The 57,671-nt window shown below is 62.3% G+C and carries 40 protein-coding genes (2 of these 40 only partly in view); 23 read left to right on the top strand and 17 right to left on the bottom strand.

Features of this window, described 5'->3' with window-relative positions:
* Both AC5RUH_RS01305 and AC5RUH_RS01300 read left to right on the top strand, forming a co-directional pair.
* On the top strand, positions 1-967 hold the 3' portion of the coding sequence (locus AC5RUH_RS01305) for a Gfo/Idh/MocA family protein (RefSeq protein WP_494127682.1). 50 nt of this gene lie to the left of the window's left edge; 967 of the gene's 1,017 nt are visible here — the last part of the coding sequence; its start codon lies off the left edge, out of view; the stop codon is at positions 965-967.
* Positions 964-2,067: a zinc-binding dehydrogenase gene (locus AC5RUH_RS01300; RefSeq protein ID WP_494127681.1), complete on the top strand. Its 1,104-nt coding sequence runs from the start codon at positions 964-966 to the stop codon at positions 2,065-2,067. Before AC5RUH_RS01305 ends, AC5RUH_RS01300 begins: the two co-directional genes overlap by 4 nt.
* A 110-nt stretch (positions 2,068-2,177) precedes the next feature.
* Here the strand turns inward: AC5RUH_RS01300 and AC5RUH_RS01295 are convergent, their stop codons facing one another.
* Complete coding sequence (locus AC5RUH_RS01295; protein ID WP_494127680.1) at positions 2,178-4,307, bottom strand: calcineurin-like phosphoesterase C-terminal domain-containing protein; 2,130 nt, start codon at positions 4,305-4,307, stop codon at positions 2,178-2,180.
* An 842-nt stretch (positions 4,308-5,149) separates the two neighbouring features.
* Between AC5RUH_RS01295 and AC5RUH_RS01290 the strand changes: the two genes are divergently transcribed.
* The 3 genes from AC5RUH_RS01290 (at position 5,150) to AC5RUH_RS01280 (ending at position 10,350) form a co-directional block, all read left to right on the top strand.
* Complete coding sequence (locus AC5RUH_RS01290) at positions 5,150-6,826, top strand: excalibur calcium-binding domain-containing protein (protein WP_494127713.1); 1,677 nt, start codon at positions 5,150-5,152, stop codon at positions 6,824-6,826.
* A 486-nt stretch (positions 6,827-7,312) separates the two neighbouring features.
* Complete coding sequence (locus AC5RUH_RS01285; RefSeq protein WP_494127679.1) at positions 7,313-8,209, top strand: HamA C-terminal domain-containing protein; 897 nt, start codon at positions 7,313-7,315, stop codon at positions 8,207-8,209.
* Positions 8,185-10,350 carry a DEAD/DEAH box helicase gene (locus AC5RUH_RS01280; protein ID WP_494127678.1) on the top strand — a complete coding sequence of 722 codons (2,166 nt, stop codon included), beginning with the start codon at positions 8,185-8,187 and terminating at the stop codon, positions 10,348-10,350. Before AC5RUH_RS01285 ends, AC5RUH_RS01280 begins: the two co-directional genes overlap by 25 nt.
* A gap of 101 nt (positions 10,351-10,451) precedes the next feature.
* On the opposite strand, the gene AC5RUH_RS01275 is transcribed toward AC5RUH_RS01280, so the two are convergent.
* Positions 10,452-11,024 (bottom strand): recombinase family protein, encoded by a 573-nt coding sequence (locus AC5RUH_RS01275; RefSeq protein WP_494127677.1) that lies wholly within the window; start codon positions 11,022-11,024, stop codon positions 10,452-10,454.
* Positions 11,025-12,045: 1,021 nt separating this feature from the next.
* Here AC5RUH_RS01275 and AC5RUH_RS01270 point away from each other — a divergent pair.
* The 5 genes from AC5RUH_RS01270 (at position 12,046) to AC5RUH_RS01250 (ending at position 19,743) form a co-directional block, all read left to right on the top strand.
* Positions 12,046-13,038 carry an alpha/beta hydrolase gene (locus tag AC5RUH_RS01270; RefSeq protein WP_494127676.1) on the top strand — a complete coding sequence of 331 codons (993 nt, stop codon included), beginning with the start codon at positions 12,046-12,048 and terminating at the stop codon, positions 13,036-13,038.
* Between the two features lie 576 nt (positions 13,039-13,614).
* Positions 13,615-15,162, top strand: a complete 1,548-nt coding sequence (locus AC5RUH_RS01265) for a purine-cytosine permease family protein (RefSeq protein ID WP_494127675.1) — start codon at positions 13,615-13,617, stop codon at positions 15,160-15,162.
* 637 nt (positions 15,163-15,799) lie between these two features.
* Positions 15,800-16,117, top strand: coding sequence for a 2Fe-2S iron-sulfur cluster-binding protein (locus AC5RUH_RS01260; RefSeq protein WP_494127674.1), 318 nt, complete (start codon positions 15,800-15,802; stop codon positions 16,115-16,117).
* A gap of 12 nt (positions 16,118-16,129) precedes the next feature.
* Entirely contained in the window at positions 16,130-17,362 is a 1,233-nt protein-coding gene (locus AC5RUH_RS01255; protein WP_494127673.1) for an NAD(P)/FAD-dependent oxidoreductase, read from the top strand.
* An 842-nt stretch (positions 17,363-18,204) separates the two neighbouring features.
* Positions 18,205-19,743 (top strand): APC family permease, encoded by a 1,539-nt coding sequence (locus tag AC5RUH_RS01250; protein ID WP_494127672.1) that lies wholly within the window; start codon positions 18,205-18,207, stop codon positions 19,741-19,743.
* Positions 19,744-21,274: 1,531 nt separating this feature from the next.
* Here the strand turns inward: AC5RUH_RS01250 and AC5RUH_RS01245 are convergent.
* Positions 21,275-22,798 (bottom strand): APC family permease, encoded by a 1,524-nt coding sequence (locus tag AC5RUH_RS01245; RefSeq protein WP_494127671.1) that lies wholly within the window; start codon positions 22,796-22,798, stop codon positions 21,275-21,277.
* Positions 22,799-23,196: 398 nt separating this feature from the next.
* On the opposite strand from AC5RUH_RS01245, the gene AC5RUH_RS01240 reads away from it, so the two are divergent.
* Positions 23,197-24,312, top strand: coding sequence for an aminomethyl transferase family protein (locus tag AC5RUH_RS01240; RefSeq protein ID WP_494024045.1), 1,116 nt, complete (start codon positions 23,197-23,199; stop codon positions 24,310-24,312).
* Positions 24,313-24,314: 2 nt separating this feature from the next.
* The gene (purU, locus tag AC5RUH_RS01235) at positions 24,315-25,157 is read left to right on the top strand and encodes a formyltetrahydrofolate deformylase (protein ID WP_494112243.1); all 843 of its coding nucleotides are present in this window, start codon (positions 24,315-24,317) and stop codon (positions 25,155-25,157) included.
* A 721-nt stretch (positions 25,158-25,878) separates the two neighbouring features.
* On the opposite strand, the gene AC5RUH_RS01230 is transcribed toward purU, so the two are convergent.
* Together AC5RUH_RS01230 and AC5RUH_RS01225 are read right to left on the bottom strand one after the other, a co-directional pair.
* A complete protein-coding gene (locus AC5RUH_RS01230) occupies positions 25,879-26,724 on the bottom strand; it encodes an SDR family NAD(P)-dependent oxidoreductase (RefSeq protein WP_494024047.1) in 846 nt (281 codons plus the stop codon).
* 135 nt (positions 26,725-26,859) lie between these two features.
* A complete protein-coding gene (locus AC5RUH_RS01225; RefSeq protein ID WP_494112244.1) occupies positions 26,860-27,630 on the bottom strand; it encodes an SDR family NAD(P)-dependent oxidoreductase in 771 nt (256 codons plus the stop codon).
* A 465-nt stretch (positions 27,631-28,095) separates the two neighbouring features.
* Here AC5RUH_RS01225 and AC5RUH_RS01220 point away from each other — a divergent pair, with 465 nt between their 5' ends.
* Positions 28,096-29,379 (top strand): cytochrome P450, encoded by a 1,284-nt coding sequence (locus AC5RUH_RS01220; RefSeq protein ID WP_494127670.1) that lies wholly within the window; start codon positions 28,096-28,098, stop codon positions 29,377-29,379.
* A 447-nt stretch (positions 29,380-29,826) separates the two neighbouring features.
* Here the strand turns inward: AC5RUH_RS01220 and AC5RUH_RS01215 are convergent, their stop codons facing one another.
* Both AC5RUH_RS01215 and AC5RUH_RS01210 read right to left on the bottom strand, forming a co-directional pair.
* Complete coding sequence (locus tag AC5RUH_RS01215; protein ID WP_494024050.1) at positions 29,827-30,342, bottom strand: hypothetical protein; 516 nt, start codon at positions 30,340-30,342, stop codon at positions 29,827-29,829.
* A 161-nt stretch (positions 30,343-30,503) separates the two neighbouring features.
* Positions 30,504-31,241, bottom strand: a complete 738-nt coding sequence (locus AC5RUH_RS01210; RefSeq protein ID WP_494024051.1) for a glucose 1-dehydrogenase — start codon at positions 31,239-31,241, stop codon at positions 30,504-30,506.
* A gap of 480 nt (positions 31,242-31,721) precedes the next feature.
* Here AC5RUH_RS01210 and AC5RUH_RS01205 point away from each other — a divergent pair, with 480 nt between their 5' ends.
* Complete coding sequence (locus tag AC5RUH_RS01205; protein WP_494024052.1) at positions 31,722-32,927, top strand: cytochrome P450; 1,206 nt, start codon at positions 31,722-31,724, stop codon at positions 32,925-32,927.
* 709 nt (positions 32,928-33,636) lie between these two features.
* Here the strand turns inward: AC5RUH_RS01205 and AC5RUH_RS01200 are convergent.
* The 3 genes from AC5RUH_RS01200 to AC5RUH_RS01190 form a co-directional block, all read right to left on the bottom strand.
* Complete coding sequence (locus tag AC5RUH_RS01200; protein WP_494024053.1) at positions 33,637-34,044, bottom strand: nuclear transport factor 2 family protein; 408 nt, start codon at positions 34,042-34,044, stop codon at positions 33,637-33,639.
* Positions 34,045-34,121: 77 nt separating this feature from the next.
* Positions 34,122-34,724, bottom strand: a complete 603-nt coding sequence (locus AC5RUH_RS01195) for a TetR/AcrR family transcriptional regulator (RefSeq protein ID WP_494127669.1) — start codon at positions 34,722-34,724, stop codon at positions 34,122-34,124.
* A gap of 125 nt (positions 34,725-34,849) precedes the next feature.
* Positions 34,850-36,370, bottom strand: coding sequence for a class I adenylate-forming enzyme family protein (locus AC5RUH_RS01190; protein ID WP_494127668.1), 1,521 nt, complete (start codon positions 36,368-36,370; stop codon positions 34,850-34,852).
* 204 nt (positions 36,371-36,574) lie between these two features.
* On the opposite strand from AC5RUH_RS01190, the gene AC5RUH_RS01185 reads away from it, so the two are divergent.
* The 7 genes from AC5RUH_RS01185 to AC5RUH_RS01155 all read left to right on the top strand — a co-directional run bounded on the left by AC5RUH_RS01185 (position 36,575) and on the right by AC5RUH_RS01155 (position 47,318).
* Complete coding sequence (locus AC5RUH_RS01185; protein WP_494024056.1) at positions 36,575-38,653, top strand: hydantoinase/oxoprolinase family protein; 2,079 nt, start codon at positions 36,575-36,577, stop codon at positions 38,651-38,653.
* Entirely contained in the window at positions 38,650-40,476 is a 1,827-nt protein-coding gene (locus AC5RUH_RS01180; protein ID WP_494112249.1) for a hydantoinase B/oxoprolinase family protein, read from the top strand. The genes AC5RUH_RS01185 and AC5RUH_RS01180 overlap by 4 nt, the downstream gene beginning before the upstream one ends.
* A gap of 119 nt (positions 40,477-40,595) precedes the next feature.
* Positions 40,596-41,747: a saccharopine dehydrogenase family protein gene (locus AC5RUH_RS01175; protein WP_494127667.1), complete on the top strand. Its 1,152-nt coding sequence runs from the start codon at positions 40,596-40,598 to the stop codon at positions 41,745-41,747.
* Between the two features lie 335 nt (positions 41,748-42,082).
* A complete protein-coding gene (locus AC5RUH_RS01170; RefSeq protein ID WP_494024059.1) occupies positions 42,083-43,111 on the top strand; it encodes a beta-keto acid cleavage family enzyme in 1,029 nt (342 codons plus the stop codon).
* A gap of 497 nt (positions 43,112-43,608) precedes the next feature.
* A complete protein-coding gene (locus AC5RUH_RS01165; RefSeq protein WP_494112252.1) occupies positions 43,609-44,796 on the top strand; it encodes an acetyl-CoA C-acyltransferase in 1,188 nt (395 codons plus the stop codon).
* Positions 44,797-45,225: 429 nt separating this feature from the next.
* A complete protein-coding gene (locus tag AC5RUH_RS01160; protein ID WP_494127666.1) occupies positions 45,226-46,650 on the top strand; it encodes an APC family permease in 1,425 nt (474 codons plus the stop codon).
* 173 nt (positions 46,651-46,823) lie between these two features.
* Positions 46,824-47,318: an SDR family NAD(P)-dependent oxidoreductase gene (locus tag AC5RUH_RS01155; protein ID WP_494112254.1), complete on the top strand. Its 495-nt coding sequence runs from the start codon at positions 46,824-46,826 to the stop codon at positions 47,316-47,318.
* Between the two features lie 29 nt (positions 47,319-47,347).
* Here AC5RUH_RS01155 and AC5RUH_RS01150 read toward each other — a convergent pair whose 3' ends face one another.
* Positions 47,348-47,656 carry a hypothetical protein gene (locus tag AC5RUH_RS01150; protein ID WP_494127665.1) on the bottom strand — a complete coding sequence of 103 codons (309 nt, stop codon included), beginning with the start codon at positions 47,654-47,656 and terminating at the stop codon, positions 47,348-47,350.
* A gap of 1,233 nt (positions 47,657-48,889) precedes the next feature.
* Here AC5RUH_RS01150 and AC5RUH_RS01145 point away from each other — a divergent pair.
* Positions 48,890-49,924 (top strand): AAA family ATPase, encoded by a 1,035-nt coding sequence (locus AC5RUH_RS01145; protein WP_494127664.1) that lies wholly within the window; start codon positions 48,890-48,892, stop codon positions 49,922-49,924.
* Positions 49,925-50,257: 333 nt separating this feature from the next.
* Here the strand turns inward: AC5RUH_RS01145 and AC5RUH_RS01140 are convergent, their stop codons facing one another.
* From AC5RUH_RS01140 to AC5RUH_RS01130, 3 genes are all read right to left on the bottom strand, one after another.
* On the bottom strand, positions 50,258-51,565 hold the full coding sequence (locus AC5RUH_RS01140; protein WP_494001122.1) for an Nramp family divalent metal transporter: 1,308 nt from the start codon (positions 51,563-51,565) through the stop codon (positions 50,258-50,260).
* A gap of 109 nt (positions 51,566-51,674) precedes the next feature.
* Positions 51,675-52,379 carry a YoaK family protein gene (locus tag AC5RUH_RS01135; RefSeq protein WP_494001121.1) on the bottom strand — a complete coding sequence of 235 codons (705 nt, stop codon included), beginning with the start codon at positions 52,377-52,379 and terminating at the stop codon, positions 51,675-51,677.
* A complete protein-coding gene (locus AC5RUH_RS01130) occupies positions 52,376-53,902 on the bottom strand; it encodes a gamma-glutamyltransferase (protein WP_494001120.1) in 1,527 nt (508 codons plus the stop codon). The genes AC5RUH_RS01135 and AC5RUH_RS01130 overlap by 4 nt, the downstream gene beginning before the upstream one ends.
* 179 nt (positions 53,903-54,081) lie before the next feature.
* On the opposite strand from AC5RUH_RS01130, the gene AC5RUH_RS01125 reads away from it, so the two are divergent.
* Positions 54,082-54,795, top strand: coding sequence for a FadR/GntR family transcriptional regulator (locus tag AC5RUH_RS01125; protein WP_494001119.1), 714 nt, complete (start codon positions 54,082-54,084; stop codon positions 54,793-54,795).
* A gap of 49 nt (positions 54,796-54,844) precedes the next feature.
* Here AC5RUH_RS01125 and AC5RUH_RS01120 read toward each other — a convergent pair whose 3' ends face one another.
* The 3 genes in view from AC5RUH_RS01120 to gcvH are tightly spaced (at most 9 nt apart) and all read right to left on the bottom strand, a layout consistent with a single transcriptional unit that may run on beyond the window.
* Positions 54,845-56,260: an L-serine ammonia-lyase gene (locus AC5RUH_RS01120; RefSeq protein WP_494001118.1), complete on the bottom strand. Its 1,416-nt coding sequence runs from the start codon at positions 56,258-56,260 to the stop codon at positions 54,845-54,847.
* A 9-nt stretch (positions 56,261-56,269) separates the two neighbouring features.
* Complete coding sequence (glyA, locus tag AC5RUH_RS01115; protein ID WP_494127712.1) at positions 56,270-57,580, bottom strand: serine hydroxymethyltransferase; 1,311 nt, start codon at positions 57,578-57,580, stop codon at positions 56,270-56,272.
* 8 nt (positions 57,581-57,588) lie between these two features.
* A protein-coding gene (gene gcvH / locus AC5RUH_RS01110; RefSeq protein ID WP_494127663.1) for a glycine cleavage system protein GcvH crosses the window boundary here: on the bottom strand, positions 57,589-57,671 show its 3' portion. It continues 304 nt past the right edge of the window; only the last 83 of its 387 coding nucleotides appear in the window; the start codon falls outside the window, past its right edge; the stop codon is at positions 57,589-57,591.

Genomic DNA, 57,671 nt, shown 5'->3' with positions numbered 1-57,671 from the left:
CGTCGGCGTCCTGCAGGAGCTTGGCGCCCGGATCACCAGCGTCACCGACGCGCATGCGGCTGCGGCGGAGAAGCTGGGGCGTGAAGTGGACGCCCCGGCCTTCACCGACCCCGAGACGGCCCTCGACCACACGGAAGCGGACGCCGTCTACGTGTGCGTTCCGCCGTTCGCGCACGGGCCCGGTGAACGGGCGGCGCTTTCCAGGGGACTGCCGCTGTTCGTGGAAAAGCCGGTCGGCCTGGGCCGGGAAGCCGCGGAGGAAATTGGGGCGCTCGTGGAAGCGGCCGGCGTCGTCACCGGCACCGGCTACCACTGGCGCTGCATGGACGCCGTCGGACATGCCCGGGGCCTGCTCGAGGAGGCCCCGGCCCTGCTGGCCAACGGCTATTGGCTGGACAAACGGCCGCCGGTCCCGTGGTGGGGGCGCATGGACCGCTCCGGCGGTCAGGTGGTCGAGCAGCTCACGCACGTCCTGGACACGGCGCGCTTCCTGCTCGGCGAAGCCGTGGAGGTCTACGCCGCCGGGGTGCGCGGGACGGAGACCGGGCATCCCCCGGCCGACGGATCGGGGCCGGAACCGGACGACGTCGACGACGCCACCGCGGCTACCGTCCGCTTTGGCAGCGGAACCGTGGCCACGCTGGCGGCGACCTCGGTGCTGGCCGCCAAGCACCGCGCGGCTCTGCACATTGTGAGTCGAGGCCTGTACCTGGAGCTGTCCGAGGCCGGCCTGAGCAGCTTCGACGGCACGTCGCGCACGGACCTGGGCTGTGCCGAGGACCCGCGCATCGCCGTCGACCGGGAATTCATCGAGGCAGTCCGCGGCGAACGGGAAAGCACCCGCGCCCCCTATGCCGAGGCCCTGCGCAGCCACCGGCTCGGCTGTGCCATTGCCGAATCGGCGCGCACGGGGCTGCCGGTGAAACTGCCGGAAGAGCGGCCGGCCACGGCAGGGGAAGCGCCATGAGGAACCGGCGCAACCTCGTCATTCCTGCAGCCGGAGCCTTGGAAATCGTCGAGGAGCAGCTGCCCGAAGTCCCCGACGGCGGGCTCCTGCTCGAAACGCTCGTCACCGGCCTGTCCGCCGGCACGGAACTGGCCTTCGTCAAGGGCGACCACCCCGGGCTGCGGTCCCGCCTGGATCACGAGCTCGGCCTGTTCCTGCAGGACTCGGCCGAGGCCGCCTACCCGATCCGCAGGCTGGGCTACATGGAGGTCGCCCGGGTCGCCCAATCCCGCACTCCGGCCTTCGCCGAGGGGGACATCCTCGCCACGGCCTATGGCCACGCCACCGCGCATGTGGCCGACCCGCTGCGCGAGCATCTGGTGCCGCTGCCCGACGACCTTGATCCGCTGCTTGGCGTCTTCGTCGCACACTTCGGGCCCATCTGCGCCAACGGCCTGCTGCACGCGGCGGCAGATGAAACCGGTGGCCTGGTCCGCGCGCTGGGCGACGGGGTGGACGGCCGGCTGGTGCTCGTCACCGGCGCCGGGCCCATCGGGCTGGTTACCGCCCTGTTCGCCCGATCCCTCGGCGCGCGCGAAGTCGCCGTCGCGGACTCGGACGCCCGCCGCCGGCAGTTGGCCGAAGAGCTGGGCTTCCTGGCCCTCGACCTGAATGACGACCCCGGCAAGATATTGAAAACGCGATGGCGCCATGGTCCCGGGGACCGGGGCGCCGACGTCGTCTTCCAATGCCGGGGGCGCCCCGAGGCGCTGCACGCCGCCCTCCGCGCGGCCCGACCCCAGGGCAGCATCATCGACCTCGCCTTTTACACCAGCGGAGCCGACGCCGTCCGGCTGGGCGAGGAATTCCACCACAACGGGCTCAACCTGCGCTGCGCGCAGATCGGCAGGGTACCGCGCGGCCTCACGGCACAGTGGGACCGGGCGCGGCTTTCGGCCGAAACCATCAAGCTGCTCGCCACCCACGGCGACACGATCCGCAAGCACCTGATCACCGACGTCGTGCCCTACGAAGACGCGCCGCTGCTGATGCATGACGTCTCCCGCCGCCGTCGCCACGTGCTGACCGCAGTCTTCGCCGTAGCCCCAGCGTTCCTGTGAGCACCTGAGGTTGATTAGCGGTCCTGCACGAGCCTGATCGGGCCTAGTTCAATCTGACAGACAATGCGCTTTCCGCCCGCGCTGCCGACGGCCTGGTCGAGGACCGTGGATCACCACACGACGTCCTCGCCGAAGGTGTCCAGCCGGAAGCTCTGCTGTGGCCGTTCGTCGACGATCTCGAAGGCGAGGGTCTCGGTGTGTCCGTTGCCGTAGCGGTCGGTCCAGGCCACCTCGGCCAGGTGCATGCCGTTCTCGAGGTCGGCTGACAGCGGGATGCGCCACAGGTGCGGGGAGCCATCGGCGAGGTTGCCTTCCACCGGGCGCGGTGCGGAGGGTCCGTAGACCTGGCCGTTGTACAGGTGTAGGCCCTGGGCCTCCGGGTTCCCCGAGGTCGACTGGTAGGACATCCGGGCGCTGGTGAGCTGGCGGATCAGCGCCGACGGGTCGGACCACTCGACGCCGCGCCGGACCTCTTCACCCGCCGCAGGCTGGGTGATCTCCGCGGTGACGGGTTCGGCACCGTCGATTGAGACGGTGACGGTGGAGTCGGTGGTGCCGGCCCAGACGTTGGCGGTCAGGTAGGTGCCCCCGTCCAGGTCGTCGCGGGTAATCATGTTCTGATCCCCGAGATCACCCAGTGTGAGCGGGGGCACCGCGTCCTTGTGCTTGTTCTCCCAGGTGACGGGGTGCTCGTCGCGCCAGTCGATCAGGGTCTGCGCCCAGTGGCGGTAGTGCGGGGAGCTCAGACCCAGGCCCATCTGGTCGCCGTCCCGGCCGGTGGCATGGAAGGCATGCCGGTAGTCCGTGCCGGAGAAGTCGAAGGTCCAGAAACCTGGCAGCGCGCCGTCGCCCTGGAAGCTCATCGGCTGGCCGTTGACGTCGTAGTCCCCGGCGTACCAGTCTCCCGACACGGCGCCGGCGACGATGTGGTCGAACGGCACCGCCTTCACCCCCACGGCCTCCTCCCATGCCCCGAGGGAATCTCCCTCGGCCATCGACTCGATCCAGTGCGAATGACCGGACAGGGACAACGCCTCGCGTCCTTCAAGGAGTTCGTAGAGTGTGCGGACGTCGTCGGTCTGGTGCTGGGCGCTGTCAGCGCCGGAGTGGGATACCAGCGGGATGTGCGTGGCGACCACGACGCGCTTGTCCTTGGGCACTGTGGCCAGATCCTTCTTGATCCAGGCCAAGGTGTCTTCCCCGAGGCGGCCGTTGTACGCCGGGGCGCCGGCCGGGTCCTCGCAGGCCGGCCGCTTGCCGTCGGCGTTGTCGTCCTCGGGCGTGCACGGGTATTTCACGTTGTTTAGCGCCAGCACGTGTACCTCGCCGACATCATAGGAGTAGTTCTCCGGTCCCCAGTGCTGCCGGTAGGTATCAAACGACCACCGGGCGTCCGTGGCGTCGAAGTCCAAGTCGTGGTTGCCGGGGATCGCGCGCACGGGCATGCCCATCAGGCCCAGGGCCTCCTTCGCCCGGTCGTACATGCCCAGGTCATCGCCGGCGATATCGCCCAGCAACAGGGCGCCGCAGTCGGCGGCATCATAGGCCGCTGCTTCGCGCAGGGCACCGTTGCGCGCATGGGAGATCTCCTGGTTGGAGTAGGCCTGCGGATCGGCCAGCACCAGGCACCGAATGTCCTCGCCAGCCGAGGATGGATTCTTGGTCAGCGGAAAGTTCACCGCGGCGGGTAGTTCCCCGGTGGGCTCCAGGCCGCCGAAGCGCAACTCCTGCTCGGCGGTGCCCTGGGGAGCGTGGGTGTAGGAGAACTGCGCGATGTTGTTCTCATCCACCGGGGTGTCCCAGCCGGCGGGCTTGGTGACGAAGAAGGTGTCCTTGTCCTTCGCCGGCAGCTCGTAGCGGCCCTCCGCATCGGTCTGGACCACCTCGCGGCCGTTGGACACCGCCACCCCGGGGATGCCCTTCTCGCCCTTATCCCGGACCGAGTTTTGGTTGGCGTCATCGAAGACCACACCATCCAAGACATCCCCTTCGGTCTCGCCCTCGGTGACGACGTCGGGACCGCCGACGTACGTCGTGGGGTCCACATCGTCATCGACGGGCTTGTCTCCGCGGTGACCCTTGGCGGGGGCATGGGCCGGCGGGCTGCCCTCCGCGCCGGAGTGCTTCGGCGGATCCGCCGAAGCGATCTGCACGCCGAAGAACGCCAGCGGTGCCAGCAGGGCCAAGGCGGTGCTGCCGCCCGTCAGGGCACGACGACGCCGGGAGACAGGGGAAGGCATACAGGTTCCTTTCGCCAGGGTGATTGCTGTTGGAAGCAATCCCTCAAGCTAGGACTTCCGTATGACCGACCGGTCCCTGTTCCGCCACGCCCGGGTGAACGGGCGGCAAAGCCTGGCCCGCGCAGGCTCCAGTTGCCGGCACCGGGCGGATAATTAGCCCTCGCAGCACCGCTTTCACCCTTTTGCTTCGTGTACCGCCGTCATTGGCCTGTGCGGCCTGATCGTTCCGCCGCTGCACAGCGGAGGGACACACCCAGGTCACCAGGACGAGTTGCCCGCTAAATAACAACCATCCCTGTGTAGTGTCTTACCGCTGAATCGCATCACACTTGTGGCTGCGGCCCCGTTCCGCCGCGCATGAGTCGGCTCTTCGTGCACGCGGTGGAATGCCACAGTGCGGTAACCCCAACGAACATATGCGCTGTTATCGGCATTCAAGCCTCCCCGCTCCCGGATTGGTGTTGTCTAATCTGGGGGAGAGTCGCGATAACGGCGCTGACAGCCGTGCCCGGGTTCCCGGCATTTCCAGCTCTTTTGTGGCGTTTCGGTCTAATATCCGGGCTGCGGCTCCAGCGGCTTCGCTTCGGTCCCGCCATACGGTGATCGAACAGTAACCGGGTGCCTCGGAACAGGCAAGGGCGCCGAAATGATCAAGTACGCAAGCCGCCCGCTGACCGGAGGGAGTTTCGTGCCGATAGGGATAGTGAGAAGAGGCGTCGGAAGCGACTGCCTGCCGGTGCGCATCGTGCAGATTTGCTGAGGGCAGGCCGAAGAGTCCTGCAGCCGTGGAGAATTGAAAACAGGGGGATAGGGTGACACAAGAGTTACTCCAGCCATTGCTGGTGCGGGCAAGGTCGCCGTGGCGCGCCTGCATAGCCGTGTTATTGTCGGCGGTCCTGCTGTCACCGATTCTTACGCTGCCGTCAGCCGAGGCAGCGGAAGTCTTTAACCCACCCAAAAACGTTGTAATCACCACTACCTCCGAGTACGACGACGTGGACCCAGGGGCCCACCTGTTCACGGCCGCTGACGTGCCCGGACTCCGGGGCGAATTGACGGCGGGCAACCTGGTGGATCCCGTGCGGGAGGATGGAATTAAGGGGGGTCCGCCCGATGATCTTGAGTGGTATCTGGACGGCTGGCCATTCCATTGGGACTGGGCACCAGGTGATGCCTTCCGGCTGCCGGCGGATTCCGCGGGCAAGGAACTGACACTGATAGTTCATGCCACTAATGGTTGGGATGAGTCCAAGCGAACCCAAGCGACTGCGACCTTCGGCATTATCGGCGCCCCGCTGATCCACACCGCCCCCGTTCCGGCGATGGACGGGAATTTCTGTGTCGGACAGACCGTGGCTGCGGTTCCCGGAGCGTGGACACCCTCGAGAACGAAGCTAACCTACCAGTGGATGCGTAACGGACGAGCCATCTCGGGAGCCTCGGACAGGAATTACGTGATCTCCCCGGCAGATCTTTCAACCAGGATAGCCGTCCGCATCACGGGAAACCTGAACAACCTGGGCACCGCTGAACGCACCTCGGCAGCCAGAATGGTTACGGTCTGCGCACTTGTCCCGACCAAGAAGCTGAGAATCACCGGCACCGAGCGGGTCGGTGCAACCCTCACCGCGGCAGCCGCTTGGCCGAAGGGCACTAAGAGCACCTACATTTGGTACCGCTCGGGCAAGGCCATTAAGGGTGCCGTCAAAGCCCGGTACAAGCTCACCCCCAAGGATCTTGGCCGTGTCGTCTCAGTAAAAACCACCACCACACTGGTTGGATACAAGGCAGCCCAATCGACGGCCAGGTCCACGAAAATCGGAAAAGGAACGTTCAAAGTCGTCTCCGAACCCCGAATCACAGGAACCAAAAAGGCAGGCTATAAGCTCAGGGCAGTTCCCGGGACGTACTCGGTGAAACCGGCTTCCCATTCCTACCAGTGGTACCGCAACGGTATAAAGATCACGGGCGCCACCAGATCCACCTACCTGCTGACTGCTTCCGATGTCGGCGCGCAGGTGGCTGCCAAGGTCACGGCTAAGCGGACTGCCTATTCGAACCGCAGTGCGTCCACCAAGGCCTTCAAAATCGGCAAGGGCCTTTTCAAGGTCAGGACAGGCCCAACGATCACCGGAACCAAGCAGGTCGGCAGAACCCTGACAGCGAGGGGCAGCTTTTCCCCAACCCCGACGTCATATTCCTACCAGTGGTACCGAGACGGGTACACGATCAGGGGCGCCACTCGGTCAACGTATACCCTGACGTCCAAGGACCAGTTCTCGGACATCAGCGTCAAAGTCACCGCCAAAGGCCCGAACTATGCGGCCAAGGCTGCCAGTAGCAAGGCCTACTACATCTGGCAGGGCAGTTACGGAACGGGCGGCGCCGGTTCCGCACCTGCCGGAGGATACGCCAACTGTGCCGCAGCCCGGGCTGCCGGGGCAGCACCGGTCCGCTGGGGTGATCCCGGATATAGCTCCCGGCTGGACCGGGACGGAGACGGCGTGGGCTGCGAGTAACATCACGCAGGCCATCGGCGGTGGGAGCACGTCACCCCGAAAAAAGATCGGACAGGCATTCAGCAAAGGACCATTTCTTGAGACGATCCAGATCCGGACCGGAGCAGTGAGAAGCGGGTTGTTCGGCCTGCTCGGAACGTCTTGTCAATGTGTCTCCCGCTCCTGCGTCTCAACATAACGCAGAGCAGCCTTTACCGAGAGCGCAGGGAGTCTCCCGCTGGCAGTTTCTGCGGACAAGATGCCCTGATATGTACGCCTTGTATCTACGCCTCGACAGTCGGTGTCGGCACCTTAGGGGCGGCTAAAGTGCGAGAAGGAAGCAACAAAATACGGGTTGATCCCGAGTGCGTAACGTTTTCCTCAGCCGCGGCTCACTAACATCTGTCCCATGTACGCCCGGTGCTAGTTTTGATCTAAACAAGCACCGCGACTCTTCGTTTCCTGTCCGTGGAAATCCCGAAGTCTTCCGGTTCGTAACGGGGGAGCATGGCACACCAGCAAAATCTGCCGGAAACGGTACTGAGTATCATCGTCCAGGAAATTGACGAAGCAGTTTCCCTGCTGGGCGTTTGTGCCGGTCACGAGGAGAAGAAGTGGCGTTATGACGCCCTTTCACTTGACATGCTCAACTGGGCGGCAGACTGGGTACTAACCCACGAGGAACGGGCCAGTTTCACCCTGTCCAACGGCATGGCGCTCATGGCAAAAGCCATATCGCTCATTTACACCTCGGAAAAATACAAGAACCGCGGTGAGATCGGGGAACTGCTCCTGCATATGGTGTTGCGGCGGTTCCTGAACAGCGAGCAAGCCATCAGCCGCATTTATTTCAAGGACGCACCGAATGACACGGTGAAGGGCTTCGACGCAGTCCATATCGTTGAAACCAGTGAAGCCGGCGAGAACGGCAGCGAACTGGAACTTTGGCTTGGTGAATCGAAGTTCTTCACTGATGGGTCCGGTGCCATTCGTGCGGTGCTGGCAGAACTCCAGGATCATCTGGACAAGCAGTACTTGCGCACGGAATTTGCCGCTATTTCTTCCAAGATCGATCCTTCATGGAAACACGCGGATACCCTGAAATCACTGCTGGCGCGGCAGGTCAGTCTGGACGAAGTTTTTGAACGGGTAGTCATCCCAGTCTTCATTACCTTTGACAGCGACATCACTGGCAAGCATCAAACCAGTTCACCGGAATACAAGGCTGAGATTGCGGAACATCTTCGTGCGGAGTGGGAGACCTTCCGCCAGAAACTGACCGCCAAGCAACTGCCACGGGAAGTGCGGGTGCAACTCATCCTGATGCCTATGAACACCAAGACTGACCTGCTCGATGCTTTTGATGGGAGGCTCAAATCATGGCAAGCAGCATTCCAGCCGTAAAAGCGCTCCTAGCCGCACCCTCTATTGAAGGACAGGAGTTCTCGCTGCTGGCAGACATCGCATCCCTAAAAGCGATCCACGGCAAGAACGCAGACGTTCAGGACTTGGTGATCCGGGCCTTGGATAGGGCCGACGAGTTTCAGACCGAACTGCCGTTGCTACTGTCGCTGGCGCGCGACCAGGGTTTGTTTCCATACATGGACACGTTGGATGCCAGCCGGCTCCCACTTGCTGACCTTATCGCCATGGAACTGCATCGACCCGATGGGCTGGAAGGCGTTGTCTTTCACCGGGTCCAGGCCGAGGTTTACCGGAAACTGATGAACGGCGAAAACGTCATTCTTTCTGCACCGACCAGTTTCGGCAAAACCTTGGTCATGGATGCCCTGATCGCTTCTGACAGATACGACAACGTGGTCATGGTGGTTCCCACCCTTGCCCTAATCGACGAGATCCGGAAGCGGCTCAGCCGCAAGTTTGATGGATTTAAGGTGATAACCCATCCCGGGCAGACGTACGCGGAGCGCAACCTTTTCGTCCTGACTCAGGAACGGTACCTGGCAATCAAGGACATGCCGGAACCTGACTTCTTCTTCGTTGATGAGTTTTACAAACTCAACGATCAGTCTGTCCGGAGCGAACTGCTGAACCAGGCTGTCTATCGCCTCATGAAAACGAACGCGCAGTTCTACCTTGCCGCCCCTATCATCGAGGCGCTCTCTTCCGCTCTGCCAACCGAACTTCGTGCCAACCTAATGATTACCGATTACGCTACCGTTGCTGCAGACACGTTCAAGGTCAAAACCAAGCACAACAAGAACGACACCACCCGTAGGGCTGAGATACAGCGGATCATCAAGGAGAATGACGGTCCGACGCTGATTTATTGTCAAAGCCCCGGTAAAGCACGGAAGGTTTCCCGGTGGCTTAGGGAAGACGCGCCGGACGGCGGCTACGGTCCGGGCATGGCAGACGCTGCCGACTGGTTATCGCGCAACTACAGTAGAAATTGGAGCCTACCGAAGTCCCTGGAAATCGGTGTAGGCGTTCATCACGGCAAACTGCCACGATGGATGGGACCGTTGCTGGTAAATGGCTTTGACGACGGGCAACTTGGCGTTCTGGTTTGCACGAGTACCCTGATCGAAGGGGTCAATACCACCGCTAAAAACATCATCATCCTCGACAAGAACATAGCCAAGGATGCCTACGACTTCTTCACGTTCGCCAACATCAGGGGGCGCGGCGGCCGAATGCTGAAACATTTTGTCGGCAAGATATTCCTATTCAATGAACCGCCGCAGTTTGAACTGCCGAGCATCGACATGCCGGGTATCAGCCAGAGCGACGGCGCATCCGATTCCCTGTTGTTATCCATTGATGAGGAAGACCGGACCGAGCGTTCGCAGGAGCGCTTGCGTCCCGTGACTGAGCAAAGTGTTCTCAGCCAGGAAACGATGCGGCTCAATGCCGGCATTGATCCGGAAGCCCAGATCACCCTTGCTGAACACCTGATGAAGGCCCCTGCCCGGGTACTGGCGGAACTTCAATGGAAGGGTGCAGCACCCGGCTGGAATGAACTGGAACCGGTCATTAATCTCATCTGGGACTTCATCCCCCCTCGTAGAGGGCTGCAGTCTCATCTGGCAACATCTGCCAAGCACTTGACGTTCCTGACACTGCAGCTCGCGGGCTGCGATGGTGACCTGAAGGCGTTCATCGGTCGCATATCGGAAAAGGTCAAAGCGACGGAACCCGGAAAAATAGCGGAAGAACTTGATGAGAAGGTCGAGGATGCCTTTGATTTCGTGCGCTTTTGGATAGACCATAACCTGCCGGCTCTCATCCGTGCTTTGGACAGGGTTGCAAAGGAGGTCCTTCCCCGACGTTCCATGGAACCCGGAAACTTTGAAGCCTACGCTGCAAGGATGGAAGCCGGATTTCTGAACCCGTTGCTACTGACCGCCGAGGAATACGGGATACCGGCACAGGTATCGAAGAAACTTGTACCTGCCATGCCACGCTATGACAATTTGGATCAATTGGTCGCCGGCTTCAAGAGCTTGGATGCCGGACCAAGGGTGCGAGCCCTTGAACCGTTTGAAAGAAAACTGTTCCTTGACGCACTAAAAACACTTTGACCATGCAGGCAGTCCTTGTCGTTCTTGTGCCGGTATCCCGCGCCGAACTTGTGGAGCGGTAGGGGCTGCGCTGGATCCTGTTATCCTCCGGCTGGTGGTGTTCAGGGTGTGCGCTGCACGACCCGGTACACCGTGCTGCGGGCGACCTTGAAGAGCTCGGCGATTTCGGTGGTGGTGTGTTGTCCTCCCTTATATAGGGTGACAAGGTGGGCCTCCTGGCTTTTGGAGAGTTTGGGTTGTTTGCCGCGGAGCCGGCCCTTGGCTTTGGCGACCTGCATGCCTTCGCGGGTGCGGGCCCGGATGAGGTCGGATTCGAATTCGGCGACCATGGCCAGGACATTGAAGAGCAGTCGGCCGACGGGATCGGTGGGATCGTGGACGGAGCCGCCGATGCTCAGCTTCACTTTCTTCTTTGTCAGTTCTTCGACGATGTCGCGGGCATCGGGCAGGGAGCGGGCGAGCCTGTCGAGTTTCGTGATGACCAGAGTGTCGCCGTCGCGGACGGCTGCGAGGGCTTCGCGCAGGCCGGGCCGTTCCATGTTCCTGCCGGTCAGTCCGTGATCGACGAAGATCCTGTCGTCGGGGACACCGAGGGCGGTGAGTCCGTTCCTCTGCGCGGTGAGGTCCTGTTCATTGGTCGAAACTCGGGCGTAACCGACGACGTGTGCTGGCATGGGCTCAACTGTAGCGGTTGAGCGGCCTAAGCGGGACATTTTTGCGGGCGGGGTATACGCGAATCGGCGTAGTCAGAATTTGCATGGAAATTTTCGCGGCGGGGGAGTGGCCATCTAGTGTCGCGGTGGAGGACCGGCTTATGCGAAATGTCCGCCGCACGTTCGCGCCATGGCGTCAGCAAGGTCAGGTATGGGCAATGCGGGATTGGCCGGGCGAAACGAAGCGCGAGCGGAGGGTCCCCGCACGCACTGAGCACGACGAATCTACTGGTCGGAGTGGGGTTCTCCGTGGGGCCCCTCGGAGCAGGCTTCATCCTGGAAGGAGCAGGTGGCGTTCCAGCGCTCCTTGTCTTGGGCTTTATCGTTCTGGGGCTCGGACTCGGCTGCACCGCATGCGCTTTGTCCCGCAGCCCAAAGTGACCCGCTTGTTGTTGGGCCGGACCGCCAACCTGATCGTAGTGGGGACACTTCCGGAAGCCATGATTCCGCTGGGAACCTAAGCTGTGTCATGCGTCCGACACTCACCGGGAGATCACAAAGATCGGAGTGGCACGAGGGGCCGCCTTGGATCACAAAGTCCTATGAGTTTCTGCGCACTTCCACGCAAAGCGGTCACTCGACGCTCAAAACGCTCGAGGTCCTGTTGGAGGTGAGTCCGGCCTTGTCCTTCAGCGTCGGGGGTGCCCTAAGCCCGATGCTCCACGGCCATGGACCGGCCTCCACGGTTCAACCCCGTGCGTCGTCCAAAGACAATTGCAGGCGTTTCTTGATCCTGTTCCTAATGCTTTGTACCCTTGATCAATACTTGAGTTAACGCTAAATAAGCAATTCAGAGACGGTCACCCTTCAACAGCTCTGAGGGAGGCGGAAAGAGGCGGGCGAGCAGGAGCCTGCCCCCTCCAACCGGGCCCTGGCCCACCTCCGCGGCATCGTCAAGGGGTCTGCTGGACAAGTAGGTTATTGGGGCTCGTCTTGGCCAGCGACCTATCACTTTGCAAAAATTTGTCGAACTTATTAGGGAGTGGTGATTGTGGCATATCCAGGGGTAAGTCAGGATCAGGCCGTGCAAGCCGGGGAGAAGGTCGCATTTGATGTAGAGGGCTGTACGGTCCGAGGGACCTACTACGCGCCTGTCCGTGTGAGCAAACCCTGGCCGGTGATCGTCCTTGGGCACGGCTGGGGCATGGTCGCGGGCGGTGACCTGGAGGACTATGCGGCCGCGTTTGTCGCCCGTGGCTTCGCTGCCTTGACCTTCGATTTCCGCAATCTCGGAGCCAGTGACGGCGAGCCACGTCAGGAGATAGATCCGCACCGGCAGGTGGAGGACTTCAGAGCGGCTATCAGCTACGTTCGTTCCCGGCCGGATGTGGACGGTGGAAGCATCGGCGTATGGGGAAGCAGTTACAGCGGCGGTCACGCTCTCGTGGTTGCTGCATTGGACCGACGGGTTCGCTGCGTCGTGGCACAGGTGCCCACGATCAGCGGCTGGCGCGCGGCGCGGCAGAAGTTGTCGAGCAAGGACTTGCTCCACCAACAGCGCTGGTTCGAGGAAGAACGCGAGGCACGGTTTGCCGGAGCGGATGCTGCTGCCATCCCGATGGTCAGTCCGGAACCGGCTGCAGCCGTCGCTTACCCGGGCCGAGACTCCTATGAGTACATGTGGGGGCAGGGACAGGTCTGCGAGAACTGGCGCAACTCGGTGACGGTCCGCTCACTGGAACTTTCGCGCGGCTACGAACCCGGCGCTTTCGTCGAACGGATCGCGCCCACCCCGCTCCTGATGATCGTTGCGGATTCGGACACGGTGACCCCAACAAATCTCCAGCAGGAGGCCTATCAGAGGGCGCATCACCCGAAACAGCTGCTTCTGGTCCCTGGAGACCACTACTCCGTGTACTCCTCCTATTTTGACGTGGCAAGTTCTGCTGCAGCAGACTGGTTTGCCCGCCACCTGCTCCCCGTACAGGCCGGATTCTGGAGCGACAATCCTGCCTCTCCGCTTCCGCAGCGATGACCACGGCCGACGGGCCTTCCCAGAGTGACGGCGCCGGGTTCCTCGAGCTCGCGGCAGCTAACCTGTGCCGCGTTCTATTGCACCTGCCCGCCGGGGGGATATGAGCCGCCGTGCTCTGCCGCACCGAAGGTTGGGCTGGAAGGAATAGCTGCATTGTCGCGGCAGACCGCTTCATGCAGGAGCATTCTCAGCTGATATCGGGGTGTCGCTATCCTCCGGTCCCGCCGACACCGCTCCGGACATGCTATCGGGTGGGCTTTCTACACCACTCCGCCGATCGAAGCCCGAGTTAGGCCGATGCTTGACGCATCTCCTTAATGAATGTTAAATCGATTCCTGTAGCGGGTGTTTCCGAGGAAGGGCGGAAACGAATCATGAACCGTGGGACAGGATTCAGACAGTGGAGGCGTTCGGAGTGCCGTCAAGCGACTCAGGGTGGACCACCGTTTCCAGACCCGGCCAGCAACTGATCATTGCGGAAGGAACCGCCATTTCTCCCGCAGGAGTGGCCCAGGCGGAAGCCTGCGGTGCCCGAGCAACAGAAAAGCACTCCATCAACAAAGCAAGGTGACGGAAATGAACACCTCAGACGAGATCCACGCACAGCCTCGTCCAACGCTCGAGCTTCGCGGCTCGGACGATCCCCGCGTGGTCGAGGAGCAACGCCAGGCAGAGTACACGAACCACGTCGTCCCACCGACCGCTCGCCTCAATAAGTGGGCCGTCTTCAGCGGATGGTCATCGATCGCCAGTGCCTTGGCGTTCGTCTACTACGGAGCCCTCTCGGCAAGCCTTGTCGGCGTGCAGCAGGCCATCATCGGAATAGTCTTGACGGTTGTCGTGTACTCAGTACTTGGCGCCAAGAGTGCTAGGGAAGCCATCAAGTGGGGGCTGAACTCCACGTTACTCTCCCGCGATCTCTTCGGTTTCCGCGGGGCCGCTCTGGCCCCGTTCCTGATTGCCACGGCAGCCATCTACTACGCGGTCTTCGAAAGTAGCGTGCTCGCTGTCGCTTTGCAGTCGTTCTTCCAGGTGTGGGACATCCGCGTGTGGTACGCCATCGTCATCGCAGGGATGTGGCCCTTGATGCTCGGAGGCATGCAGACATGGTTGAGCAAGCTCAATGGCATCTCGCTGCCCATCTACTTCTTTGGACTCATCATCGCGGTCATTGCAGCCGGCGTACGGTTCGGCTGGGAAGGTGACTGGTCTGCATTCGAGCCCGCTGAGCCGACCACGGCGGTTCCGGGATGGCTGACCGTGTTCGTCCTCTACATGGGTGTCTGGCTCCTCTTCCCCGACACCCAGGACGCGGCCCGCTTCGGCCGCAAGGAAGACACGAAGTTCCACCGTTTCGTCAGCTTCGGCTGGGTTTTCTACTGCATCGCCTTCCTCTTCAACGGACTCGTAGGCATTTTCATCGTCGCTCTGGCCGCGCCCGACGCCAGCTCCGAATCCGGGGTCGTCCAGGGGATCATCACCTCCATCGGCGCTGTCGGGCTGATTGTCATCATTGTCAGCCAGGTGCGCATCAACTCCGCGAACTTCTACTTCGCCAGCGTGAACCTGGAACGATTCGTCGCACACTTCAGCCGACGGAACCTCTCCCGCCGAGCCTGGGTCATCGTTCTGCTGGCAGTGGTCTTCGGCCTCATGTTCACCAACGTGTTCAGCTATATTGCTCTGGCCCTGGCCTGGCAGGCAGTTCTGCTCGTTTCCTGGGTCGGCATCATGATTACCCACTGGATCATCGACAGGGACGCAGAACCGGAGTTCAGGCCAGCACGTCTGCGGGCCGTGGCCCCAGGCTTTGTGGTCTGGGTAGTGTCGTCAGCCGTGGGAATCGTCCTTCTCCAGCTGCCAACTCAGCTTCCCACCTTGTCAGCGCTCGCCCCGATTGTCTCGCTGGCAATCTCGATGCTGCTCTACTGGATCATCCGTGCTGCAGGACTCAGTGCGCGTAAGGCTCGGCAGCCGGATCTCGTCCGCTCCGAAGTTCAGGATCTTTGGAATGTGCGGGTCAAATGCGATGTCTGCGACCTGAGCTATGTTGCCTTCGAGGCCAACACAGCCCGAGAGGGGAGCCGGGTCCTCTGCCTCGACTGCCAGTCTCGGGACGACTAGACCAGAAGGAGCCGGGGGTCCCGAAAGTGAACTGTGGAGGGCGCCCCGGCTGAGCTCAACAAACCCGAGGGCCGTGGCCGTGGCTCGCGCGACCCGCGGGGCGTCCACCGGCATCACGTGCCTGCCCTACGGGCCTTTTGCGGCCTCGGTTTATCCGGAAGTCCCATCCTGTTCATCGAGGCTCTGCTCGAACAAGGCGCGAGTGACCTATCGAGCGCCGCGAGTAACTCGGGGTGGACCGCTGAGGGGCTGAACATCCTGCTGGCGGCCGCCGGATCGCCAAGATGACATCCTCCTATGTGGAGAGCTGCCCCGCTTCTGCAGGTCGAGACTGCACCGGGCGGGAGCGAGGAGCCGGCATGCCACTCCGCGCGACGGAACCATTGACGCGCCCGAAGTGGAGGCCTCAGGTGGACCCAACACCGCAAGCTGTTTAGCGCGATGCGGCCGGACTAGAGATCCCTCCGACCCCATATTGCGGACCGCCTGGGGAGCCCGCCCGCAGGCTCCGTACCCCGAAGCCAGTGTCGCCAGGCCACTAGGGCGTGGTGCAGTTCACAGCAAGCCCTTGACCTTTCCCCTTCCTTAACGTTAACTAAAGAGAATCAACAAGCTGCACAGAGTGAGGAGATCCCTGATGCCTAACATCACTTACCACCACCCCAACGGCACCGTCGACACCGTCGAGGTCGCCGAGAACGTCTCCGTTATGCGCGCCGCACTCACCAACAGCGTCGATGGCATCATCGGCGAGTGTGGGGGACAAGCCATGTGCGCCACATGTCACGTCTACGTGCGCGGCGAGGTCGAGTTGCCCGAAGTCTCAGATGACGAGGACGAGATGCTCGACTGCACGGCCGAAGACCGCCTCGAAAGCTCCCGTCTAAGCTGCCAGCTCTTGGCCGGCCGTGACTTCGATGCTCTCGAGGTCAACATCCCCGAGAGCCAGAGCTGATTGGGGTGTGACATGACCGTTGTCATTATCGGCGCCGGACACTCCGGCGTGCAGGCTGCCGAATCACTCCGCATGGAGGGATTCACCGACCCCATCGTCCTGCTGGACAAGGCCGAGCACCTGCCCTACCAGCGCCCGCCGCTGTCGAAGGACTACATGAAGCAGGGCGGCGATCCGACGCCCATGCCACTGCGTGGTGCCGCCTTCTACAGCGAGCATGACATCGATCTGCGGACGGGAGTGGAAGTCATGAGCATCGACAGTGCAGCTGGTCTAGTGCACGTAAAAGACGGTGAACCCATTCCCTACGACGATCTCATCATCGCTGTGGGCGCCGAAGCACGTCGCGCATCATGCGCTGGAACCGAGCTGGAAGGCATCAGATACCTGCGCACCGTCGAGGACGCAGAAGCCCTGCGGGCGCAGCTCGACTACGGCCACGGCCGGGTGCTGGTGGTCGGGGCCGGATTCATCGGCCTTGAATTCGCGGCTGTCGCCGCAGAACGCGGGCTCGATGTCACGGTCATCGACTTCGCCCAGCGACCCATGCAGAGGGTGCTGTCACCGTCCATGTCGGATCACTTCACACAGGTGCACGCCAGCCTGGGAGTGAAGCTGCACTTCGACGAGGGACTCGATCACTTCATCGGGGAAAAAAACCACGTCACCGCCGTGGTAGGCACCTCGGGGGCCACCTACACGTGCGACTTCGCGGTGGTCGGCCTTGGCGTAGTGACCGACCACGTCCTCGCTTCGACGGCGAATATAACCTGCAATAGCGGCATTCTCGTGGATGAGTACCTGCGCACGAACGTGCCGCATGTATACGCCATCGGCGACGTGGCCGTCTTCCCCTCACGCCACTTCGGCGGGAACCTGCGGCTCGAGTCAGTGCAGAACGCAACCGATATGGCAAAGGCCGTCGCAAAAACTATCACGGCCGATCCCAGCCGTTACGACATCGCCCCCTGGTTCTGGTCCAGCCAGGGCCCTGCCAAGCTCCAGATCGCCGGACTGGCCAATCCAGGCGATGTGGTGATCGAACGTGGTAACCGTTCGGCGGGTAAGTTCAGTCAGTTCCTCTTTCGCGATGGGCAACTCGTCGCTGTCGAATCGGTCAACGCGCCGGCAGACCACGTCGCAGCCCGCAAGCTCCTCGAGCACGACACCGGCATCACGATGGATCAGGCCCGCGACTCAGGCTTCAACCTGAAGGCCTACGCGCGAAGCCTGCCGGTTGCGTGAGGACCGCTGCCTGACCGTACCAGCCCACCGGCGATCACGGGAACCTGTGGATACCGACGTCCATTCAAGGGCCATCGACGGATCCTGACCCGGCGTGAATCCGGCCTGCAGCGGCTACATCGTCCAGCTGCCGCTGCTCGCGCGCATCAACCTGCCAGAGACACCGGCGGGCTTCATTCGATGAAACCCGGCTGGACGCCTTGGTCTCCGGGGAACTTGGTTCACTGCTGTGCAACTCCAAGGGGCGAATGTGAAGGCGGAAACGACCGGCGGCAGCGATATCATCATCGCTGCCGCCGGCTCGCGCGCATGGGAACCAAGGACGACGTCAAGAAAGCGGCCCATCGTCCCGGACCGGCACCAGTCCTGTCCACAACGACAGACGTCCCTGGCCAGCATGCAACGTGAATCGCGGAAGATCACCGCCTCGGACGCCCGGCTTCCCAAGTCTCCACGACCACTACACCAATCAACCTGCTGGACACCATCGGACCGATCGCCAAAAAGGGCACGGGAAGCAGCACCGGTCTTGCTGATGAAGCGGCGCCGGGATTAGCCCGCCCCAGCGGCCGTCGTGGCTCTAAGCAATGACCCAAGAAGAAGCGCGGATGCCCGGTATAAATCAGGTCCGACCAGACCGTTTACAAGGGCCTTTAATGAATGGAAAATAAACTCACCTCAACAGGTGCGACTTGGGGTTCGTGCAGCATCTGATCAGGTTCTCCAAGCGCAGATTGGTCCCTCTTTATCCATCATTCAATCTGTCTCGCTAACGGAAGGTTCGTCGGACTGACTTCGGCGAGGCAGCGTATGGGTTCTCCACATCCTGATGGGAGTGTGCCTTGATCACACCAACTAACGAACAGCCGGGCCTTGATTCCAACAATGCCTTGTCCTCATCCGCCAGCAGCAAGCTGACCGGGGGGATGGGCGGCCTGTCACTGGCGCTGACCGTGCTGGCCTTCTCGGCCCCACTCGCCGTGGTCACGGGCTTTATTCCATTCACGATACTTTTCGGTGGTGAGGGTGCGCCCTTTGGCTTTGTGCTGGCCACCGCGGTGCTGCTGCTGTTCAGCATCGGTTATGTGACGATGACCAAGTACGTTCCCAAGCCCGGCGCGTTCTATGCGTTCATCAGCTTGGGATTGGGAAAGGTCACCGGACTGGGCTCTGCCTTCCTGGCCGTGCTGTCCTACCTGCTCGTGCTCACCGGCACCTATGCATTCTTCGGAATCAGCGTGGCCGCCCTGATGGCGAGCATCGGTGGCCCGAGCACGCCATGGTGGGCCTGGACGATCCTCATCGTGATTGCTACAGGAGTCCTCGGCTACTTTAATATCGAGCTATCGGCCAAGGTCCTTGGCGTTGCGATGGTGCTCGAGGTGGCACTCATTATGGTGTTCAACATTTTCGTCCTGGCCAAGGGCGGCGCTGACGGGCTCTCCATCACCCCGCTTCTACCCACCGAATTTGCCAAGGGCGACATCGGCGTGACATTGCTCTTCTCGATCCTCGTCTTCTTGGGATTCGAAGCCACAGCGCTGTTCCGCGATGAAGTTCGCAACCCCGCTCGAGTAATCCCGCGGGCCACCTACGGTGCCGTACTCTTCGTGGGGGTGCTATACACGCTCTCGGCCTACGCCCTGGTCACGGCCTACGGTTCAGAGGCAGTCACGTCTGCCGGTGAAGCCCCCACGGAAATGTTCCCCAGGGCCGTGGCTCAGTTCGTTGTTCCGTGGTTCGTGCAGATCGCCTACATCCTCGTTTCCACCTCAATCTTCGCCGCGTGCCTGTCCATTCATAACGTCGTAGCGCGGTACGTCTACAACCTCGGTCATGACCGCGCCCTGCCCTACTTCCTGGCGCGAGTTCACGCTAAGCATCACTCGCCGATCTGGGCATCTGTCACCATGTCCGCGGTCGCCTTGCTGATCATCGTGCTCATGGCCGTGATGCGCGTTGAGGAAGGCACGTTGTACGCCCAGATGGTGGGCCTGGGCTCAGTTGGTGTTCTCACCCTCATGGCCCTGGCCTCTGTCGCGGTGGTGGGTTGGTTCGCCATGCGGCGCGGCGAGGTTCGTGCGCACCCTTTCAAGACCTATGTCGCACCCGCAATCGCTGCACTGTCGTTGCTGGTTGTGACAGTCTTCGCCTGCCTCCACTTCGAGTTGGTCATCGGCGGCGAACCGGGGCAGTACACCTGGTTGCTGCTGCCTCTCCCCATCGTTTTTGCCATCGGCGTCGGCATCGCCATCCGATTCCGTCGGTCAAAGCCCGCTCTCTTTGAGCGGTTGGGTCGTGCCGATGGCCCCCAGCTCGACACCACGACTGCTGCCGACGTAGAAGCCAGCAAGCTCGGATCTTCGTCCGACGGTCCCTGACTGACTGAACCCCCGGAGTCGCCCAGTTACCTATGGGATGTGAGGGAGCCAGATGAGGACTTCCCGTTACCGTGTCCTCGAGCCGTCGAAAAAGATTTTTCCTCTGGCTCCTCACGCCATGGAACGTAGGTTGACTTCCGGGGGCTTGCTGCCGGCCAACGTCTCGACCATGAACGCGAACCCAGAGTTCTCACACACGGTCCAGGCCAGACGAGTGAAGAACAACAGGCTCGCCGCCGCCGGCTACGTCTGGAGGTTCTCCGCCCTAGCAGCGCAACCGGAGCCGCAACCACTACGATCGGCGAAAAGGCTCGGGCGACAGACACACGGCAGCCCAGCGCAACCTTTTCAACCGCCTGCTCTGCTGCCTCTATTACTACCTACAAACCGGCTCCAGTTACGGCCTTCCCCGACATAGTTGCGATGGCCGCCGCTGCTTGACTAAGCCCATCAGATGTCTTCTCGTAAGCCCTGAATAGGCAAGCATCAGGGTTGCTGGTCTGTCGGCCCCGGTATGATGTCTGCCCCAGTCGTTCATGATCCGGGGTTGTTATCCCCGAGGTCCGATAGGCGACAGAGGATCGCTAATGGTGAAAAGACCAGCAGCGGCTTTGACCGTGGCAGGTCGGCTGTAACATGAATTCCGCACTCTGCTGCCACAGGCCACTGCCAGTACTCGTACGGGGGATGGTCTCCGCACGCGACGGTATCCGCCTAGCGACCGACGTCTCGCTTAATTCTTGAGACAGCTGAGGCTGTACCGGCGCCTTTTCGTCCCACTGACCTACCGCAAAGACATCCTCCCGGACGGCAAGTGCGAGCATCCCACGATGCCGAACCTTTTCGACCTGCTGCGGGCTGCGCCGTCATCCATCAGGACTGCCGCGATCGATGCGACCGTCTTCTCAACGACCTCCTCCCTCGGCGCGCATGCGGCTCGAGATCTACAAAGCAACTTTCCCCGCTACGACGCCACGACCATTTCCGGCGAAGAGTCCCCCCATGCACTACCACGACGCAACTGCGGAAAATGACGTGCTCTCTGGGTCAGACCATTCGGGCTGCCTCGTCCTGACGACCATCAAACGGACGCACGCACCGTACGCCTAACGAGTTGGAGGAAGTTAGCACAACCGTCGCGACTGTTTCGCCGGCCCCAGCGGGTACCCAGCTGGCAGCCCGGCGGTTCAAAGTCATAGGATTTCGAATCGTTCCTGCGTCCGGCCCCATCAGCCCAGGATGAACCCCTTCTGGACAATCAGACCACTGACTCACCGGGGGGGGGCGGGGCTGACTCCGACAGGGCAGGAGAAGAACGCAGCGACCGCACCGATGTTTCCGCCCGCAGTGCCGTTACCACGCCGCCATCTACGGTCGGCGCCCATGGTTTCGCCCCTGAAGGAAGCGAAGGCAGGGGAGGCCCCCCGGGCAGGCCTGCTCCCCGAACCGGAAACCATTTAGGTTCAGGGGAGCAGGCTTTGTTGGCAACGCCTCAGGACGATCATTCAGTGGACGCACAAAGAAGGGCAACTTACACCGGCTGGTTCTCCGGGTCGCTCTCCGGGTCGCTGCGCACTGGCAAACTCGCGCCGTCCGTGCGACCAAGCCGCTCATAGTGCTCCGGCTTGGATCGACGGAAGTAAAGGGCGAGGCTGACGCCGACGAGGAACACCAGTGCGAGTGGAATGAGAAGCCAGTTGTATTGCCCGGGATCGCCACCGACCAGGAGGTGCAGCTTTATGCAAGCGAACACGACAACAGAGACCAGCGTGGTTGCCGCGATCGCCGGAGCTACATACGTCTTTAAGGCATTTTCCTGAACGCTCGAGCGGCGGGCGAAGAACCACGCTATGACAGAGACCGACACGACCGCCATCAGGGACAAAACGCCCACTGATCCAATACCGATCAACTGCGCGTACAGCAGCATCTCGTCCAGGGGCAGGACGGCCATCAAGACCAGAATCAGGCCAGTCAACGCTGCCAGCGCATTGGATGACCGATGCGGGGAACGATGCTTCTCATGCACTTTCGCCAGTGGGTGAGGCAATGCGCGGTCGTAGGCCAGGTTGTAGATATAACGCGCGATCACGTTGTGGATCGACAGCGAAGCAGCAACGACGGATGTAGAGATCAACACAAAGGCGATCGGCACCAAGAACGAGGCGACGTACTGAGAAATCGACAGCGGGAACATTTCAGTGGGAGTCTCCGTGGCTACGGCCGCGGCCTTGGAGCCGAACGCGGTCACAAGGGCGTAAGCCGAGATCGTGTAGAGCAGCCCCACAAAAATCACAGCACCAAACGTTGCACGGGGGATCACCTTGCCTGGGTTGCGAACCTCCTCACGGAATAGCGCCGTGGCCTCGAACCCCATGAACACCAGAATCGCGAAAAGCATCGTAACGCCGAAATCACCCTCTAGGAACTTCGTTACCGCGAACGGCTCCGCTGACAGCCCCTCAGCTCCCCCCTTGGCGAGCACAACGACGTTGACGATCATAACCAGCGTGACCTCAAGGGCCATCACGATTGTCAGCACTTTGGCCGAGAGTTCGATATTGAAGTAGCCCAGGATGCTCACCCCTGCCCATCCCACCAACGCCCAAACCCACCACGCCGTTGCTGGGCCGCCCAGGCTCTCCACCAGGGCGGCCACTGTGATTCCGAACCAAGCGTAGTTTCCGGTGTAGACGAGCAGGTAGGAGATCACGGCCAGGAAGGCAGAGCCCAGCCCGGTGATCTTTCCCAATCCCATGCTGATGAATGCGTAGAACGCGCCGGGCTTTGGGACGTGCTTGGTCATCGTCACGTACCCAACGCTGAACAGCAGCAGCACTGCGGTGGCGAGTAGAAAACCGAAAGGTGCGCCCTCACCACCGAAGAGGATCGTGAGTGGAATAAAGCCGCTAACCACCGACAGTGGGGCCGAGAAGGCCAGTACCGTCAGCGCCAATGACAAGCCGCCCATGCGGCCCGTGAGCTTGGTGTTGTACCCGTCGTTTGATTTTGCGGTCTCAAGCGACGACTGCTCCCTGTTATTCGATGTCGTCATCAGGGACTCCGTTCTCTGGAGGGGAATGGGCCGGCGATATCGCTGCGTTGCTCGGACCACGATGACCTCCTGGCTTGTGACTCGGAAATAAACGAGGAACAAGCGGTTGAGGGCCCTCGGGATCGGGTCGCCGCGAAGTAGCGGCACCTGTGATTGGGCTCACAGGTATTGTTTAATGTATATTCAATCAATGTTTGCGTCAACGGCGAGCCGCCATGTTCTGCGGACGTCCGGCGGTATGACAAGCTCCCAGGAAACCGATCCTTGAATGATCATTCAATTAGAGATACTCTCCTTGCATCCGTTGCCACCGCTCGCCTTCGTCTCAAGATCGCCTTACCGGCGCAGAGAAGTCGCCGGCGAGCACACACATGTAAATCCGCGAAAGGTAGTCAGCCATGCCGTTGCCAGTGGGGCTCGAGCCCAATCCGACCACCGAGCGCTTCGCCGACCGTGTCTTGGAGTGGGAGGAATCGTTCGGCAGGCCCTTTGCCACCCACTACGGTGATCCAGCCAAGGAGTACAAGGCACTGCGTGAAGCGGTCGTAGCACTGGAGTACTCGACGATCCGCAAATGGTTTGTGGAAGGACCGGATGCTGTCGCGGCGGTCGACAAGGTCTTCTCCAGAGATGTCCGCGCCTTGCCCCCTGGCCGGGTGGTGTATGGAGTTTTCACGGACGCCGAGGGGTTCATGATTGAAGACGTCACCGTCTTGAAGCTGTCCCCGGAAGCCGTCCTAGTGCTCGGTGGTGAGCAGCTGACGCAGCGGCAGCTCGAGCAGGCGGCACCCGAAGGAACGACGGTCACCGATCGTCGCCCCGAGTATGCTGCCGTCTCGCTGCAGGGCCCCTCCAGCCGCACCCTCCTGGCGCGGCTTACATCAGCCGATATTTCGAATGAGGCACTGCCCTACTACGGAGCGCTTATAGACGTACAAGTGACCGACGCGCCCGCCATGATCCTCCGACTCGGATTTACGGCCGAGCTCGGCTATGAAGTCATGGTTCCCGTCGAGCATTCTGACACTTTGTGGGATGCAATCCTGGCCCAGCAGGACCTAGGAATTGAACTCATGGGGCTGGAAGCGATCCTGGTGGCCCGGACGGAAGCCGGGATGGTCATGAATGAGTATGAATACGACCGGTCTACCACACCGTTCGAATGCGGCCTGGGCTGGACGGTCGACTTTGAGAAGGGACCTTTCCAAGGAAGGGACGCCTTGCTGGCGAAGAAAAACAACGTGCCCGCGAGGCTCGTCAGCCTCGAGACGACGGCGCCGGCCGCTGGACTCGATGGCCGGTCGCTGTTCATTGACGGACAACCCGCCGGGAAAGTCTCGATGGCCGTTGCATCCCCGGTCCTTGGGGGGAAAACCTTGGCTTTGGCCCGTGTCGACACCGCACATGCACGGTTGGGAACCACCGTCCAGATCGACTCGGAACAAGGACCGGCATCGGCGACCATCCGCAAGACCCCCGCCTATGACCCCGAGCGCACGCGCGTTAAGAGCTGAGCGTGCAGCGATACATTCTGCGACTGCGGGCCTCGGATCAACCCGGCATCATCCACACGATGGCCGGCGGCATCACCGCCTGCGGAGGAAACATCCTCGACAGCGCTCAATACTCCGACGAGTACAGCGGCCAGCTCAATGTCCGGGTTGACTTCGATTCCCATGTAGACCGCGAGGCGATCCGCGACGAGCTCATCGACCGTCTCGCACGCTTCGATCCCATTGTGGAGCTTAGGAGGCGCAGCGACCGCCGCCGAGCACTGATCATGGTCTCCAAGCTCGATCACTGCCTGGACGATCTCCTCTACCGATATCGGAGAGGAGAGCTCGCCATCGAGATCCCAATGGTCGTGTCGAACCACGAGGACCTACGCAGCCTCGTTGAGGCAGCCGGTGTGCCGTTCCACTACCTTCCGGTCACCCCAGACACTAAGCCAGTGGCAGAACAAGAACTGTCCAGGTTGGTTAGCAAAAGCGACGCGGACTTCATCGTCTTAGCCCGATACATGCAAATCCTCTCTGACGACTTCTGCACTCGTTTCGCAGGGCGCATCATCAATATCCACCACTCGTTCCTGCCCAGCTTCAAGGGTGCCAAGCCTTACCACCAAGCCCGCCAACGAGGTGTCAAACTCATCGGAGCGACGGCACACTACGTAACCGCAGACCTCGACGAGGGACCAATCATCGAGCAGGATGTGGTGCGCGTCGACCACCGGAGCAATGCCGATGATCTCGTGGTAATCGGCCGTGACGTCGAGCGGAGAGTCCTTTCACGAGCCGTGCAACTCCACGCCGACGACCGCGTCTTCCTCTCAAACCGGCACACAACCGTACTCTCTTGAATTGGATGTCTCGACCGCCCCTGGCGCCGCGCGAACTCTGCCGAATGCACCGGGCGGTCGGGGTGACCCCGCGGAGTCGGGCTCTTCTCTGCGCGCCGAGGTTCTCTTTGGCAGCGGTGACGGACCGGATTGCTTAGGCGGCCGCATACCATGACCCCTCAGGAACATGCCTACCCGAATGCTTCCTGCGGCACCAGTCGTAAGAGGCGCGGGAAACCGGATCTTTTAGGGGCCGCGAATGCCGAGAGAACCAACACACGCGTGAGTCCCTCGGTGCCCTTCTTCGAGGGATGGTTTCCCGGATTTAGGTCCCGGCCCGCCCGGTCACCGGCGCAAACCGGAGGAGACCCATCACCCTGCTGAGGCCAAGTCCTTGCCAATGATCCGTGCTTCCGCCCGGACGCCGACCGGCGACTCGGACGTCAAGACGTGGTGAAGAGGGGTACCTCTCCAAGTTCTTCGAACCAGGCAAGGATCTCGGCACGCGAGCTGCGCCAGCACGATCCTCGCTGCACCGGTGCTGGCAACGACCTCAAGATCTGCTGCCATGCTCTCCCACCCACGAAGCCGAAGTTATCCCCCGTTTACCGAGCCCGGCCAACGTTTGACCGCCCGGCATGTTGGGGACCTTCCAGGAAACGGGCTGCGGGGCTCAAGCGGGAACACGGGCCGGACAGGGCGTCGGAAGGTATGAACCCTGCCTAGTCCTGACCTGCGTAGGTCAGTTCCCCACCTGGGCCACTGAGTCCGCAGCCAAGGGGATCATGGGTTCAGGGAGGGTTTCCATGACGTAGAGATTGGCTGTCAGTCCGCCGTCCACGACGAGATTGGAGCCGGTAATTGCGGAGGCGTCGTCGGAAGCCAAGAAAGCGACGGCTGCGGCGATCTCCTCGGGTTCCACCAGCCGGCGGATCGGCACCCGGGTGAAGTCGTGCAACATGTGATCCAGGACGTTGGGCGTGGAGGTCTTGTGCACCATGTCCGTGTTGACGAAACCGGGGGCTACGCAATTGACGCGGACCCCCAGCGGAGACAGCTCCGCGGCCATGGAGCGTGCCATGCTGACGACAGCGGCCTTTGTGGACGTATAAGCCGTGAATGGTCCGTCGGCGCCTAGGGCATCGATCGAAGAGATATGGATGATGGACCCGGCCCCGGAGTCGACCATGCGGCGAGCGGCATTCTGGGACATGAGGAAGGTGCCAAACACATTCGTCCTGTACGTTCGCTCAACGGTCTCGAGATCAAGCTCCAGGAACGGAGGTTCCTCGAATACGGCTGCGTTGTTTACCAAGATGTCGAAGCGACCCCACTTCTCGATCACCGAGTCATAAATCCTCGTTACGTCGACCTGGTCGGTGATGTCAGCGCTGATCGCCATAGCACTGCCACCAGCGCGCTCGATGCTTGCAGCGGCCTCCTCGATGGACTGGCGGGTGCGCCCGACGACGGCGACGTGGGCGCCTTCGGCAGCAAGCCGGTGAGCGATGGATTCACCGATGCCTCGCCCAGATCCGGTGACGATGGCTACCCGGTTTTTCAGGCGGGGAAAAATGGTGCTGTTCATGGTTGAGCGTCCGTTCGTGGTCGGGGCGGGGGAGTGTCGACTGCGCGCCGAGAAGGTGACTGTCTTGGATTTTTTGCGGGAAGTGACCCAACTCGCTGGCGGCACAACGCTCAGCAGGGCCCCCGCGCGAGCCGGCTAGATGGGATTCCGTGCCGCCGTGAGCCAGCCGCCGTCGATCACGACCTCGGTGCCGTGTATAAACGACGAGTCATCACTTGCCAGGTAGACGGCCAGTTTGGCTATGTCGGTTGGTTCGCCCCAACGCTGTGCAGGGGTGCGGGCGATCTCGGTCTCCGTGTCCGGAAGCGTTTCCGACCCGCCTTCCGGCATGGTCAACCCGGTCCTTGTTGCACCGGGACAAATGGCGTTGACGCGGATGCCGTGCCGACCGTAATCGAAGGAAAGTTGACGGGTCAGACCAAGCACCCCATGCTTGGCTGCAGTATAAGGCGTACCCCCACCGGCTGCGCTGAGCGAAGCAATGCTTGCGGTATTGAGGATGACGCCGCCTCCATGCTCGAGCATGCCCGGGATCACTTCACGCGAGACCAAGAATGGACCCGTGAGGTTCACCGCGATCGTCCGATGCCACTCGTCAAGAGGGATCTCGTGCGCCGGGCGGAAACTGTCAATGATGCCGGCGTTATTGCACAGAACATCGATTTTCCCAGCCCAGTCGGTAACCTCAGCGATCGCACGCGCCACCGAAGCAGGATCACTGATGTCGATCTGGATGGCGATCGCGTCGGCGCCGGACGGCAGGTTACCGACCGTCTCCTGGGCTCGTTCAAGGTTGATGTCTAGGGCGCCGACCCGAGCGCCCTTGGCCACGAATTCCTCGACCATCGCGCGCCCCATCCCGGATCCTGCACCGGTAATCACGACGACTTTGTTATCAAGGGACATGTTTTCTCGGCTTCCTGTCCAACGTGTGCGCCAGCGGGATTGACGACGCATTTATACGGAACGGCGGGCAATCTCCGTCGGAGCGCCGGCACCATGTGACTTATGTCATTTTCAAACTCGATCCTAGTTCATTCATTGAATGAGTGTAAAGGGGTCGCGCACGACGAAGGGGCGCGGTCATGCGCCTGCCTTGCAAGAGATGTGACTCTTGACACGCACCACTATTTCATGTTCATTAAGGAAGTATGTATCTCCCTAAACGGCTGCTGGACGAGCGGATGCGCCATGAGCTGACACCGCTTCACCTGCAAAGGTATTCGACGCCAATAGCCACGGCCTCGGCAGAGGCGACGTGGCGATAGCGGGGGCGACGGGGGCCCGATCTCTGGGACCACTCACTGATGCCGCAGATGTCTGCATCGCCGAGACCTTGCGTTCTTGGCATGACCAGAAACAGAGGAAGCCATGGAAAGCACTTCATCTCTAATCAAGACCCCACGTAAGGACCGTGCTGCCTTTCGATTCGGGGGCATCGCACTGAACACCTGTGTGACTCTCCCCCCCGGGGACGGGAAGCTGTCGGCAAATGAGTATTACCCCTGGGACGACCCCGAGTTCGAACGCGACCCGAATCCTTGGTATGCGCGCGCCCAGGCCGAGCGGCCGGTACTGCTTGACGAGACGGGTGCATACGTGGTCGCGCGTTACGCCGATGTCATGGAATTCGGACAGTTGCCGTGTATGTCGGTCGAACCCGGCTGGGATGCGGCTGGACCGTGGTCGGTTGCGAGTTCCACGATCATCGGCAGGGATGCCCCGGATCACACCAGATTGCGGCGCCAGACGACAAAGTGGTTTGCCCCGAAAGCCGTGCGTGAGTGGGTCACAACGACTGCGGTAGTCACAAACGAGATCCTCGACGAGATGCAAGGAAACACCCTCGATGGTTGGCTCGATCTATCGCTCCTGCCAACGCACCGAACTATGTGCCGGGTGCTGCAGGTAGATGATGGCGACGCGAGCGATGTGATGGCCGAAATGGCCCAAACGATGCCTATGCTGGCGGCCCGGCCGCGGCCGGGAACACTCGAAATGGCTGCCGATGGTTTCGACAAGCTCGCCCAGCGCATGGACACGTTCATCAAAGCCCACAGGATCTCACCGTCCGACGGCCTCACCGACGCCTTGCTGGAAGCGCAGCAGGAGGGCAAAATGTCAGCCCAGGAGATGCGCGCCACCGCTCTCATGCTCTACAGCCTCGGGCATATGGACGTCGGCTACCTTGTCGCCGCCGGCCTGCGCATTTTCGCCGAGTTGCCCGAGGTCTATGAGGCCTTCCGAAATCAAGACGGCGCCCGCGATGCCATCATCAACGAGATGGTCCGGTACGACCCGCCTGAGTTGTCTTTCTACCGCACCACGCTGGAGGATGTCACCATCCAGGGTGTGCAGATCCCGGCCGGATCGCGGCTTCGGTACATGATGGGGGCCGCAAACCGTGACCCCGACTTCTTCGAGGATCCGCACCGTTTCGACTTCCGCCGCCCCCAGGACCACAGCAAGAACCTGTCGTTCGGCCTCGGTCCGCACACCTGCGCCGGCCAAGGGTATGCCCGCAGCCAGGCACGTACCATCTTCGAAACGGTGGCCGCACGCTTCAAAACCATCGAGTTGGCTGCGCCATTCGAGATGGACAATACTGACTTTTCACGGCACTTCACCAAGCTTCCGCTGCGCTTGGGGAACTGAAGGCCAAGGCATGCGGGCGATGCAGCCGAGCGAGGGCCTGAAGTGCGGGAAGAGGCGCAAGCAATGCTTGCGCCTGAGTGTTCGGGTCCACCACGATGGGACGGCGGACCGCTACTGACCTCTTGCCGCTGAGATGGGCACTTGCCCCACTTTGCCGGGGAGGGTGAAGAGTGAGGTTATCTGCCGTGATCACGATTGGTGACGGCGGGAGGTTTTAGCGCACTGCCGGCCGCTGGTTCCGCGACGCGGTAGCCGCCTCGCACATCGCCCGGCGGCTGCCAAGGACACCACAGCAAGGCCGCTCCATGGTGACGTCACGCCATCCCAAGACTTCTAGGGAAGGCGTGGCATCTGCGGTCGAGGACTCGATGAATCGGGCGGCAGCACGCCCGATTGTCCCAGCGCCATGGGCCTCCGCTCACGAGGCGCAGCAATTTGCTGGGTTGTTTACGCACGGTCTGTCAGACGCCGGTGTTCATCCAAGAACTTCACCAAAGGCGCCACGGGATCAGCGGCGCCTTGCAGCTCCCGCTGCACGAATTCAAGAAAGGCTTCCTCATGGGCGACGACGCGGCTCGTTACCGCCTGATCGGCCTCATCGCTCATTGCGTGAAGCCGCTTCATGCCTTTCAGAGCGACCTCAGCGAGTGGCTCTATCTTCCGAAAATACCCGGACCATCCCTCACTGATGGATTCGTTTGTGAAGTCCTCTCCGATCTGCCAGGCAGCGTCTCTATCGAACGAGACTCCGTGTCGCTCCAGGACCGGCAGCAGCATGTCACCGGTCTCCCTTTCCACATCGGCGAGAAGACGCGCAGCGTACCGCTGGTAATCGTTTTCTGCCAACGACACGAGCGAGGCGTACATCGCTTCACCGACGACCTCGCCCTCATAGGCTTTACGCAATAAGATCTCCCACGGCGCGTCAGGCTCAGCGCGGACGGTTTCATTCACCTTGTTCACTGATGCATCTCCTTTGTCGCACTGTTTAGACGCCGAACTTATGGGACGGGAAGCGTCCGACGAGAATAGTCGTCGCCGGACAACGGTTGTGAAGCATGCTCATGTTTTTCATTCGATAGGGGAGCGGACTCTAGGGCTCGAGCACCACCTGGCGATACGTACTACCTCGCTGTGTATCCCCCGTCGATGACGTGGTCAGCACCGGTCGTGTAACTAGACTCGTCTGAGGCCAAGTACAGGGCAAGATATGCGACCTCGTCCGGCGACCCGAAGCGTCCGATAGGGGTGTCCGCTACGGGTATGTCGAGGTCCGCGATCATGCGAGTGTTCACCTCGCCGGGGGCAATGGCGTTGACGCGAATGCCAAATGGAGCCAATTCCAGAGCCGCAGCCTTGGTCATGCCCCGGACCGCCCACTTCGAGGCCGTATAGGCAAAGTTGTCTACCATGCCTACCATGGCCGCGCTCGAGGCTATGTTCACGATGGAACCCCGGCCGGCGCGCTTCATGCCGGGGATGACTGCCTGCATACCAAGCAAGACGCCAATTTGGTTCACTTCGATGGTTTTCCTGTAGTCCTCCAGCGAGATGTCGTCGATCCTGTTGAGAAGGAGGATCCCGGCGTTGTTGACGAGTACGGTCACCTCCCCGAAGCGCGAATTGGCGATCGACATCGCGTTTTCCCAGTCTGCGGGGGCCGACACATCGACGCGCACAAAAACTGCCGCTTCGCCAAGCTCATCGGCGAGATGTTTTCCTCGCTTTTCATCCAGATCGGCAATGACAATCTGAGCGCCATGGCGTGCCAGCATTCTCACATGCGCCTCGCCCATGCCCTGGGCTCCCCCGGTGACGATAGCCACCTTGCCCGCCACTCGTCTCTTGTCCATATCGCCCATCGAACCCCTCCACCCTTAGACAGTCTTTATTGAATCTACGTTAACTTTAGACGTGGCGGCCATAAAAGGCGATCCTCCAAGGTGCGCAACGATTGGCCTCAGGGTTCATGAGCAACTGAAGGCGAGAAGAAGCGGGGTTGGCATCATCTCCGCCACCAACGAATCAGCTCTCAAACCCGGTAAACCAGCTCAAAATCCCGAACATGCTCCTCCTCCGAAGTGTATTGGCCATTGTGGTGGGTCAAACTCTTGGTCCCGGCGTGATTGGATCCCGTGCGTCTCTCCCTGAATACGAGCGGCTTATCGACGACTGTTGACGGCTGCCTGTGATCCAATTAACATCAATTAAAGAAGTGCCCGTGGATTGCTGATTTGCCAAACTGGCGCTCAGGGATTGCCGGCCGAGTCGAAGCGTGAAGCAGCGCCACTGCCCCGGCCGCCCTGCCACGCAACTCGTATGACCCTGATGAAAGAGACACCGTGACAACGACACAGCATGTGCCCACCGCACCCCCTGGCGAGAACCTCCTGCCTTGGCGGGACCCGGCATTCGTCAAGGCTCCTTGGCCGTGGTTTGCGCGTGTGCGCGAAGAGTTCCCCCTCCTCCAGCTCGAGGACGGCACGATTGTCGTCACTCGTTACGATGACGTCACCGAGCACCTCAAGAGCGCCTCACTCGTCGCTGTGCCTCCGGAAGGGATCGGAGACAGCCCTTGGGCCAACAACCTCAACTCCGTGTTGCTCGCCGAGGGCGAGCGGCACAGCAGGATACACAAGTCGTTCCGCAAATGGCTGACGCCCAAAGCGGCCAAGGGAATGGGCGACGTAGCCGCCGAGTCAGCACGCACGGCTCTTGACAGGATGGGAGCGGACGGGATCATAAATGCCCACCGGGACCTCGGTGTGCAGCCAGCCCAAGACGCAATGGCCTCGGTGCTCGGAATCCCGCGCGAGGACGGTATGCCCTACATCCTGGCCACCAACCAGACTATGGACGCCCTTGGCTGGGAACCCACGGAAGAGGAAAAGACCCGAGCCTGGGAGGGGTTTGGGTTCATGATGTTCAACGCGGATCGCTTGATCAAGGAGAAGAGAAAGAACCCCGGTGAAGGGCTCATCGACGAGATGATCAGGATCACGGACGAGGGTGGCCTGACCGATCGGGAGCTCAAAGAATCGCTGCAGATTTTGTGGGGGTCCGCCGCGCACAACCCGGGCTACACCATGGCCTCGGCACTGGCCGACATGGCCGCTTATCCAGAGGCATGGAAGGCCTATCGGGAAGACCCTGACACGCGTACCGCAATCATCAACGAGGCGTTCCGGCGTGCCCTGCCAGAGGTGCTTGTCGATCGATACACCACTGAACCCTACGAAATCCGGGGAGTCAGGATTCCTCCCAACACCATGGTTCGGTTCATTCTTGGGGCAGCCGTCCGCGATCCGGAGGTCTTTCGCGATCCCGATGGATTCGACTGGACTCGCCCAGCCTCAGCCAGCATGGCCATCGCTTTCGGAGCGGGCACTCACAGCTGTTGCGGGCAGGCCGTCGCACGGATTGAGATGCGCGCTGTGCTCGATGTCCTCGCCGAGCGGGCCGAGAAAATCGAGATCGTCGGAGAGCCGGACTGGGTCTTTTCCGACCGGCATCGCAACTGCGAGGGACTGACAGTACGGCTTTCCTGAACAGTCGGGGGGCGGCCGTCTTGACATCATGGCGGCCGCCTCTCACTCCTCGGCGCCGTCATCTGCGCCGAGTGCCGCGGCTGTGGCAGGTCCTGCGGCCAAGAACTCGCGATCGGCGGCCTATGGCCCACCCGGAACGCTCGCCTCCCGCCAGAACCACTAAGGCCCGGGCCCGACGGGGCTGGCTCAAACCGGTCCAACCCAACTGCTGACGTGACTGGAAGCAGTACGGCCTTCCAAGCTCAGGATAGTGACCACGCAGTGGGCCTCGAGGGCTCTTCTCCTCGTCCTGACCTCACGCCGGCGGGCAGCCTCAGTACGGAAGCTCGGATCGTCACCGCGATCGTCGGCAAGGACTTCGTCTCCGCAGGAGATGGCCTTCTACTCCGGATCCGCACCGGTGACCGGTAGCTCGGCTACTTCAATCCGCGGCGGCCATCCCTTCGAATAAGAAGAGTGCTACGGCCGGAAACGCGCCGAGGGGAAACGCCGCAAATAAGCGTCGATTGCCTTGGCCGGACGCCGCGGCCCTGCCCACTTCGCCATGCTCCGCGACCGTCAAAACACCCCCGCTTGCAGCAGCTTAATCCTCTGCGGAAGAACATGGGGACACCCTGGGTGGATCCGGGCGACCCCGGAAGCGAAGATGTAGCCCGGAGCGAGGTCCGGGCTACATCTCCACCGAGCGTTCTCGACCAGAAGCCTTAGTTCAGCTGAGGTCACCGAAGAAGGCGTCTACCTCGGGCTGGTTCATGTCGCTGAAGTAGCACTCGACGATCTTATTTTCTTTGAAGCGATAAAAGCCCAGGCGATCCGTCTTGACCGACCGATCGCCCTTGCCCCAGACTTCATGAACCATCATGAGCACACCGTCATCACCGACGAGCAGGATTTCGTCCTCGTCGCCGACTTCCCAGCGATCTACGTAGTCATTCACACGACCGATCCAGTCGTTCACGAAGGCGTCGCGGCCATGGTAGTCACCTGCGAGCGGCCCGTTCCCCCCCATGTGCACAACGACGTCATCGGCAAAAAAAGCGATGCCGGCCTCTTGGTCCCCGCGGCCCCAGGCCTCGTGGTACTGACGCAGTAGCTCCCGTGTAGATTCGGCGCTCATAATATCCTCCAGCGAAGTCGTAGCTTGGGTAGGCCAGGCCACCCAAGGCAGTTGATTGATCGTTTATCCTCGTGGTGCTAATTGGTTGACTGGGGCTTGGCCGGCTGGCTCGCGGCCTCCTGCTCGATGGCTTTGACCCCGACCATCCGGCGGGCTAGGTCGACCATCTTGTCAGCCACTTGGGTGCTGGTCAGCGGCCCTTGGGGGTTGAACCAAGTGTGGGAGTACTCGCAGATCGTGATGATTGCCGAGGCCGTCACCTTGAGATCGTCGATGTCGAAGACACCGAGGGTCTGGCCCCGCTGCAACAGAAGTCGCACGTCGCCGCGATACTCAATTTGGAGTTGGCGCGTCGGCTCGAACCGCTCGGTCGGGATATTTGGGCTCTGAACGCGGCTTAGGTCGAACGCACGAGCGGACTCCGTCTGATCAAGCTGCCAAATCACGTGAGCTCGCACCAATTGCTCGAGCTGCTCGACGGGATCCGTCGATGTCGTGGCCGCCCGGACGAAATCAACGAAATCGCGCATCGAAGCCTCTATGACTTCGATGTATAGATCCTCCTTCGACGGGAAGTACCAGTAAAGGGCGGGAGCGGAAACACCTAGTTCGGCGGCGATCCGTTTCAAGCTCGTGCCTGCGTACCCGACACTGAGGAACATCTTGGTCGCTTCGGCCATGACGCGGTCCCGTCCGACCTGACCCCGTGCATCACCATTAGTTCGCCCGGGTGTTTTTTTCGGTACCCGACGTTGCGTAGTCGTCGTCATGTTGTTCCCCTCCAAGGGCGGCCTTTGGGCTTGCCTTACTTTACGTTTATCACGAGCGCGGAAAAATGCTCCGCCGTTGCACGGCGGTCAATCTTGCCGCTTGCCGTCCGCGGCAATGCATCGGAGACGAAAATCCGTTCAGGCACCGCGTAGTCCGGAAGGGCGGACTGGACATGTCGCATAATTCGATCCTCATCGAAGTGCTGGCCGGGCTTCTTCTCCACGGCAGCGTAGACGCGCTGCTGCAGGATGGGGTCGGGTAGCGGGAAGACGATGCTCTGAGCCACCGCGGCGTCCTCCGCAATTAGCCCTTCGACGTGGGTGGGGAGAATCTTCTCGCCGCCCCGATTGATCACATCGTCGACCCGGCCTTCGATGTAGTAGAAGCCCTCCTCATCGACGCGGGCCAGGTCGCCCGTGCGCAGCCAGCCATCCGTGATTTTCGCGGCGGTCAGTTCTTGCTGCTGCCAGTAACCCTTCATTATGGTCGGGCCCTGAACAAGCAGTTCGCCGACTTCGCCGGGCGCGACATCCTGGTTGTTCTCGCCCACGATGCGGATGCTCGTGCCGGGGACCGCATGGCCGACGGACTCTCCGCGCGAAGCGGCGTGCTCAGGCCCGAGGAACGAAATGGCCGACCCGTATTCTGTCAAGCCGTAGCCGTGATACAGGCGCAGTTTCGGCCACCGTTCCAAGTACTCATGGATCCAGCTTGCCGGCATGGGCGAGCCGCCATATAGCAGGATTCGCATGGGCTCGAGCGCTTCGTCGGCGCCCTCGGCCAGCATGATGAGCCGGTGGATGCTCGGCACCGCCGCCAGATAAGTCACCGGGCGGGCACGGAGTGCTTCTATCGCCAAGGCGGTCTTGTACTTCCGCAACAGATCCGTTCGACCGCCCACCAACAACATGTGACCTAACTGGTCGACAAAGCCAGTGTTGTGAAAGAGCGGAACCACGACGAGGGTAGATTCCTCCGGCCCGGTGTGCATGACCCGCACGAACGCCCACGAGGCTTGAGTAAGCGCGTCATGCGTTAGAGTCGCACCCTTCGGACGGCCCGTGGTTCCCGAAGTGAAGCTGATCAACGCGGCAGCTTTCGGCGACGGGCTCGTCAGCGGCATCGGCTCGACAGGCAGCTCATGGTGCAGATCATGCACGGGAACCCCGCTCACGCCAGAGGAGAGCTCAGCATGGTCCTCGTCCCGCAGAACAAGTGCGGCTCCGAGCGTTGCGACCTGATCCGCGAACTGGCTGGGACTCAGGCGGTTGTTCGCAGGCACGATGACCGCCTCCAGGCCCAGCACGGCGAGATAATGCACGACCCACGAGGTGGTATTAAATCCCGCGATGACGACGCGGTCGCCGGCGGAGACACCCTGCGCGCGAAGCCAGGACCGGCACCGGCCGACATGCTCGGAAAGCTGGGCGTAGGTCAGTTCCTCGGGGCCGGCAGTCAAAGCCATCCGCCCCGGACTTTCAACCGCCCAATGTTCCAGTGCCTCGGGCAGTGTGGGGAAAGGCATCGGCATCGCTGATTTGTCCAACAGGCTCACGGCCCCTCCTTGGCATCGCTATACACATAGTTCATCACGTTTAACTCTTATTCAATATTGTACGGGACGGGGGCACAGTCAAGCATCAGTATCGCGGAAGAGCGATCTCGGTGTGTTCCTTGACACTTCCTTACTTAACGTTAAAGAATAGGCTCAAACACGTCGGAGAAGACGTGGCAAATCCTCAGGACGAAGGAGTGCCGGATGGGGTACCAGATATCGGCAGACACGGGCGGAACCTTCATCGATGTCGTGGTGCGAGGGGGCCCTCAACCGCTGATCGGGAAGTCTCTGACGACGCATGATCGGGTCTTTACGGGCATGTCGCAGGCATTGGGCTTCGCTGCGGAGCAGCTCGGATTGACGGCGAAGGAACTCATCGCCGACACGGACCTGTTCATTTATGGGACGACTCGGGCGACAAACGCCATCGTGACACGTAATACCGCCCGGACGGGATTGCTGACGACGGCGGGGTTCGAGGACGTGCTCGTGCTCAAGGAAGGTGGCAAGCACGATGGCCACGACTTCTCGAAGCCCTACCCGGAGCCATACATCCCTCGCCGCCGCACCGCGGGGGTCCGCGAACGCATCGATTCTGATGGGAACGTCGTGGATGAGCTTGACGAGGTGCACCTGCGCGCCACCATTGAGCGGCTCCTGGCTGACGGTATGGAGGCGATCGCTGTCGCGTTCTTGTGGTCCGTGGTCAATCCCGCCCATGAGTTGCGTGCTGCCGAGATCATTGAGGAGCTGGCTCCCGATGTTCCCGTGACCCTGTCCCACCAAATCGCCCCGATCATTCGCGAGTACCGACGCACCTCGGCTGCGGCGATCGACGCTTCGTTGAAGCCGCTAATGCAGCGGCACTTCCGGGAACTGGAACAGGACCTGCGTGCGTTCGGGTACACCGATCGCATCCTCGTTTCAACCAGCCTCGGTGGTGTCATGAGCATTGAGGAAGTCATTAAGTCCCCGATCCACGCGGCGCGCAGCGGCCCCTCCATGGCACCGTTGGCAGCCTTGCACTATTCCGGGGCTGAGGATCTCGGCGAGGACATCATCGTCGCAGATACAGGCGGAACGACCTTCGATGTGGGGATCTCCCGAGACGGGGCCGTGGTCAAGACACGCGACACCTGGATCGGCCCGCAGTGGGAAGGCGATCTGCTCGGTATCTCCTCCGTCGACATCCGTTCGCTCGGAGCCGGGGGTGGGTCCATCGCCTGGGTCGACAGCGGCGGGTTGCTGCGTGTCGGCCCGCAGTCTGCGGGTTCCGAGCCAGGCCCCGCCTGCTACGGAAACGGTGGACTCGAGCCCACGGTTTCGGATGCGGCCTGCGTTCTCGGTTTCTTCGACCCGGATTACTTCTTGGGCGGCCGGATGACCCTCGATGCAGCTGCGGCCCGCGAAGCTGTGGGCCAGGTGGCGGGCAAACTCGACCTGACGATCGAAGAAACCGCGTGGGGCATCATCACCATCGCAAGCCAGTCGATGGTCAAGGCCGTGCACGAGATCACGATCGGGCAGGGACTCAACCCGCAGGAGAGCACCCTCGTCGCAGGCGGCGGCGCTGCCGGGCTCAACATCATGCAGATCGCGCAGGAGCTCGGCTGCAAGCGGGTTGTGCTGCCGAAGCTAGCCTCGGCGCTGTCTGCATCCGGCATGCACTTCGCCGACATCGTGAAGGAGCAATCCGCAGCACTTATCACGACTGCGCACGGCTTTGACGCCCAGGGCGTCAACGGAGTGCTCAACGGCCTCACCGAGTCGTTGACTGACTTCGCTGCCGGATTCGGGGACCATTACCCGCACTACCGTGTTGAGTACAGCGTCGAAGCCCGTTACCAAAGCCAGATCTGGTCTATCGATGTTCCGCTGCCGGGCGACCAGTTCAACAACAATGAGGACCAACAAGCGCTCTTCGCCGCCTTCCATGATCTACATGAACGCGTCTACGCCGTGCGCGACATCGGCAGTGATATTGAGTTCCTCAACTGGACGGCACGAATCACGATTGAACTGCCCAGCGTGAAGGATTCGCGCCAGTCCAGTGAAGACCACGAGGCAGTGTCGACCCGCTCGCGCACGTGCTACTTCGGTGAGCACGGCTCCGTGGACACACCCGTGTACAAGCCGGACGACCTCCGTCCCGGGGCCCGAGTACTAGGCCCCGCGATCGTCGAAGAACCCACCACCACCCTTGTCATTTTCCCCGGCATGGCTGCCCGGGTATCCGACGCGGGCAACTACCTACTGCAGATTGAGGAGGGAGCAGCATGAGCGCACCCGCATTCGAAGCCACCGAAACCCAGGGTTCCGGAGGGAAGGGACTAAACGCCCCGCCGGCCTTCGACGCCGTGCAGACGGCGATCATGGCAAACAAGATCGACGGCATTGTCCGCGAGATGACCAACACCCTGCTGCGCTCCGCCAGGTCTGCGGTGATCAACAGTGCGCGCGACTTTTCGTGCGCCATCTTGACCAGCGACGACGAACTGCTGGCCGCCGCCGAGGGCCTGCCGGTGCACATCTACGGCACCCAACTCCAGGCCGCAGCGATGCGCCGGGCGCATCCCGAACTGCGCGCGGGAGACGCCTTCTTGGACAATGACCCGTACACCGGTAACTCGCATGCGGCCGACCACACCGTCCTGGTCCCGGTTGTCATCGACGGTGAGCATCTCTTCACGGCAGTCGCCAAAGCCCACCAGGCCGATGTCGGAAACTCCATTCCGACGACGTACCACGCCGCCGCCCGAGACGTCTATGAAGAGGGCGCCGTAATTTTCCCCGTCGTCAAGGTCCAGTCGGGCTACGAGAACATCGACGATGTCATCCGAATGTGCCGTTCGCGCATCCGGGTGCCGTCCCAGTGGTATGGAGACTTCTTGGCGGAGCTGGGCGCGGCCCGCGTCGCCGAGCGGCGCCTGAAGGAACTCGTTGCCAAGTACGGCATGGATCGGGTCAAGCAGTTCATCAAGGACTGGCTGGACTACTCGGAAACGGTCATGGCCTCAGCCATCGCCGAACTGCCTGGGGCGACGATTCGCAACACCGGCCGGCACGACGCCTTCGAGCCATACCTTCCCGACGGCCTCGACTTCTCCGTGATCATCGACATCAACCCCCGCGACAGGATGATCGACGTCGATCTCACCGAGAACGGACCGAACGTCGACTGCGGCCTGAACCTGACCGAGTCGACGACGGCAGCGGCAGTATTCGGTGGAATCTTCAATGCACTAACGGCGGACATCCCGAAAAACTCCGGTGCGTTTCGCCGGGTACGGATCGCGATGAACGAGGGTTCGGCGGTCGGCAAGCCGAAGTTCCCGCACAGTTGCTCGGTCGCGACCACAAACGTCACCGATCGCCTCATCAACGCCGTCGGCGCAGCGTTCGTACAGCTCGGCGAGAACCATGGTGTAGCGGAAGGGGCCGTCGGTGTCGGTGTTGGCTATGCAACTCTCTCGGGCATGGACCATCGTACGAACAGCGCCTTCGTGAATCAGGTGTGCGTGACCGCAAACGGCGGACCAGCAAGTCCGTTCGCCGACGGGTGGCTGACCTACGGCGTTCCGTGCGTGAGCGGGCTCATGTACCGAGACTCGGTGGAGATCGATGAGATCAAGATGCCGATCCGACACCGCTACATGCGCATCCTTCCCGACTCGGCCGGTGCGGGCAGGTTCCGCGGCGGTCCCGCCTTCGAACTGGCCTACACGCCGACGAACGGACCGGTGACCGTGATCTACCTTTGCGACGGCCAAGTCGAGCCCGCAAAGGGGGTCGCCAACGGGCAGAATGGCCGCCGTGCCGAGTCGTGGATTGAGCGGGCCGACGGTACCCGGGAACGCCTGCCGAACGCCGCGACGGTCCACCTTCAGCCGGGCGAGACTATCATCGGGATCGATGCCTCCGGAGGAGGCTACGGCTCTCCCCTCGACCGGGACCCTGCCCTGGTCCTGCACGATGTCAACGAGCGATGGGAGACCCGCGAGCACGCCACCGCAACCTATGGAGTCGTCTTCACCGACGGGCCAGACGGGCTAGCTGTCGACGAGGCCGCTACCTCTGCACGGCGCGCCGCGGCAAATTCCTGACCGCGCTCAATGACCCGGATGAGGCAGTTCCGGGCATTGAACCGGAGCTATCCGGAATCAGCCAACAAATGTATGACCGTTGCCCCTCTGCGGGCCGACACCAAACCAAAGGTAGGGCTATGTCAGAAAAACGAGTTGTCCTTCTCGGCGCCGCTGGCGCACAGGCATCCGGAGTGCTGCGGGGACTAGGACGAGCAAAGGAAGCGATTCGCATCATTGCCTGCGATCGCGCCTTCCGTGATCCGGAGGCGATCGTCGCCGGAAACCACCCGGTAGAGCTGCGGCAGTTCGATCTGATCGCGGAAGCAGACGTGCTGCACCGTGTTCTTGCAGACGCTGATCTGGTGCTGAATTGCACGGGTCCATACTTCAAGCTCGGCCCGATTATCCTCGACGCAGCCATCGCGGCCGGCACGGACTACGTTGATATCTGCGACGACGCGGATGCAACGGCCCTGCTGCTCCAGCGGAACGATGCAGCAGTGACGGCCGGAGTGACTGCCCTCATCGGCATGGGATCCGCGCCGGGAACGACGAACGTGCTGGTCCGGCTCGCGCTCGACGCACTCCCACCGGGCGAAGCGAGTGTAGACATCACCTGGTGTGTCGATGCCAACGACATGTCGGGCGCGGTCGTGCCGCACTTCGCGCATTCATTCGCGACAGCAATCCCCGAGTTCGGGGGAACACCGGCATGGGAGGCGCTAAATCCGCAACGCGTCGAGTTCCCCGAGCCGATTGGCGAGCAGTTGGTCTTGACATTGAGCCATCCCGAGGTTCTCACCCTTCCCTTGTTTACCCGCGCGACACGCGTGGTGAATCGAGGCGGTCTTATCCCCGAGGACTTCACCCACCTTGGGTGGCTCCTGTCGAGGCTGCCCGAGACTGCAGACAGTGGCAAAGTCATGTCGGACACGTTCGACACGTTTCTGGCCCAGTACCGCGACCGGCCATCGGTCGGGTCAGGCCTAATCGTCGACGTTCGCGTCGGCGCGGAGGGGATCGTGTTCAAGTCAGGCGGCCAAATGCCGCAGGACGATGCCACGGGCACACCAGCCGCCGCCGGCGCGCTGATCGCCCTGGCCGGCCAGGTGCCGGGCCCCGGCGCGGTCTCGCCTGAGGTGCTACGACCCAGTGACTTCTTCACTGCACTGCGGAAGGTATCTGCGGGTGGGGGAGGCATGACCGCCTACCGCACGCTGAACGGTGAAATCGTCGAACCGGCCAGAATCCGCGACCTGCTTGCCGCCACCGCCGTAAGCGCTCATTAGGCGCCCGAGCGTATCCAGAAAGATCCATTCGTCGCCGTAAAACGGAGGCGATCTGCTCGACGAAGAAGATGCTGGTCTCCCGCGAATCGGCATCTGCACGCATTGTCTGAGGCACCTGGGGTGCGGGGGTTGCGCCGTCGTGTAGTCGGCGCGGCGAAGTTGTTGCAGGATCTACGGGCAGCCTAGGGAATTAAGCAGTTGGCAGAGAACTACCAAGACCCCTTGACCAACACTCATTAATTAATGTTCAATAAAGAGCAGTCGAGGGCGTATTCGGGAACCTGTGTGGAGGTTCTCCGATGCATCCACTTCAGAGAAGAAACCAAAGGAGCATCATGACGAACATCGATTGGAACCGGGTTTCCAAGGGCGTAGCCAGGGAGAACCAGAAGATGATCTGGCGCCCGTACGGCATCCCGACCGTGATGGACTTGGAGAGTACGTGCTACCACGACGCTCCGATCTCGGAGCCGTGGGAGGAGATCCCGGAGCAGATGATCGTGTCAGTGGCGATCACGGGTGCCTTCTTCCGTCGCGACCAGAACCCGAACCAGCCCATCACCCCCGATGAGATTTTGGCGTCGGCACGGGAAGTCGCAGCTGCCGGGGCGAGTGCGATCCACATCCACGTCAGGGATGAGGATGGGTACAACGTGCTATCCCCGGAGCGGTTCGAGGCCGTCATTGCGCCGCTGCACGAGGAATTCCCCGAAGTTCCCGTGGACGCCTGTTTGGTTCCGGCTCTGGACGGCGAGTGGGAGAAGATGCAGCAGGTCCTCGAGTCCGGGCTGCTGGACGCCGCTCCGATCAACAGTACCGCCACCTACGTGGGTGATTCGCTGTTCGTGAAACCGACCCCGATCCTGCTGGAGAAGACCCGCAAGATCCTGGAGGCCGGTTCGGTTCCGGAGATCGCGGTCTACACGGATGCGGATGTCTCCAACGCCGACCGGTACCTGTTTAAGTCTGGGCTCATCAAGAGCGGCGCGGTATGGCTGGTCCTGCCGGCGCTGCCAGGCTGCAGCCCGATGGAGAACCCGCGACAGATGGTGGCAGGCTTGACCCGAACAGTCGAAGCCATCCGCGATGTCGACCCCGAGGCGGTCATCATGGTGTGTGCCGCCGGTCGGGCCTCGACTCACCTAGCGACTCTGGCCGCTCTGATGGGTCTGCACATCCGGGTCGGCATGGAGGACACGTACTTCAAGTGGCCCCACCGCGATGATCGGATCAGCAGCAACCTCGAGGCATTCCGGCTCGCGCAGCAGCTGGCCGAGGTCGTCGGTCGCCGGGTCGCCACTCCCGCGGAGACCCGCGCCATCATGGGTCTGAAGTCACGCGAGGCAGCCTCCGTGACCAGCTGAGTCCCCTCAGAAATCGTGCAGGTCGGCTCAAAAGCCGACCTGCACGACGTTTAACTGATCGAACCAGAGAATGATCGCGCAGGAGCCGTTCAGCTGCACATCTGCGAGAACGTGCCCGAGAGCTATCCCCAGCGCTTCAGGATCTGTAGCAGCATCACGAGGCTCGTGGCTGGGGGACAGCTTGGTTATCTAGAGGTCGGCGGCCGCATCTCACCTTACAGATGCCGGTACCCGTCCTGGCCGGATCTTGGCCGCGCTGGCCGAGGAAATCACCGCAATGCAGGACGAGGGTGTAGGGGCCGGGCCAGAGCAGATCGAACTGTGAATGATCCTCAACGCCAACTACCCCCTCCATACGGGAGGCTTGACCCTGTTGCTGGGGAAACCGGCACCGCGTTCCAACGGGAGCTGCGTGCCCTTTGCTGTTTCGAGCTAAGCCACAGCCAGGGCCCACTGCCGCTCCCGGGCTTTCGGCTACCACCCGTTCAAGGAGAAAAATGAAAAACAGTACCGACGTAGTCGTTGTCGGTGCCGCCCGGACACCGCAGGGCAAGCTGGTGGGCCAGCTGGCACCGTTGTCCGCCGTTGAGCTCGGTGGCGCAGCGATCGCAGGAGCGCTGGGCCAGGCGGGGATCCGAACGGATGCCGTCGAAGCGGTCATCATGGGACAAGTGCTCCAGGCAGGATCCGGACAGAATCCTGCCCGGCAGGCCGCCCTCGCCGGAGGCGTCCCCCTCGGCGCCCACGCGGCCACCGTCAACAAGGTCTGCCTATCCGGGCTGAGCGCCATCATCGAGGCAAGCCGCCTGTTGCGGCTTGGAGAAGCCGAGGTGGTGGTCGCCGGCGGGCAGGAATCCATGAGCAACGCCCCGCATCTGCTGCGGGATTCCCGCCGCGGGCACCTTTATGGGGACGCGGCGCTAATAGACTCCGCCGCTCATGACGGCCTCACGGACGCCTTTGACCAGATAAGCATGGGTCTGGCCACTGACCGTGCCAATGATGCGATGGGCATCCTTCGCGCCGATCAGGACAAAGCCGCCGCCGATTCCCATCGCCGCGCGGCGGCCGCCCAGTCCGCCGGGCTCTTCAACGCTGAAATCATCCCCGTCAAGGTGCCCCAGCACCGGGGGGAGGCCGAACTCGCCGAAACCGACGAGGGCGTGCGCGCCAATAGCACCGAGGAGTCACTCGGCAGGCTCAGGCCAGCATTCTCCCCAACCGGCACGGTCACCGCCGGCAACGCCTCCCCACTCAGTGACGGTGCCGCCGCTGTCGTCCTCACCACCCGCGGCTACGCGGAGACTCACGGCTTCAGGATTTTTGCGACGCTCGGTGCCCCGGGACAGAGCGCAGGCCCCGACACCTCCCTGCCGGACAAACCGGCCCGCGCGATCAGCAAAGCACTCAAAACGGCGGGATGGACAGTAGCGGATCTGGACTTCGTCGAGATCAACGAGGCGTTCGCTTCCGTTGCCCTGCACTCGGCGGAACAACTCGGCCTCAGCATGGACATAGTTAACGTCAACGGGGGAGCGATCGCACTCGGACATCCGATCGGCGCCTCCGGGGCGCGGGTCGTTGTCTCCGCCGTGCACGAGCTCATGCGCCGCGGCACTGGCAAAGCAGCCGTGGCACTGTGCGGCGGCGGCGGCCAAGGCGAAGCGCTGCTGCTGTCTCGGTGAGAACCGGTTTCAAAATCCCGACGACGGCACTCAGCAGTAAGGAGTTTGCGTGCTTGGACCCTCAGATGGCCTGCGCGTCGTGGACTCAGCGGCATCGGACCGGTGCCGCACTGTCACGAAGGGCTGCAGGCCCGCTGTCCAGGGATTTGATCAACATGCAATACGTCGGGCTCGATTGGTTGGGACCCCATCATCATGGAAAATCATCTCACAGGTAATCCCTTAACGATCGTTAATCTACGCCATACGAGCCACGGGTGCCGCGAACCTGATTCCGTCGCATCATGCAGGCTCTGACTCCCATCCGCCTCTCAACGTCCAGTCCGTTTCTCCGCTATCCGCCAGGAAGGGCCTCTCATCATGTCGGTTCCCCTTGAGCCCACAATGCAAGACAAGAGTTCTGGTCCCAGCGACCGTCTCTCAGGGACCATGGGTACTTGGAAGCTTGTGCTCAGCGTTCTAGCCTTCTCATCCCCTCTAGTCACCATGGCCGGTTACTTCTCGTTGACCATCATGGTCGTTGGCAACACGGCCCCCACTGCTTTCCTCGTGGTTACCGCTGGACTCCTAGTCTTCGCTGTCGGCTACATGGCAATGACACGACGCATGCCTCGCACGGGTGCGTTCTATGCATACATCACGGCAGGGCTCGGCCGGCGAATGGGGCTGGGTGCCGCATTCTTGGCAGCGATCTCCTACCCCATCATTGGCATCGGAGTGTACGTCTTCGCCGGGATGACGTTGACAGACATCGTGACACGCTTCGGGGGGCCTGAAGTCCCCTGGTCGATTGGCGCGTTAGCGACCTTGGCTCTTGTTGCCTTCCTGGGTTACTTCAACGTGGACGTTTCCGCGCGCGTTTTGATGGTGGTCATGTTCGTCGAAGTGGGGCTCCTCCTACTCTTCAACTTCGCCGTTGCTTCGCAGGGCGGCGCAGAAGGGTTGAGCCTCCAGCCGTTTAACCTTGCCGAGTTCTCAGGCAGCAATCCCCTGGTCGGCTTCTTGTTCGCGATTCTGGTGTTCATTGGCTTCGAGGCCACCGCCCTCTATCGAGATGAAGTCAAAGACCCTGACCGCACGGTGCCCCGGGCGACCTACATTTCTCTCCTCTTCATCGGATTGATGTACGCCGCATCGGTGTGGATGCTGGTTAGCGCCTTTGGGGCGGCTGAAACCACAGCGAGCGAGCAGCCGGAGGCAATGTTTTCCATCGCCGCAGAGCAGTTCATCGGCAGATGGTTCACAGACGCTATAGGCGTGCTGGTGATCACAGCAATTCTGGCTGCCACCCTGTCCATTCATAACGCCTCGACGAGGTATGTCTTCACCATCGGCGTCGATGGTGGACTCCCGCGGACTCTTGGCACGGTGCATCCGAAGTTTAAGTCCCCTGCTCGGGCGTCGACAACCGTCTCGGTGTTTTCGGCTTTCACCCTCTTGATTCTTGTGGCTACCGGCAGTGATCCATCCACTCTGTACGGACAACTTGCTGGACTTGGCAGCATGGGGATCATCGTCTCCATGGCTCTTGTGAGCATCTCCGTCATCGTATGGTTCAAGTTCAAAGACAGAAGCTCCGGGGAAAACATCTGGAAGACGCTCATTGCACCGCTTACTTCCGCGCTGTTCCTGATTGCGATTGCCGTCTACGGATTCATGAACTTCGAGTTGGTCGTCGGCGGGCAACCCGGCGAGAACATTGCCTTGGTCCTGATCCCCCTCTTGGCAGTCGCCGTGGGCGTGGTCATCGCATCGATTATCAAGATCCGTAGGGCAGACGACTATCAGAAGATTGGAGGGAGCGATCGATCATCACTGTCTGATCCTCCAGAGATGGACAAAGAGTCAGTCTGACAGCTAGGCTCGCCCATCCATGGCACCAACAGAGTGAGAGCGCCCAGCATCGCGCCCCGTCCAACCCCGATACAGGGGAGGACTGATGAACCCCAAAGGAGTAGGACGGGGCGGACTGACGGACGTGCCTTGGTGGCTTCTTCCTCGCGTAGCGAAGGGTCTGGGCGAAGCGGGTGGCAGCCCCTGACCGGCGCAGGGAGTATCGTTCGAGCAACTGTGGGAGCGCTTATGAAGGGCGCGACGGTGACTTGCTGGTCTCCGGCAATCGGGATGAACGGCATTGGGAAGATCCAAAAAAGTTTGATGTCTCCCGGGAAATCAAGGGTTCCCTCTCCCACGTCTCGTTCGCCGACGGCATCCATCGCTACATTGGCGCTCCAGTAGTTCGGCTTGAAGCCAGGTTGGTGATCGAGGAACTGCTTAAAAGGATGTGTCGGATGAAGCAAGTTGGGCAAAACGTCATCGAGGAGATATCCGCTGAGCATGGTCGGCTCGACGGCCTTGTCAACAACGCCGGCGTCCTCAGCGTCCATTCCCGGGCCGACACAGCTCCGAATGAGTTCGATCGGGTGGTGGCAGTGAATCAGCTGTGGCCGCTACCCAACCGCACGACCAAAATCCACGGCATTAACGCGGCCGGCCTGCCACGTCACGGAAAGAGAAGCTGACCGTTGGTCATCGAGATCTCGTGGAGGAATTAGCGGTCGGGGTCAAGATCACGTGATCCGACTCGTTCCCACAGGAGACCGGTCAGCAGGCTCAAGTCGCGGGCGCCCTGCCCATAGTCGATCACGGTGGTTCGCAACCGCGGCCGGCAAGATGCGTAAACTCTGGTGCCTGCGCTTGTCTCATAATTTTTGATTTCGATGACCTCGCCCCAGCTCCAAAAGTTGATCCGTGTGTTGATGATCATCCCGCCGGGGACCGCCTTGATCCGTGAAAATCTGTTCTGGCTGCACACTATTGAACGAAGTTCTTCGTGCAACGTCTCCAGCCCGATGGTCACCGTGAACTCTCTAGAGGCCCTCACACCTTCTACGTGGACTTCCCGGGACGCAGCAGTCGCCCTGGATCTCCGGCCGCGTACTGCAGCTGCCGCAATCAGTACGACAGAAACCAGCAGCCACGCCGGAAGCAACCAGTCCGGAATGCCCGAGTCTCCATCCAAGAAGGCCTCCTTTACCGTGCAGTCCTGCTGCTCCCGGCCTGGATTCTCTTAGCCGCGAACCGAGATGGGTTAGGTAGGGCAAAGCGTAGTGTTTTCAGGGCTGCGCGGGTAGCTTGAAGCCCAGCCGGAAGGCGAGTCTTTCTCCAACCTACGGCCAATATCATGACCCCATGCAGACGGCTTTGATACTCATAAGCACTGGTATTTTGCTTGGCATGCCCACGGCCATATTTGCCTACAGAAATCCGCGACGGAAAGGTGGCCCCTTGACGTACAGCGGACAGGGCTTCTCGGCCTAAGTGCCCTTGGCATGGCCTGCCTCATCGTCGGAGCCGCTGTTCTCTTATCAGTCCTGCAGTAGTTAGGAATAGTCCAACTTTTGGGGGACCAGTTCAGCAACGTGGCACTTTTCGGCGCTCCGTCGGTCTGCACAAAGCTGTCCAGCTCCCATCCCCGGGGCCGGGTCGTCTTCCGGGCGGGAAACTTCCCTGCTTTAGGCTGGTTTTTACGCCGATAAGCTACCTTTCGTCAACCTAGGGGAGGGGCCCGTGAATCGTCCCCACGTCCTACCTGTCGTGTGCTGATGCCTCAAGCCCGCCGCAGCCTCAGGCAGACTGGGCGGAACTCCACAGCCGAACGGCACGATCGGTTGCCCTTAGTTAGTCAGGAGCTGGCCAATGACAGATTCAGAGAGCATTCCGTTTTCCAAATCCTGGAGCGGTGTCCGGCCTCCAAGTAAATCATTCGCACTTATCCACCATTCGGCGGCCGCGCAAGGGTCAGCCTTCGCATCCAGACGGATATTTGCAGGGCCAACGAGGGGCCTAGGATGGCAGCTTGCGAACTACGGACAACCTGCGTCCAGGGTTTCCCCTGTTTGGACATCTGTAGGTATTACAGAGCCAAGCCGTCAGGGACGGAGCTGATCGGCAGGGATAATCTCCTCATTGTTCTCCGGCCAGTACCCGCATTATCAAACGGAGACTCCCGTGTCGCGTGAACCACTGGCAAAAGGGGGATACTAGTGAGGCCACCCCACCCCGTGCGGGAACCGGGTACTACAGTGGGTGCATGGCTCCCAGCCGCAATCCGCTCGACGACCTGCGCGAAACCATCGGCCATCTGGCCGATCAGCTCAAGCTGCACGGTTCGGAGCGCGTCGACGACCTGGTCGGCGATCGCATCGGTGCGAGGCCCGGGCCGGCCCGGCCGCTGTCCGAGGTGCAGGCCGAGCTCGACACGCTGGTCGGACTGGGGACCGTGAAGGAACAGGTGCGGGCCCTCGTCGCACTGCTCCAGGTCCAGGCCCGCCGTAAGGCGCACGGCCTGCCGGAGGTGGCCACATCACAGCATCTGGTGTTCCTCGGAAACCCGGGCACGGGCAAGACCACCGTGGCGCGGCTCCTGGCAGAGATGTACCGCGCGGTCGGTCTACTGCAGAAAGGCCATCTGGTCGAGGTCGATCGTTCGGGCCTGGTGGGGCAGTACGTCGGCGCGACCGCCATCAAGACGGACCGGGTGATCCGGCGTGCGCTGGACGGCGTCCTGTTCATCGATGAGGCCTACGCGCTGGCCCCGGAGGACGGCCGGGCGGACTTCGGCCCCGAGGCGATCGAGGTCCTGCTCAAGCGGATGGAGGACTACCGCCACCGCCTGGTCGTGATCGTGGCCGGCTACCCGCAACTGATGGAGTCCTTCCTGCTCTCGAACCCCGGACTGCGCTCCCGATTCGCCCGCGAGATCACGTTCCCCGACTACTCCATCGACGAACTCCAGACGATCTTCCACCAGATGCTGGCCCAACACGAGTACACGCTGGAGCCGGGTGCGGACCAGATGCTGCGCCGCATTTTCACCGGGCTCCACGCGGGCGAGGACTCCGGCAACGCACGGTTCGCCCGCACGCTGTTCGAGCAGTCGCTCAACCGCCAGGCGCTGCGGCTGTCGCTGGACGAGGAACGAAGTCTCGATGCGCTCGATCGTGAGGCCGTCATGACGCTGACCGAGGACGACATCGTCGAGGCTGCGCTGGCCTTGGGCGAGGAGCCGGAGCCGGAACCGACGCCGGAACCGGAGCAGTCACGCTGGCGGCGCTGGCTGGCCTGACCGGATCTGCGGCGGCTGCAGGCGAATGCCGCGTTCGCTGCGGCTGGTCTGCAACGTCCGGCGGAAGAAACGCTGCAACTCTTAGCAGGGCGAGCACGGCATCGTTGCCCCGAACCTGCTGAACCGGCAGTTTAATGCCGGCGCCCCCACGAAAAGCGGGAGCCGTACCAAGGGAAGACGGAAGGCCCGCGACGTTGCGGGCCTTCCGGGCGTAACTACTTCCCATGAATACCGAGGCGTCTTTGCCTCGGGTCTGCTGTGGCGGCCATGGCCGGCTACCCCGCCGTGCGTGCCGGCGGGGTGTGCAGCCGCTGAGCCACCTCACCCTGGGTGTCAGCCGCCGAAGAGCGGGGCGATCGACTTGACCAACTGCTGGATACCGAGGACGCCGAACAGCAGGGCACAGATGCCCAGCGCGATGTTGGTGTGCAGTCGGTTGGCCCACGCCTTCGGGATCCGCTTGCCGTTGAGGAGGCCGAGCAGGGTCAGGGCAAGGAACGGCATGAACAGCGAGCCGAGGACGCCGTAGGCCAGGATCAGCGCGATCGGCTTGCCCATGATGAACAGCAGCATGGGCGGGAAGGTCAGCCAGAGCACATAGAACTTGAAGTACTTGCCCCCCACGCGGGTGTCCGGATGGCCGGAGGGCTTCTTGCGCATGTGGCCCCAGAAGTCGGCGAACATCAGGGACACGCCGTTCCAGACGCCGATGATGGAGGAGAACGACGCCGCCCAGAAGCCGACCAGGAAGGCGGTGCCGACGACCTCGCCGTAGCGATCGTTGAGGACGTTGCCCAGATCCAGCAGGCCCTCATCGCTTCCGCTGATGGAGACTCCGGCCGAGCGGACGACCTCCGCGCCGACGATCAGCATGGCAATGACGAAGATGCCGGTCATGACGTAGGCCATGGAGTTATCGATGCGCATGACACGCATCCACTTGGGGGTGTACCAGCCCTTTTCACGCAGCCAGTAGCCGTAGGCTGCCAGCGTGATGGTGCCGCCGACGCCGCCGGCGAGGGCCAGGGTGGACAGGAGGCCGCCTTCTGCCGGGATCGAGGGGATCAGCCCCTTGAGCATTTCGGGGATGTTGGGAACGGCAATGATGGCCAGGCCCACGACGGTGACGAACATGATGCCGACCAGCGCTGCGGTGATTTTCTCGAAGGTGGCATATTTGCCGAACCAGATCATGACGAAGCCGGCCAGGCTGTTCAGGATGGCCCACGCCCACAGCGGGAGCACCGGGAACATGGCGGCCAGCGGCAGCGCTGCCGCGGAGGTGGCGGTGGCGCCGTAGACGAAGCCCCAGATGATGATGTACGGGCCGAAGTACCACGTGGTCCAGCGGCCGAGTGTCAGCCAGCCTTCGAAGATGGTCTTGCCGGTGGCCAGGGTGTAGCGTCCGGCGCCTTCGACCAGGACGATCTTCATGACGACACCGACGATGACGGCCCAGAAGAGCTGGTAACCGAATTGGGTGCCGGCCACCAGGGTGGCGACCATGTCCCCAGCCCCCACGCCGGTGGCCGCTACGACGAGCCCGGGGCCGACAATTTTCCATTTGGCGGGCTTGCCGCCGTCGTCGTCAATCCGGTCGGCGTGGTTCACCGCTCCGGTTGGCGCGTTGTACTCAGACATTTGGATTTCCTGTTCTTGGAAGAATTGGTGCAATCGACGTGAGGCTTGTTCCGTCAGGGCAGCCTCTGGTTCTTTCCCCTTTCTCGATCGGGCTCGCAGCGGGCAGGTGTCAGGACGCCTGGGGTTCCAGCCGCCGGCAGAAAAGAGCCATCAGGAGAACCAGGGCGGTGGGAACGGCGAGGGCCGTGAGGCCGGCAAAGGGTACGACGGCCGCACCGACGATGGCGCCGCCCAGCATGCTTCCAACGGCTGCCAGCTGGCGCGCCGAAACACGCCGTTTGCGCCAGGTTCGGCCCGCTCCGGCCTCGGCGAAGAATTGCGAGAGCGTGGAGGTGACGACCACGGTGTTGATCTCGGGGACCGCCAGAAGTCTCGCGGCGAGGCTCTGGCAACCCATGGCCACCCCGATGAGGGCGGTGATGACCAGTCCCAAAGATCCGCCCCCGTTCATGAAAGCGAGGGCGGTGCTCGCGGCCAGGAGCACCCCGGTGGTGAGGAACAGCATCCGTGGGGCCGGGGATCCCCGCTTTGTTGCCTCCAGCAGCCTGTTGCACAGGCCCGCCACCATGCATCCGACGCAGAACGCGAGGAGGGCGACCAGCGGGTGGATCAATTCGGCCCAGTCCCCGCTCAGTCCGATTCCCACCAGGATCAGGTTTCCGGTCATGTTGGCGCCGAAAATGCGGTCCAGTCCGAGGTAGGTCAGGGCATCAAGGAAGCCCGTGCCGAACGAGAGCACCGTCAAGAGGAGCGGATCGGGAAGCAGCCAGCCGCGCCGGGCACTCTTTGCCGGACGCCTTTCCGTCAGCGTCATCCGAGCGGTCCATAGCGTCCGGATCCGTCCGATCGGGGATCGCTGGCCGCCACCGGAGCGCCGGCGGAATCCACCGTGACCAGCTGCATGTGCCCCAGCCCGTCGGTGAAGTCCGGCTCCATGCGGGTCCTGCCGAGGCTCGCGGCCAACTGCTCCCGCGTCCCGGCATCCACGGACTGTTCAATGACGGCCACATCGGCACCCTGGTCGTCCTGCACGATCATCCAGCGCGGGCCCAGCAGCGCAGACGCCGGCGATTCGCCCGCCCACTGCCTCAGCAATACCTGGGCGTGGATCTGCGGCTGGGCCTTGCCGCCCATGGTCGACTGGATGTAGCGGATGCGCTCGTGCTCGTCGGTCACCATGACCGGCATCAGCGTGTGCGGCGGCATGGCTCCGCCCCGGAAGGCGTTCGGCTGCGAGTCGTTCAGCGAGAACATTGAGCCCCGGCACTGCAGGATGACGCCGGTAGCCGGATCCATCAGGTACGAGCCGAAGGCCGAATACAGGCTCTGGATCCAGGACACGCTCAATCCCGTGCTGTCCACGCACGAAATTCCGACCGTGTCTCCGTCGGCCCGGGCCGAGGCCAGTGCGGGGGTTCCCGACGACGGCAGGTCCTCCAGGCCGTAATTGCGGTAGAAGTACGGTTCGGAGTCTTCGCTGAGGATGTTGTCCCGCAGGTGGTTGCAGATCCGGGCATTGACCTGCATGGCCTCGACGACATCCGGCGAGGTCACCGCATGGCCCGTCGCCGCGGACAGGTTCTCCAGTAGCCGGATCAGTGCGAAGCCCTGGGTGGGCGGCGGGCTGGTGTACACGGTGTGGCTTTCGCCGCGATGGGACAGCGGCGCGGCCGTGACCGGGACGACCGATGCGAAGTCGTCGGCGCTGAATTCGGCGCGATGGCCCTGCATAAACGAGAGCAGTGACTCGCCCGTCGTGCCCCGGTAGAACTCCTGGAACCCCGCCGAACCCATGCGGCGCAGCGTTTCCGCCAGCGCCGGGTTCGACACGCGCTTGCCCGGCTCAAACGAGGAACCAAACAAGGCGGAGACGAGTTCGGCACTTATTCCTCCGGCAGCTGCTGCTTTGACCGCTGCCATCGTCACCGACCGGGACAGCTGATAGCCGCCGGCGAGTTCGGCCGCCCTTTCGAGCAGGGTCGAGGGATCCAGACGCCCGTACCGCTCGTGCAGGTGCTGCCAGCCGGCGGGGGCTCCGGGAACCGTGAGGGTCGCCGGTCCCCGGGCCGGCATCTTCTCGCCAAACCGATCCCTCATGTCCGCCAGGCGGCCGGCACCGGGGGCCCGGCCTACGGCAAGCACGCACTCAGGCTCTGCATCGGGTTCCTTCACCAGCGCCACCAGATCGCCGCCGATGGAACAGTTGTGCGGATAGACGACGGACAGGACGGCGGCCGCGGCGATGGCCGCGTCGACGGCGCTCCCGCCTTCCTGGAGAACGGCCCACCCGGCCTCCGTGGCCAAGTGGTGCGGTGTTGAGATTGCTGCTTGATTCATTGCGGGGGCTTCCTCTGCTAGTTCACAGAACCGGTAGGGTGGTTGGACCACTTTGGGTAGCATAGTGAGGTGAGTCACTAAACCACAAGGTGTGGTGCCGGGAAATACACTTTTAATTGCCGGGAACTTGTGCGGTCAGGGGGGAGACCCGCTAGCCGGTACCCATAGAGAGGACGAATATGCGGAGCCTGAGGCAGGAGCCTTTATTGGTATTCAGCGATCGCGTAGACGTCCTCGCCGAGGCAATTCGGACCCGGATTGAGGACGGTACCCTGAGCCCCGGAGCTAAACTTCCGAGCGAACGGGAAATTGCCGAGAATTACCGCTTGTCCAGAAATACGGTGCGGGAAGCCCTGCGTGAGCTCGAGGCCGTCGGCCTGCTGTACCGCCGCCCCGGCAGCGGCACCTACGTAGCCGACGAACCGCTTTTGGCCTTCGGCTCCTCGTCGCTGACCGGCAGTACCGGTGCCGGAGACCCGATGAATCACGTCATGGATCTCCGCCTTGTCATCGAACCGGGGATCGCCAAGCGGGCGGCCATCAGGGCACGGGGCCAGGTCTCCAAATTGCGGTCGATCCTCGATGCCGCCACCAAAGAGGCGGCCCGCCCCCAGCCTTCGAACGCGGAATTAAGAAAACTGGATTTGGATTTCCATGCGGAACTGGCCCGGCTCTCCCTGAACCCGCTGCTGACCGAATTGTTGGCGATGTCCAATGACCTGATGGCCCCCTCACGTGCCGACGAATTCCTGACGCTGGAGCGTGTCCGAAGCTCTGTGATGTGGCACGGCCGCATTTTTGAGGCTGTTTTGGCGCGCGACGGAGACGGGGCCTTCGATGCCATGGAGGAGCACCTGATCGACATCAAGGGCCACACCGAAAAGGGACAGTGAATACGGGGCAATACCGCCGCCCGCGAGGCTTAGCCGGACCGGCGCGCGGTTAGCACTCGACGACGTTGACGGCCAGGCCTCCCATCGCGGTTTCCTTGTACTTGGAGCTCATGTCCTTGCCGGTTTCACGCATGGTGATGATGACTTCGTCCAGCGAGACGCGGTGCGTCCCGTCGCCCCAGAGCGCCATCTTGGCCGCGTTCACGGCCTTGGCGGCGCCGATGGCGTTGCGTTCGATGCAGGGGATCTGCACCAGGCCGCCGATCGGGTCGCAGGTCAGTCCCAGATTGTGCTCCATGGCGATCTCGGCGGCATTTTCCACCTGCGCGGGACTGCCGCCCATCACCTCGGCCAGTCCCGCTGCGGCCATCGAGGACGCGGAACCCACCTCGCCCTGGCAGCCGACCTCGGCGCCGGAGATGGAGGCCTGCTCCTTGTAGAGGACCCCGACGGCGGCGGCAGCCAGCAGGAACTTGACGATGACGTCTTCCTTGTCCGCCTGCGTCGCCTTGTCCATGCCGGGCGCGTAGTGCGTGGCGTAGAACATGACCGCGGGGATGATGCCGGCCGCTCCGTTGGTCGGTGCGGTGACGACGCGGCCGCCCGAGGCGTTCTCCTCGTTTACGGCCAGGGCCACCAGGTTGACCCATTCCTGCCAGTATTTGTGGTCCCGGTCCTTGTCTTCCTTGCGCAGCCGCTCATGCCAGGCGGGGGCCCGGCGCCGGACGTTCAGCCCGCCGGGCAGGACACCTTCGCGCCTGATGGCGGAGTCCTTGCATTCCTCCATCACCTGCCAGATGTGGATCAGGCCTGCGCGGATGTCCGCCTCGGAGCGCGAGGCCTTCTCGTTGAGCATCATGATGTCGCTGATGCCCAGGCCGGTGTTGCGGCAGTGTTCGAGCAGTTCCGCCGCCGTCCGGAAGGGGTAGGGGAGCGTCGCCTGGGCGGCATCCGGCTCCCGGGCGGCGGCACCTTCCTCGCCGTCGCGGACCACGAAGCCGCCGCCCACGGAAAAGAACGTCGCCTCGTGAAGGACCGAGCCGGCGTCGTCGGTCACCTGGAATTTCATCCCGTTGGTGTGCCGGGGCAGCACGGTGAGCGGGTGCTGCACCATGTCCTCGACCCGGTAGGCCAGGACCCGCCCGGCCGAGCCTTCGACCCGCGCGCACATCTGCAGCTCGCCGGTCGAGGCCATCTCCGCCAGGCGGGATTCGACGTCGTCGGGCAGGATCTGCTCGGGCTGGAAACCTTCCAGCCCGAGCATCACCGCCGTGAACGTGCCGTGGCCGCGGCCGGTGGCCGCGAGGGACCCGTACAGGTCCACCCGCAGCCCGGCCACCCGGTCCAGCACGCCGCTTGACACCAGTTCCCCGGCAAAGACCGCGGCCGCCCGCATCGGACCGACGGTGTGCGAACTGGACGGACCGATGCCCACGGTAAAGAGGTCGAAGACGCCGACGGCCATGATGGCTCCTCAGCGCCCTTCGGTTGCGGAAACCGGTGCCAGGTCCGGGTAGAGCGGGTGCGCCTGGGCCAGTGCCTCCACCCGGGCCTTCAAACCGGACAGGTCCGCGGCCGGCCCGGCGATGAGGGCCTCGGCGATGATGTCCGCGACCTGGCGGAACGCCTCGTCGCCGAAGCCGCGGGTGGCCAGCGCCGGCGTGCCGATGCGCAGGCCGGAGGTGACCATGGGCGGCCGCGGGTCGAACGGCACCGCGTTGCGGTTCACCGTGATGTCGATGGCCGCCAGCAGGTCCTCGCCCTGCTGTCCGTCCAGCTCGGAATTGCGCAGGTCGACCAGGACCAGGTGCACGTCCGTGCCGCCGGTCAGCACCGTGATGCCCTTCTCCGCGACGTCGTGCTGCGACAGCCGCTCGGCCAGGATCCGTGCGCCCGCCAGCGTACGCTGCTGGCGGTCGGCGAATTCCTTGGAGGCGGCAACCTTGAACGCCACGGCCTTGCCCGCGATGACATGTTCGAGCGGCCCGCCCTGCTGGCCTGGGAACACCGCGGAATTGATCTTCTTGGCGATGTCCGCCTCGTTGGTCAGGATGATGCCGCCGCGCGGCCCCGCCAGCGTCTTGTGCGTGGTGGACGTGACCACGTGGGCGTGCGGCACCGGGCTGGCGTGTAGGCCGGCGGCCACCAGGCCGGCGATGTGCGCCATGTCCACCATCAGGTACGCCCCGACCTCGTCGGCGATCCGGCGGAATTCCGCGAAGTCGAGCTCGCGCGGATAGGCGGACCAGCCGGCGATGATCAGCTGCGGCTGGTGCTCGTGCGCCAGCCGCTCCACCTCGGCCATGTCGACCCGGTGGTCCTCCTCGGAGACGCCATAGGCGGCCACGTTGTAGAGCCGGCCGGAGAAGTTGATCTTCATGCCGTGGGTCAGGTGCCCGCCGTGGGCCAGGTTCAGGCCCAGGATCGTGTCGCCGGGCTTGATCAGGGCGTGCATCACGGAGGCGTTCGCCTGGGCGCCGGAGTGCGGCTGGACGTTGGCGAAGCCGGCGCCGAACAGCTCCTTGACCCGGTCGATGGCCAGCTGCTCGATCACGTCCACGTGCTCGCAGCCGCCGTAGTACCGGCGCCCCGGGTAACCCTCGGCGTATTTATTGGTCAAGACCGAGCCCTGCGCCTGCATGACGGCGACGGGGGTGTGGTTCTCCGAGGCGATCATTTCCAGCCCGGACTGCTGGCGGCGCAGCTCGTTGTCGATCTGGGCGGCAATTTCCGGATCGAGGACGCCCAGGTCCACGTTCAGGCTGGTGCTGGCGACCGCCGCCATTGCCGCGCTCACGCTACTTCACCACCGTTGGCGGAGGCGTACTCCTCGGCGGAGAGCAGCGGTCCTTCCTCCGACACCTGGACGGTGAACA

This window comes from Arthrobacter sp. Y3223166, assembly GCF_059090935.1.
This window is presented reverse-complemented; position numbering and strand designations above follow the sequence as displayed.

What these genes read in the sequence shown, in the direction of transcription:
- AC5RUH_RS01140 (WP_494001122.1), bottom strand. Translation starts at nt 51,565, where the DNA reads ATGTCTGAGTACAACGCGCCAACCGGAGCGGTGAACCACGCCGACCGG.
- AC5RUH_RS01265 (WP_494127675.1), top strand. Translation starts at nt 13,615, where the DNA reads ATGAACACCTCAGACGAGATCCACGCACAGCCTCGTCCAACGCTCGAG.
- AC5RUH_RS01145 (WP_494127664.1), top strand. Translation starts at nt 48,890, where the DNA reads ATGGCTCCCAGCCGCAATCCGCTCGACGACCTGCGCGAAACCATCGGC.
- AC5RUH_RS01165 (WP_494112252.1), top strand. Translation starts at nt 43,609, where the DNA reads ATGAAAAACAGTACCGACGTAGTCGTTGTCGGTGCCGCCCGGACACCG.
- AC5RUH_RS01255 (WP_494127673.1), top strand. Translation starts at nt 16,130, where the DNA reads ATGACCGTTGTCATTATCGGCGCCGGACACTCCGGCGTGCAGGCTGCC.
- AC5RUH_RS01180 (WP_494112249.1), top strand. Translation starts at nt 38,650, where the DNA reads ATGAGCGCACCCGCATTCGAAGCCACCGAAACCCAGGGTTCCGGAGGG.
- AC5RUH_RS01275 (WP_494127677.1), bottom strand. Translation starts at nt 11,024, where the DNA reads ATGCCAGCACACGTCGTCGGTTACGCCCGAGTTTCGACCAATGAACAG.
- AC5RUH_RS01200 (WP_494024053.1), bottom strand. Translation starts at nt 34,044, where the DNA reads ATGAGCGCCGAATCTACACGGGAGCTACTGCGTCAGTACCACGAGGCC.
- AC5RUH_RS01210 (WP_494024051.1), bottom strand. Translation starts at nt 31,241, where the DNA reads ATGGGCGATATGGACAAGAGACGAGTGGCGGGCAAGGTGGCTATCGTC.
- AC5RUH_RS01195 (WP_494127669.1), bottom strand. Translation starts at nt 34,724, where the DNA reads ATGGCCGAAGCGACCAAGATGTTCCTCAGTGTCGGGTACGCAGGCACG.
- glyA (WP_494127712.1), bottom strand. Translation starts at nt 57,580, where the DNA reads ATGGCGGCGGTCGCCAGCACCAGCCTGAACGTGGACCTGGGCGTCCTC.
- AC5RUH_RS01240 (WP_494024045.1), top strand. Translation starts at nt 23,197, where the DNA reads ATGCCGTTGCCAGTGGGGCTCGAGCCCAATCCGACCACCGAGCGCTTC.
- AC5RUH_RS01300 (WP_494127681.1), top strand. Translation starts at nt 964, where the DNA reads ATGAGGAACCGGCGCAACCTCGTCATTCCTGCAGCCGGAGCCTTGGAA.
- AC5RUH_RS01245 (WP_494127671.1), bottom strand. Translation starts at nt 22,798, where the DNA reads ATGACGACATCGAATAACAGGGAGCAGTCGTCGCTTGAGACCGCAAAA.
- AC5RUH_RS01220 (WP_494127670.1), top strand. Translation starts at nt 28,096, where the DNA reads ATGGAAAGCACTTCATCTCTAATCAAGACCCCACGTAAGGACCGTGCT.
- AC5RUH_RS01160 (WP_494127666.1), top strand. Translation starts at nt 45,226, where the DNA reads ATGGGTACTTGGAAGCTTGTGCTCAGCGTTCTAGCCTTCTCATCCCCT.
- AC5RUH_RS01130 (WP_494001120.1), bottom strand. Translation starts at nt 53,902, where the DNA reads ATGAATCAAGCAGCAATCTCAACACCGCACCACTTGGCCACGGAGGCC.
- AC5RUH_RS01175 (WP_494127667.1), top strand. Translation starts at nt 40,596, where the DNA reads ATGTCAGAAAAACGAGTTGTCCTTCTCGGCGCCGCTGGCGCACAGGCA.
- AC5RUH_RS01120 (WP_494001118.1), bottom strand. Translation starts at nt 56,260, where the DNA reads ATGGCCGTCGGCGTCTTCGACCTCTTTACCGTGGGCATCGGTCCGTCC.
- AC5RUH_RS01170 (WP_494024059.1), top strand. Translation starts at nt 42,083, where the DNA reads ATGACGAACATCGATTGGAACCGGGTTTCCAAGGGCGTAGCCAGGGAG.
- AC5RUH_RS01230 (WP_494024047.1), bottom strand. Translation starts at nt 26,724, where the DNA reads ATGAACAGCACCATTTTTCCCCGCCTGAAAAACCGGGTAGCCATCGTC.
- AC5RUH_RS01185 (WP_494024056.1), top strand. Translation starts at nt 36,575, where the DNA reads ATGGGGTACCAGATATCGGCAGACACGGGCGGAACCTTCATCGATGTC.
- AC5RUH_RS01280 (WP_494127678.1), top strand. Translation starts at nt 8,185, where the DNA reads ATGGCAAGCAGCATTCCAGCCGTAAAAGCGCTCCTAGCCGCACCCTCT.
- AC5RUH_RS01135 (WP_494001121.1), bottom strand. Translation starts at nt 52,379, where the DNA reads ATGACGCTGACGGAAAGGCGTCCGGCAAAGAGTGCCCGGCGCGGCTGG.
- AC5RUH_RS01225 (WP_494112244.1), bottom strand. Translation starts at nt 27,630, where the DNA reads ATGTCCCTTGATAACAAAGTCGTCGTGATTACCGGTGCAGGATCCGGG.
- AC5RUH_RS01295 (WP_494127680.1), bottom strand. Translation starts at nt 4,307, where the DNA reads ATGCCTTCCCCTGTCTCCCGGCGTCGTCGTGCCCTGACGGGCGGCAGC.
- AC5RUH_RS01260 (WP_494127674.1), top strand. Translation starts at nt 15,800, where the DNA reads ATGCCTAACATCACTTACCACCACCCCAACGGCACCGTCGACACCGTC.
- AC5RUH_RS01285 (WP_494127679.1), top strand. Translation starts at nt 7,313, where the DNA reads ATGGCACACCAGCAAAATCTGCCGGAAACGGTACTGAGTATCATCGTC.
- AC5RUH_RS01125 (WP_494001119.1), top strand. Translation starts at nt 54,082, where the DNA reads ATGCGGAGCCTGAGGCAGGAGCCTTTATTGGTATTCAGCGATCGCGTA.